Source organism: Pantoea sp. AS-PWVM4 (genome assembly GCF_000468095.1).
Taxonomy (GTDB): domain Bacteria; phylum Pseudomonadota; class Gammaproteobacteria; order Enterobacterales; family Enterobacteriaceae; genus Pantoea; species Pantoea phytobeneficialis.
Map to the genome: position 1 here is coordinate 1 of NZ_ASZC01000028.1, position 48,709 is coordinate 48,709.

Annotated in this window: 48 protein-coding genes and 1 pseudogene; 28 read left to right on the forward strand and 21 right to left on the reverse strand. The window is 49.1% G+C overall.

Features of this window, described 5'->3' with window-relative positions; genetic code table 11:
• The first annotated feature begins 805 nt into the window (after nt 1–805).
• The 5 genes from L579_RS21285 to L579_RS21305 all read left to right on the forward strand — a co-directional run bounded on the left by L579_RS21285 (nt 806) and on the right by L579_RS21305 (nt 6,575).
• On the forward strand, nt 806–1,321 hold the full coding sequence (locus L579_RS21285) for an RNA polymerase sigma factor (RefSeq protein ID WP_021186213.1): 516 nt from the start codon (nt 806–808) through the stop codon (nt 1,319–1,321).
• Nucleotides 1,311–2,300 carry a FecR family protein gene (locus tag L579_RS21290; protein ID WP_021186214.1) on the forward strand — a complete coding sequence of 330 codons (990 nt, stop codon included), beginning with the start codon at nt 1,311–1,313 and terminating at the stop codon, nt 2,298–2,300. Before L579_RS21285 ends, L579_RS21290 begins: the two co-directional genes overlap by 11 nt.
• A 160-nt stretch (nt 2,301–2,460) precedes the next feature.
• On the forward strand, nt 2,461–4,887 hold the full coding sequence (locus tag L579_RS21295) for a TonB-dependent siderophore receptor (protein WP_021186215.1): 2,427 nt from the start codon (nt 2,461–2,463) through the stop codon (nt 4,885–4,887).
• Between the two features lie 5 nt (nt 4,888–4,892).
• Nucleotides 4,893–6,125, forward strand: coding sequence for an MFS transporter (locus tag L579_RS21300; protein ID WP_036627861.1), 1,233 nt, complete (start codon nt 4,893–4,895; stop codon nt 6,123–6,125).
• A 3-nt stretch (nt 6,126–6,128) separates the two neighbouring features.
• The gene (locus L579_RS21305) at nt 6,129–6,575 is read left to right on the forward strand and encodes a hypothetical protein (protein WP_021186217.1); all 447 of its coding nucleotides are present in this window, start codon (nt 6,129–6,131) and stop codon (nt 6,573–6,575) included.
• A 160-nt stretch (nt 6,576–6,735) separates the two neighbouring features.
• On the opposite strand, the gene L579_RS21310 is transcribed toward L579_RS21305, so the two are convergent.
• The gene (locus tag L579_RS21310; RefSeq protein WP_021186218.1) at nt 6,736–7,626 is read right to left on the reverse strand and encodes a LysR family transcriptional regulator; all 891 of its coding nucleotides are present in this window, start codon (nt 7,624–7,626) and stop codon (nt 6,736–6,738) included.
• 127 nt (nt 7,627–7,753) lie between these two features.
• Here L579_RS21310 and L579_RS21315 point away from each other — a divergent pair, with 127 nt between their 5' ends.
• Entirely contained in the window at nt 7,754–8,506 is a 753-nt protein-coding gene (locus L579_RS21315; RefSeq protein ID WP_021186219.1) for an SDR family NAD(P)-dependent oxidoreductase, read from the forward strand.
• Nucleotides 8,507–8,534: 28 nt separating this feature from the next.
• Nucleotides 8,535–8,999 (forward strand): NUDIX hydrolase, encoded by a 465-nt coding sequence (locus tag L579_RS21320; RefSeq protein WP_021186220.1) that lies wholly within the window; start codon nt 8,535–8,537, stop codon nt 8,997–8,999.
• Nucleotides 9,000–9,002: 3 nt separating this feature from the next.
• Here L579_RS21320 and L579_RS21325 read toward each other — a convergent pair whose 3' ends face one another.
• Nucleotides 9,003–9,485 (reverse strand): glutathione peroxidase, encoded by a 483-nt coding sequence (locus tag L579_RS21325; RefSeq protein ID WP_021186221.1) that lies wholly within the window; start codon nt 9,483–9,485, stop codon nt 9,003–9,005.
• A gap of 321 nt (nt 9,486–9,806) precedes the next feature.
• Between L579_RS21325 and L579_RS21330 the strand changes: the two genes are divergently transcribed.
• The 4 genes from L579_RS21330 (at nt 9,807) to L579_RS21340 (ending at nt 12,664) form a co-directional block, all read left to right on the forward strand.
• The gene (locus L579_RS21330) at nt 9,807–10,244 is read left to right on the forward strand and encodes a VOC family protein (RefSeq protein WP_036627925.1); all 438 of its coding nucleotides are present in this window, start codon (nt 9,807–9,809) and stop codon (nt 10,242–10,244) included.
• A 725-nt stretch (nt 10,245–10,969) separates the two neighbouring features.
• Nucleotides 10,970–11,548 (forward strand): LOG family protein, encoded by a 579-nt coding sequence (locus L579_RS21335; RefSeq protein WP_036627863.1) that lies wholly within the window; start codon nt 10,970–10,972, stop codon nt 11,546–11,548.
• Nucleotides 11,445–11,729 carry an NUDIX domain-containing protein gene (locus L579_RS23640; RefSeq protein ID WP_161628648.1) on the forward strand — a complete coding sequence of 95 codons (285 nt, stop codon included), beginning with the start codon at nt 11,445–11,447 and terminating at the stop codon, nt 11,727–11,729. The genes L579_RS21335 and L579_RS23640 overlap by 104 nt, the downstream gene beginning before the upstream one ends.
• A 56-nt stretch (nt 11,730–11,785) precedes the next feature.
• Nucleotides 11,786–12,664 carry an AEC family transporter gene (locus L579_RS21340; RefSeq protein WP_021186223.1) on the forward strand — a complete coding sequence of 293 codons (879 nt, stop codon included), beginning with the start codon at nt 11,786–11,788 and terminating at the stop codon, nt 12,662–12,664.
• 86 nt (nt 12,665–12,750) lie between these two features.
• On the opposite strand, the pseudogene L579_RS23465 reads toward L579_RS21340, so the two are convergent.
• Nucleotides 12,751–13,179: pseudogene (locus L579_RS23465) on the reverse strand (SDR family oxidoreductase); the annotation flags it as partial.
• A gap of 84 nt (nt 13,180–13,263) precedes the next feature.
• Between L579_RS23465 and L579_RS21345 the strand changes: the two are divergent.
• Nucleotides 13,264–13,725 carry a helix-turn-helix domain-containing protein gene (locus L579_RS21345; protein WP_036627866.1) on the forward strand — a complete coding sequence of 154 codons (462 nt, stop codon included), beginning with the start codon at nt 13,264–13,266 and terminating at the stop codon, nt 13,723–13,725.
• Complete coding sequence (locus L579_RS21350) at nt 13,725–14,300, forward strand: PIN domain-containing protein (protein ID WP_036627870.1); 576 nt, start codon at nt 13,725–13,727, stop codon at nt 14,298–14,300. The genes L579_RS21345 and L579_RS21350 overlap by 1 nt, the downstream gene beginning before the upstream one ends.
• An 86-nt stretch (nt 14,301–14,386) precedes the next feature.
• Here L579_RS21350 and L579_RS21355 read toward each other — a convergent pair whose 3' ends face one another.
• Entirely contained in the window at nt 14,387–15,286 is a 900-nt protein-coding gene (locus L579_RS21355) for a DapH/DapD/GlmU-related protein (RefSeq protein WP_021186225.1), read from the reverse strand.
• Nucleotides 15,287–15,367: 81 nt separating this feature from the next.
• Nucleotides 15,368–16,936, reverse strand: a complete 1,569-nt coding sequence (rtcR, locus tag L579_RS21360) for an RNA repair transcriptional activator RtcR (RefSeq protein ID WP_021186226.1) — start codon at nt 16,934–16,936, stop codon at nt 15,368–15,370.
• Nucleotides 16,937–17,122: 186 nt separating this feature from the next.
• Here rtcR and L579_RS21365 point away from each other — a divergent pair, with 186 nt between their 5' ends.
• From L579_RS21365 to L579_RS21375, 3 genes are read left to right on the forward strand one after another with little or no spacing between them, the layout of a single operon-like run.
• The gene (locus tag L579_RS21365) at nt 17,123–18,346 is read left to right on the forward strand and encodes an RtcB family protein (RefSeq protein WP_021186227.1); all 1,224 of its coding nucleotides are present in this window, start codon (nt 17,123–17,125) and stop codon (nt 18,344–18,346) included.
• Nucleotides 18,347–18,357: 11 nt separating this feature from the next.
• Nucleotides 18,358–19,164 carry a nucleotidyltransferase domain-containing protein gene (locus L579_RS21370; RefSeq protein WP_021186228.1) on the forward strand — a complete coding sequence of 269 codons (807 nt, stop codon included), beginning with the start codon at nt 18,358–18,360 and terminating at the stop codon, nt 19,162–19,164.
• Complete coding sequence (locus L579_RS21375; RefSeq protein ID WP_021186229.1) at nt 19,161–20,741, forward strand: hypothetical protein; 1,581 nt, start codon at nt 19,161–19,163, stop codon at nt 20,739–20,741. The genes L579_RS21370 and L579_RS21375 overlap by 4 nt, the downstream gene beginning before the upstream one ends.
• Nucleotides 20,742–20,744: 3 nt before the next feature.
• On the opposite strand, the gene L579_RS24240 is transcribed toward L579_RS21375, so the two are convergent.
• The 5 genes from L579_RS24240 to L579_RS21400 all read right to left on the reverse strand — a co-directional run bounded on the left by L579_RS24240 (nt 20,745) and on the right by L579_RS21400 (nt 29,380).
• Entirely contained in the window at nt 20,745–20,951 is a 207-nt protein-coding gene (locus L579_RS24240) for a hypothetical protein (RefSeq protein WP_021186230.1), read from the reverse strand.
• A gap of 392 nt (nt 20,952–21,343) precedes the next feature.
• Nucleotides 21,344–21,670 carry an AVAST type 1 anti-phage system protein Avs1c gene (gene avs1c, locus L579_RS21385; RefSeq protein WP_152521919.1) on the reverse strand — a complete coding sequence of 109 codons (327 nt, stop codon included), beginning with the start codon at nt 21,668–21,670 and terminating at the stop codon, nt 21,344–21,346.
• Entirely contained in the window at nt 21,630–27,422 is a 5,793-nt protein-coding gene (avs1b, locus tag L579_RS21390) for an AVAST type 1 anti-phage system protease Avs1b (RefSeq protein WP_021186232.1), read from the reverse strand. The genes avs1c and avs1b overlap by 41 nt, the downstream gene beginning before the upstream one ends.
• Nucleotides 27,407–28,576, reverse strand: coding sequence for an AVAST type 1 anti-phage system MBL fold metallo-hydrolase Avs1a (avs1a, locus tag L579_RS21395; RefSeq protein ID WP_021186233.1), 1,170 nt, complete (start codon nt 28,574–28,576; stop codon nt 27,407–27,409). Before avs1a ends, avs1b begins: the two co-directional genes overlap by 16 nt.
• A gap of 102 nt (nt 28,577–28,678) precedes the next feature.
• Entirely contained in the window at nt 28,679–29,380 is a 702-nt protein-coding gene (locus tag L579_RS21400) for an NADPH-dependent F420 reductase (RefSeq protein WP_021186234.1), read from the reverse strand.
• 142 nt (nt 29,381–29,522) lie between these two features.
• On the opposite strand from L579_RS21400, the gene L579_RS21405 reads away from it, so the two are divergent.
• The 4 genes from L579_RS21405 (at nt 29,523) to L579_RS21420 (ending at nt 31,989) form a co-directional block, all read left to right on the forward strand.
• Complete coding sequence (locus L579_RS21405) at nt 29,523–30,203, forward strand: O-methyltransferase (protein WP_021186235.1); 681 nt, start codon at nt 29,523–29,525, stop codon at nt 30,201–30,203.
• A gap of 104 nt (nt 30,204–30,307) precedes the next feature.
• Nucleotides 30,308–30,730 carry an Rrf2 family transcriptional regulator gene (locus L579_RS21410; protein WP_021186236.1) on the forward strand — a complete coding sequence of 141 codons (423 nt, stop codon included), beginning with the start codon at nt 30,308–30,310 and terminating at the stop codon, nt 30,728–30,730.
• Nucleotides 30,731–30,876: 146 nt separating this feature from the next.
• The gene (locus L579_RS21415; RefSeq protein ID WP_021186237.1) at nt 30,877–31,266 is read left to right on the forward strand and encodes a hypothetical protein; all 390 of its coding nucleotides are present in this window, start codon (nt 30,877–30,879) and stop codon (nt 31,264–31,266) included.
• 312 nt (nt 31,267–31,578) lie between these two features.
• Nucleotides 31,579–31,989 (forward strand): ester cyclase, encoded by a 411-nt coding sequence (locus L579_RS21420; RefSeq protein ID WP_021186238.1) that lies wholly within the window; start codon nt 31,579–31,581, stop codon nt 31,987–31,989.
• On the opposite strand, the gene L579_RS21425 is transcribed toward L579_RS21420, so the two are convergent.
• From L579_RS21425 to L579_RS21435, 3 genes are read right to left on the reverse strand one after another with little or no spacing between them, the layout of a single operon-like run.
• On the reverse strand, nt 31,986–32,402 hold the full coding sequence (locus tag L579_RS21425; protein WP_036627887.1) for a MarR family winged helix-turn-helix transcriptional regulator: 417 nt from the start codon (nt 32,400–32,402) through the stop codon (nt 31,986–31,988). The genes L579_RS21420 and L579_RS21425 overlap by 4 nt on opposite strands.
• A 47-nt stretch (nt 32,403–32,449) precedes the next feature.
• On the reverse strand, nt 32,450–33,307 hold the full coding sequence (locus L579_RS21430) for an alpha/beta fold hydrolase (protein ID WP_021186240.1): 858 nt from the start codon (nt 33,305–33,307) through the stop codon (nt 32,450–32,452).
• A gap of 37 nt (nt 33,308–33,344) precedes the next feature.
• The gene (locus tag L579_RS21435) at nt 33,345–34,325 is read right to left on the reverse strand and encodes an MBL fold metallo-hydrolase (RefSeq protein ID WP_036627889.1); all 981 of its coding nucleotides are present in this window, start codon (nt 34,323–34,325) and stop codon (nt 33,345–33,347) included.
• Between the two features lie 196 nt (nt 34,326–34,521).
• On the opposite strand from L579_RS21435, the gene L579_RS21440 reads away from it, so the two are divergent.
• The gene (locus L579_RS21440) at nt 34,522–35,394 is read left to right on the forward strand and encodes a LysR family transcriptional regulator (protein WP_021186243.1); all 873 of its coding nucleotides are present in this window, start codon (nt 34,522–34,524) and stop codon (nt 35,392–35,394) included.
• A 41-nt stretch (nt 35,395–35,435) separates the two neighbouring features.
• Here L579_RS21440 and L579_RS23470 read toward each other — a convergent pair whose 3' ends face one another.
• From L579_RS23470 to L579_RS21450, 3 genes are all read right to left on the reverse strand, one after another.
• Complete coding sequence (locus L579_RS23470; RefSeq protein WP_071783611.1) at nt 35,436–35,768, reverse strand: hypothetical protein; 333 nt, start codon at nt 35,766–35,768, stop codon at nt 35,436–35,438.
• Nucleotides 35,769–35,893: 125 nt separating this feature from the next.
• On the reverse strand, nt 35,894–36,382 hold the full coding sequence (locus L579_RS21445; RefSeq protein WP_036627892.1) for a hypothetical protein: 489 nt from the start codon (nt 36,380–36,382) through the stop codon (nt 35,894–35,896).
• 176 nt (nt 36,383–36,558) lie between these two features.
• Nucleotides 36,559–37,062: a DUF2569 family protein gene (locus L579_RS21450; RefSeq protein ID WP_036627896.1), complete on the reverse strand. Its 504-nt coding sequence runs from the start codon at nt 37,060–37,062 to the stop codon at nt 36,559–36,561.
• A gap of 746 nt (nt 37,063–37,808) precedes the next feature.
• On the opposite strand from L579_RS21450, the gene L579_RS24245 reads away from it, so the two are divergent.
• On the forward strand, nt 37,809–38,423 hold the full coding sequence (locus L579_RS24245) for a hypothetical protein (protein ID WP_235056633.1): 615 nt from the start codon (nt 37,809–37,811) through the stop codon (nt 38,421–38,423).
• A gap of 212 nt (nt 38,424–38,635) precedes the next feature.
• On the opposite strand, the gene L579_RS21460 is transcribed toward L579_RS24245, so the two are convergent.
• On the reverse strand, nt 38,636–39,247 hold the full coding sequence (locus L579_RS21460) for a hypothetical protein (RefSeq protein WP_036627899.1): 612 nt from the start codon (nt 39,245–39,247) through the stop codon (nt 38,636–38,638).
• 31 nt (nt 39,248–39,278) lie between these two features.
• Complete coding sequence (locus L579_RS21465; protein ID WP_036627901.1) at nt 39,279–39,974, reverse strand: helix-turn-helix transcriptional regulator; 696 nt, start codon at nt 39,972–39,974, stop codon at nt 39,279–39,281.
• A 90-nt stretch (nt 39,975–40,064) separates the two neighbouring features.
• On the opposite strand from L579_RS21465, the gene L579_RS21470 reads away from it, so the two are divergent.
• Nucleotides 40,065–40,463 carry a VOC family protein gene (locus tag L579_RS21470; protein ID WP_021186245.1) on the forward strand — a complete coding sequence of 133 codons (399 nt, stop codon included), beginning with the start codon at nt 40,065–40,067 and terminating at the stop codon, nt 40,461–40,463.
• A gap of 66 nt (nt 40,464–40,529) precedes the next feature.
• Here L579_RS21470 and L579_RS21475 read toward each other — a convergent pair whose 3' ends face one another.
• The 3 genes from L579_RS21475 to L579_RS21485 all read right to left on the reverse strand — a co-directional run bounded on the left by L579_RS21475 (nt 40,530) and on the right by L579_RS21485 (nt 42,526).
• Complete coding sequence (locus tag L579_RS21475; protein ID WP_036627902.1) at nt 40,530–40,997, reverse strand: GNAT family N-acetyltransferase; 468 nt, start codon at nt 40,995–40,997, stop codon at nt 40,530–40,532.
• 151 nt (nt 40,998–41,148) lie between these two features.
• Nucleotides 41,149–41,496, reverse strand: coding sequence for an HNH nuclease YajD (yajD, locus tag L579_RS21480; protein WP_036627905.1), 348 nt, complete (start codon nt 41,494–41,496; stop codon nt 41,149–41,151).
• A 490-nt stretch (nt 41,497–41,986) separates the two neighbouring features.
• Nucleotides 41,987–42,526 (reverse strand): GNAT family N-acetyltransferase, encoded by a 540-nt coding sequence (locus L579_RS21485; protein WP_036627908.1) that lies wholly within the window; start codon nt 42,524–42,526, stop codon nt 41,987–41,989.
• A 295-nt stretch (nt 42,527–42,821) separates the two neighbouring features.
• Here L579_RS21485 and L579_RS21490 point away from each other — a divergent pair, with 295 nt between their 5' ends.
• From L579_RS21490 to L579_RS21510, 5 genes are all read left to right on the forward strand, one after another.
• A complete protein-coding gene (locus L579_RS21490) occupies nt 42,822–44,858 on the forward strand; it encodes a beta-galactosidase (protein WP_021186246.1) in 2,037 nt (678 codons plus the stop codon).
• Nucleotides 44,858–46,279, forward strand: a complete 1,422-nt coding sequence (locus L579_RS21495) for an MFS transporter (RefSeq protein WP_021186247.1) — start codon at nt 44,858–44,860, stop codon at nt 46,277–46,279. Before L579_RS21490 ends, L579_RS21495 begins: the two co-directional genes overlap by 1 nt.
• 84 nt (nt 46,280–46,363) lie before the next feature.
• Nucleotides 46,364–47,245, forward strand: a complete 882-nt coding sequence (araC, locus tag L579_RS21500) for an arabinose operon transcriptional regulator AraC (protein WP_021186248.1) — start codon at nt 46,364–46,366, stop codon at nt 47,243–47,245.
• A 396-nt stretch (nt 47,246–47,641) separates the two neighbouring features.
• A complete protein-coding gene (gene parA, locus L579_RS21505; protein WP_021186249.1) occupies nt 47,642–48,262 on the forward strand; it encodes a ParA family partition ATPase in 621 nt (206 codons plus the stop codon).
• A gap of 104 nt (nt 48,263–48,366) precedes the next feature.
• Complete coding sequence (locus L579_RS21510) at nt 48,367–48,600, forward strand: plasmid partition protein ParG (protein ID WP_021186250.1); 234 nt, start codon at nt 48,367–48,369, stop codon at nt 48,598–48,600.
• Nucleotides 48,601–48,709 lie beyond the last annotated feature (109 nt).

The window sequence follows — 48,709 nt, forward strand, 5'->3', positions numbered from 1 at the left end:
GATTTCATGGTCATTTCCTCAGAAGTTTGTTTAATCGGTGAGGCGTTGTGCCTCGATGTGAGAGAGAATAGACCTGTCGGCGGGTGAGGAAAAGCTGAGGGATTTGCTGAAAGAATTCAAAAAAATTGAATGAATGTTAGGCTACCTTATTTCCCGGTCAGCAGATAACTAACCGGGCGGTGATCGAGGTAAATTCTTTAAACGGCCGGATTAAGATTTCAGTTGTTCAACAGGGAGCGATACGCTGTCTGCCATCAATGTTTTGACGTATCTCCTTGCTTGTTAACATTATCTCCCGCGAACTCAGTCTGAACGATCTTGCAAAGCGGTCGATATTGCAGATCAGACGACCTCTTTTTCTTTAACGTTTTGCCTTTCTTTCCTGTAGGCCAGTAGATAAATAAATCAGCAATCAACTCAAGTAAGTCTCTCATACTTTCCTCACTTATCTTTCTTCCAGAACGTCCCCACAATTTAATCCGTTATTGCGTTCTTCTGCCAGCTTCAAATGATGCGAGCTCCGAAGAACATCGGTTTTCCTCACCACGAGATCGGAGGACGGCGATGTGTGAAGAATAAAAAATTAATTAAACTCGGAATGGTTTCATTTATTTAAACACCCCTGAATTCCTGTTGTTATTCCTGTGAAAATACCCGCCACAACGCGGTTACCGCCCCCTGAACCACGGACTGGAATTATCCTCAAACCTAAGTAATAATCCCTGCCCAGCTAACTGGTCGCTAAGGCTAAACACACAATTTCATTGTGTAATCAGGTAATTTTCTACTCCCGGGACTCAATTGAATGGCAGACAAAAGCAAGGAGCTTGCTGCGCTGTACCTTATTGAACACAAACGGATGGAACGTCAGATTCGTCGTCGTGTTGGGTGCGGCAATACGGCCATGGATTTGGTGCAGGATATCTTCCTGCGCCTGTGGGAAAAAGCCGAATGGTGGAAAGGCGATTCCGCTGCCTATCTGAGTCGCTGTGCTCGTAATGCTGCTATCGACCACCTGCGTACCGAGAAAACGAAAGAGAGTTACCTCCAGAACGCAGCAACCGAGCAGGATGAGGAACAATCCGCATCGCCGCATGAGATCGTCGCCGCACAGGAAAATATCCGCCACCTTGATAAGATATTGGCGTCGTTACCGCAAAAAACGCGGCATATTTTCCTACTTAACCGGGTTCACGGACGCAGCTTCTCAGAGATCGCTGCGGTGATGGGCATAAGCTCCCGCGCAGTGGCGAAACATATGGCCCGCGCGGTGGCCGCTTGTGAAGATCAATCGGTTAGTGGAGTGAAAGATGCCGAATAACCCTGCCCCACAGCATGCCGATATTCGGGCAGAAGCGCGTCGCTGGTTCCTGGTGATGCAAGATAACCCCTCACGTTTCCAGCGAGCAGCCTGTGAAAAATGGAGGCGCAGCCACCCTGCACACGAAGAGGCCTGGAACGCCATTGAGTCAGTGTGGCAGGACACCGCTGCACCAGGCATGCAACTTGCGGAACAAGAGGCTGACGTCCTGGCGGGATATCTGGCGGCGATGGACCACAATCGTGACCGACAACAGCGCAGACGTCGCTTCGCGTCGGCTGGCGCAGTTTGCATACTGCTGCTGATGGTGGCAGGCGTATGGCTACAGAACCCCTCGTGGATTGAGAATCTTTCTGCCGATCATGTTTCAGTGCGGGGAGAACGCAGCAGCGTGCTTCTGGCCGATGGTTCAAAAGTATTACTGGATGCTGACAGCGCGATCAGCGTGGCTATGTCAGCAGAAACACGCCGCGTTCACTTGCTACGCGGTGGTGCCTATTTTGATGTTACCCCGTCAAAGACCCCGTTTATTGTAGAGACATCAGCGGGGAATGTTCGCGTGTTAGGCACGCAATTCGACGTGCGACTACAACAGGATAATGCCGTGGTCACGCTGGCTCGTGGTAGCGTCGCGGTACGCAGCAACGAACAATCAACCCCCACGATTATTAAACCCGGACAACAGGTTACCTTCAGTCGCAACGGTGTGGATGTGCCTGCTCAAACCAATATTGCCGATGCCATGGCATGGCACAGTGGCCGCTATATTTTCTATCGTGCCCGTTTGGCTGACGTAGTGAGTGAGATTGAACGCTATCGTCATGGGCGAGTGATCATTCCCTCTGCTGAGCTGGCCGAGGAGCGCGTCACCGGGAGCTTTTCTCTGACTGATACCGATAAAGCGCTGGACTCACTTCAGGCCAGTGTTGGCTTCAGCATGCGTAAGGTGTCTGAATATCTCGTGATAATCTCGAAATAAATATCATTAATTAACAACATGTTATGAATTTTTTCCTAAAAAAATTCATCTTCAGGTTCAGTGGTACGCATTCTCGTTCGTGATACCAGAGATAGTGAAAATGATAATTAATATTGTTTTCGTTTACCTCGGGGTGTCAGTACAGAGAAAAAGGCGTGTCATGAACAATAAAAAACTCCCTTCCGCAGGCTACGCGTTAGCATCCGCATTGCTGTTATCTGCGGGAGGAACGACGACTGTTGCAGCAGCAGTCCAGCAACCACAAACACAGCAATACAGCTTCAATCTCCCGGCTAAACCGGTTACCCAGTCGGTTAATGAAATTGGCCGCATCGCAGGCCTTTCCGTGGCATTCCGCGAAGACCAGGCGATTGAGATCACCGGCCAGCCAGTACGGGGCAAAATGACCGTGGATCAGGCGCTGAGCACCCTTCTGAGTGGTGCGGGCCTGGGATACCGCTTCAGTAACCACAACACCGTTCAAATTTATGTTCTGCCAAAGGACACCACCAGCGACAGCACCATCGTGGTAGAAGCGACTGATGATGGCACGCTCGGTCCGGTGCACGGTTATGTCGCCAGTAACAGCATCGCCGCCACAAAATCCAACACACCGTTGATGAAAACCCCGCAGTCGATCAGTGTGATCACCCATCAGCAGGCGGAAGCCCAGGGGGCGCAAAGCCTGAGTCAGGCACTGCGTTATTCGGCAGGGGTCGCGGCGGAAGTCAGGGGATCAGCATCACGCTACGATATCCCCTACATCCGAGGCTTTGGCTCACCGACCGACAGTAACCAGTATCTGGATGGCTTGCGATTACTGCGCGGTGGTGGCTATGCCATCCCGCAAATTGAAACCTATGGCATTGAGCGCATTGAATTTCTCAAGGGCCCCTCTTCCACACTCTACGGTGGCGTTAACCCCGGCGGATTAATCAACGCGGTTTCCAAAGCGCCATCCAGTCGATCTCAAAATTCGGTGGAGATGCTCTACGGAAGCCACCAACATATGCAACTGGGCGTGGATTCAACCGGGCCGCTGACCGACGATAATACCCTTCTCTACCGCGTTGTAGCGCTGGGTAAGAAATCAAATACACAAGTCGTTAATACCAAAGAAGAACGCTTATACGTTGCCCCATCGCTGACCTGGATCCCGGATGTGGATACTTCTTTTACGCTGAACATGAGTTATCAGCGTGATCCTGAAGGCGGGTACTACGGGATTTTACCGACGGTGGGTAGCCTGTGGTCGAGTCCGGCGGGACAGATTCCGCGTAACTTTAATGACGGCGATCCTGATTTCGATGAATTCAGCCGAACGCAGACGGCCGTGGGCTATCAGTTCGAACACCGCTTCAACGATACCTGGACCTTACGCCATAAGATTCGCTACCTCGATCTGACCACTGTCACCAAAAGTCTGGGGACATCCTCTCTTGCGGCGGATGGCCATACGATTTCCCGCTACGCACTTGCGACCGATGAAACATTGCGTGGTGTGGCATCTGATCTGCAACTCCAGGCAGAATTTGATACCGGGCGTCTTTCCCATACCGCGGTTGCCGGCTTCGACTATCAGGAATCCTCCTGGACGCAGATCCGCGATTATGGTTCAGCTCCGTCAATTGATTATTTGAACCCGGTTTACGGTGTTGCAAGCAACCTGACGCTGTCGCGGATTACCAATCAGAAACAGAACATCACTCAGTCAGGACTCTATTTGCAGGATCAGATTGATATTGATAACTGGACCCTGGTGACCGGTGGACGCTACGACTACGCCCGTACCCGAACAAATAACTATCTGGCCAGTTCACGCAGTGTTCAGGATGATGACGCTTTCAGCGGCAAAGTCGGCGTCATTTATAATTTTGATAACGGCATCGCGCCCTACGTCAGCTACTCGACATCCTTTTTGCCCGTCACTGGCAGTGACAGCAACGGAACCGCGTTCAAACCAACCACTGCACAGCAACGTGAGGTGGGTTTGAAGTACAAACCCACCTATTTTGATGCGTTATTTACCCTTGCCTGGTTCGACATCACGCAGAAGGATGTGGTGACCTACGCCAACGCCTACACCTCCTATCAGACTGGCGAACAACGCTCCCGCGGCCTTGAATTTGAAAGCAAAATGGCGGTAACAGATAACCTCAATGTCACCGGTGCTTTCACCTATACCCACGCTAAAGTGGAAAAAGGCCTCGGAGCCGATGTAGGGGATCGCCCGATCGGTATCCCGGATTATTCGGCGTCATTATGGGCTGACTATACCTTCCGTCATGGCCTGCTGAAAGGCGTGACCATTGGCAGTGGCGGCCGTTATGTAGGTAAAACGGTAGGCGGCTACTCTCCGAATGTCTACACAGCTAACGCCAGACGACTGGATGTACCCGGCTACACCCTGTTTGATGCCGCCCTCAGCTATGACTTTGGCCTGCGATCCCCGATGCTGGCTGGATTGAGCACCCGTCTCAGCGTCAATAATGTCTTTGATAAACAGTATGTCACCTGCCTTGCCAACAACTTCTGTAATTACGGCAACGAGCGGGTGGTCAATCTGTCTGTGAACTATCGCTGGTGACATGGATGAACGTAATTATGCAGCCAGGAGATGCAGGATCATCTGACGACAGCGGACAACTCGCGGTGCTGTTAGCTATCGGTGCACTCTACATCGGTTTCGGCATGACGGTTGGGCTAATCCAGGGCGGGTTACCCACTATGATGCGCGCTCAGGGAATGAGTCTTGGGGCGGTAGGTTGGCTGTACGCTCTCTACCTGCCACTCGGTGTGGCGTTCCTGTGGTCACCGGTGATTGACCGCTGGCATCCACCCTTTTTGGCATCAGAGCTGGCATGGATTGTACCCATGCAGTTGATCTCGGCATTGATTGTGGCAGCGGCTGCTTTTATGGCAGACGCGGCACTGAGCACAATGTTTCTGTTGGGTTTATTGCTCGCGTTCGCTATGGCGACGATGGATATCGCCCTTGACGCGCTGGCGGTCGAACGTATCAGTGCTGCCTGGCGATCGCGGGCCGCCGCCTGCAAACTGGGCGCACTCTCCATCGGCGCGATGATTGGTGGAGGGGCTATTGTCGCGTTATTCCATCACCTTGGCTGGACCATTCTCTTTTTATGTTATGCCGCCGGTTTGCTCCTGCTGATGATCCCCATGCTGTTTTTGAGCAAGGCGCAAGCATTTCACGGAGTGAATCGCACCCGATCAAACCACCGCGCGAGTTTACAAAATCTGTTGCGCAATCACCGGCAGCGCAGGCGGCTGATTTTGTTGACGCTGACCTGCTGTGTGATTTTCCCGCTTGCGGCGCTCAACCGACTGATGTTGATCGATCTTAAAGTACCGATGGAATTAATCGGAGGCATAGTCGGCACACTTGGGCCGGTAAGCATGCTCATTACCGCATGGATATCGGCCCCTCTGATGCGCCACTGCGGATTACCGCGAACGATTAGGGGGTTCACCGGCCTGGGGATACTGGCTCTGGCTGCCATGACATTGGGCTACACCCTGGTTAAACCCTGGCTGGCTATTTCTGGCTCTGTGGCGATCGGCGCTGCGGTGAGCGGGATTTTCGTTGCTCTGAGTGCCAGCATCCTCGGCTGGTCACGCGGTGAACAACCGGCAACAGACTATGCCACTTTTTATGGCGTTGGCCGTTTCGCCAGCACGCTGGCTACCGTTGCCGTCTCACAAATGGTCGCGGTGATTAACTGGCCGCTGTTTTATGGTTGCGGAGCACTGGCGCTGCTGTTGGTCGTTGGCTCGCTGCGTACCTCTCTGGAAGAAAAGGATTGAATTATGAACCCAAAAAACGCTTACCACGGTGCACCACCGGACGATGAGATCTTTGATATTAGTGAGTGGCCGATCGTCTTCATTCGTTTCCCACAACTCGATATGCCGGACAGAACCAATCGCCTGCTTAATGGACTGAGCGGTTTACTTGCTCAGCAGCAACGCCTGGTTTTTGTCTGGATCCCTGCGTTGCATGGCCATGAAAGGGAGCCTCATGAGGACGAGAAACAGTCTTCCCGGTGGATGAAACAATATAAAAATGAGATAGCTAACTACTGTGCGGGCTACATTTACCTGACTGATAATCCAGCCGTTCGCGCCAGCCTGAGCGAAATGTTTCCCAAGTTAAGGAAAATGATGCCTTTCCCGAAAACACTCGCCGACGACCGTGCAGACGCCATTGCAAAAGCACATGAGTACCTGGCCTTGCCACCGGGTAATACCTTGTAATTCTTTCGCCGCAGATTCGCTCTGTGGCGAAAGGCATTAAAAGCACGATTTTGTGCAGGCACGTTAAATCACGTCGCTACGGAGATCGCAAAATGAGTTTTTGAGTAAATGAGTTTATGAGTTAGACCAGCGCGAGTGCTGCATCCGCTGGTCGTCATGGTTATATCCTGCTCCAGGTTTGGGTATGGCGCCGCTCGCCAAGCTCACTCCCGGTTTCAATCAGCCTGCGGGCATTCGGTGATAGCTGTCCACTTCGCCAGAGATAATGAATTTCGGTATAACCTACCTCACCGAGCGAATGGCTGCGTACATGCTGATGTCCTGGCAAGGTTTGTAATACGGAACGCAACACCCAGGCCGCCCCCATCCCTGCTGTCACGCAAGCCAGCATCGTATGGTATGACTCAATTTCCGTCACCGGCAGATGGCTGATGCGCGCTTCTGCCAGCCATCGATCCATGCGGAAGCGAAACGAGCAATCATGGCGAAATCCATAGAGTTCGGCACACTGGAGATCCGATGGCTTTCTGACCGCAGGATGATTGAGTTCCGTGATCAGCAACATTTCGTCGACAAAGGCCAGTCGGCTTTCAAGGGCCTTTGACTGTACCGGGCCATCAGTCAGGGCAATGTCGAGTGTTCCATCTGCCACATGTTGCACCAAAACCTCCGAGGCTTCGTGCCGGATATCGAGGCCAATACCGCTGTATCGTTTACGGAAGGTGCCAATCAATGCCGGCATAAAATCGACCAGAACCACATCCAGCGCGCCAATCACCAGTTTTCCTCCCAGATCCTCTTCTCGCATCAACAGACGGGTGCTGTCGGTGAGGTCCAGAATACGTTGCGCGTGGTCCAGCAGTAGCCGCCCGTTCTGCGAGAGGGACATCCCCTGGCGGTCGCGCAGAAAGAGTTCGCAGCCTAAATCCTGTTCAAGCTGCTGGATGCGTACCGTGATGCCTGAAGGAACGCGGTTTAACACCCGAGCCGCGCCTGAGATCGATCCGGTCTGCGCTACCGCACAGAAGGCCCTGAGTTGAGAAAGGTGCATTCGGCATTCTCATTTAATGAATGATGGGTTCTATTAATTTCATTTTTCAGAATGCTGGTCAAATCCTATATTGCTTCACAGATAACCATTATCCCGGCGGATGAAACCCGGAAAACAGGAGAAAATTATGGATTTAGGCCTGAAGAATGCCAGAGTCATGCTAAGTGGTGGCACACGCGGTATTGGTCGAGCCATTGCCGAAGCATTTTTGTCAGAAGGGGCAAGCGTCGCTTTCTGTGCGAGAAAGAGCGAAGAAATTGACGCGGCTCAGGCCGCAATGGGCAACCGGGCATTCGGTTATAAAGTTGACGTGACAGAATCAGATCAGGTACGCGCCTGGGCTGAGGATGCTGCCGAAAAAATGGGTGGTATCGACATCGTCATTCCCAACGTCAGCGCACTGGCCGGGGGTTCCGACCCGGAAACATGGCGTCTGGCTTTCGAGACCGACCTGCTCGGTTCTGTGAGCATGGTAAACGCTGCGTTGCCCTGGCTCCGCCAGTCACAATCAGGTTCAGTGGTTCTTATTTCAAGCGTATCAGGCCGAGAAGTGGATATGTTTGCCGAGCCTTATGGGGTGTTAAAGAGCGCGTTGATTCATTATGGTAAAACCCTGTCGGCAAAACTGGCACCCGAGAAAATTCGCGTAAATACTGTGTCTCCTGGCAACGTTTACTTCGTAGATGGGGTTTGGGGGAAAATCGAGCGCGAAACGCCCGATCTCTTTGCCGAATGTCTGGCAATGAACCCAATGGGACGAATGGCTCGTCCGGATGAAGTGGCTAAAGCCGTGCTTTTTCTTGCCAGCTCCGCTGCCAGCTTCACGACGGGCACCAACCTCACTGTCGACGGTGGACTGACAAAAGGTGTTCAATTCTGAGTAATTTACCGCATTAAAGGGAGGCTTTGTGCGCACTCGTCCATCATCCCGGTTGATCGTTCGCTCTCCGGCAAATCAGGTTCTGCTGTTTAAATTTTGCCATAAAGATGACGCGTTAAATGGCAAGACATACTGGGCAACACCGGGCGGCGGGCTGGAGCCGAATGAATCCTTTGAGCAGGCCGCCTTACGCGAATTGCTGGAGGAAACCGGGTTGCAAAGACATTCAGTTGGCATGTCGGTCGCATCCCGAACCTTCACCATGATGCTGCCAAATGGGGAAACCGTTTATGCTGACGAACGTTTCTTTATCATTCACGCGGATAAAACAGATATCGATTGCTCAAGGTGGAGTAAGAACGAAAAGGAAGTCATGCGGGATCACCACTGGTGGACGCTAGAAGAACTCAGACATACCAACGAAACGATCTTCCCACATGATTTGATCATCGACATACTTGCAGACAACCAGGACAAGCTCCGTTCCGTTTAGTCCTCAGCTTTCAAGTGCAGTAAGGATTGAGGCTTCCATTTTCTCCGGCGTGGTGAACGGTGCAAAACGCTTAAGTGGTTTACCGTCACGTCCAATCAGGAACTTAGTGAAGTTCCATTTGATCCGGCCACCCAGCACGCCGGGTAATTCATTCTTCAGATAACGAAACACCGGGTGCGCTGCGGTTCCGTTGACCTCAACTTTCGCGAACATCGGGAAGTTCACACCGTAGTTAATGTGGCATGTCTGCGCGATTTCCTCGGCGCCGCCAGGTTCCTGTTTACCGAACTGGTTGCAGGGGAAACCAAGCACCACGAAACCCCGGACGGCGTATTTCTTGTAGAGCGCTTCAAGGCCGCCGTATTGTGGCGTGAATCCACAATGGCTGGCGGTGTTAACGACCAGAACCACCTGACCAGCGTAGTCGGCCATAGAGATAAGCTGCCCGGAAAGACTGGTGGCAGTAAGTTGATAAAAGGTAGTCATCTCGTAATCCTCAAAGCATAACCCGTTCGGCCACGTAGCGCGTTGTTGCCGGGGCACAGGTCATGGGTCGTGGAGAAGCATGCCTGTTACTGATTGCGTGGCAGGTCTGGAATCTTGTGCAAAGATATCTTTGCAAAGTCGAACCAAAAGAACAACTAACAGGCGGCCCATCAGAGGGCTGTCATGAGCGAAAAGCGCACATTCGCAATTTATCGATACAAGATGCAGGCTTGTAAAACGGTTGCGCATTTATCGTGTAGAAATAAAGCAGGCTTTTTATATAGTTGGATGATGAACTTTGAAAACTCAGCAGGTAATCGCATGATATTAAGTGTTAATCACGTTGGTTTTTCAGTTAAAAACATTGAAGACTCATTATTATTCTGGACTCAGATTCTTGGAGGTAAATTATTACGCGAAGGAAAAATGTCTGGACCTATAATCGATGAGGTAACAGGTGCAAGGGGAGCTGATGTACGAATGGCTATGCTTGAACTGGCTGATATTCAAATTGAATTACTACAATACAATAACATTGAGCAGCCAGAAGCACCTTCAGCACCCTATATCCCAGGCTACGCTCACCTTGCTTTTATAGTTGAGGATCTTGATACGCTCTTAGGCAAAGTATCGGACTACGGCTGGAAGACGCCCGGTAAACCTCAGACAGTGTTGTCAGGACCCATGCAGGGAACCCGAGTAATATATTTACAAAGCCCTGATGGTCAGACGCTTGAATTGATGGAACGCAGTCAATGAGGCCCACATATTATGACCTGTTATTCTCTAATTAAAACAGTGATGTCTGCAAAGTCCGCTCCTGGCACAGAGAAGACCTAATTGAGGAGAATCTCTGTTATCGAGCAGCCAGCATCTCATTTACCAAAGATGAGCCTTCAGCAGTGGGATTAAGTTCTGCGATACTTGCAGAAGCCGACGTGGATCCAGAATACAAAATGTGGCGCCAGAGTGTTTTAATTTTTTATACGGATCTGTTTATAAGTGGATAAATAATGAGCAGTGGTACCGATAGCAATCCACAAAACAGATATACAAAAATAAAAAAAATCCAGCTGGGGCCATTTACAGTGAAGAAATAACTCCACGTTTCTTTTTTCATTATCATTAGCCCCAGTTTATTTGTGACAAATAAAGAATATGGGTACGTTACTGCACTTATTGATAAATAGATAGCAACATACGGAATATAGGGTATGTATGCAGGGAAAATCAATCCATCATGTAGGTCTTTCAGAATACTGTAAACAAAATAGCCAAAACCAATCAAACCCCAAAAGCAGTGTCTAAAATAATATTTACCGGTCATTTTATGTGGTTATTTTATGATATTTCGAGAAATTTTATTTGAAATAGATAATAATGGCAAGAACGTGTTCATCCACTTTCCCCGAGGTAACATGTTAAGATGGGTCTCGCTTGTTCTCCCCATCACGGGGATTTTTCCATTTGTTTGAGGAGAAAATATGCACACTGTAGGCATATTCTGTGGCTCTTCTGAAGGCTGTACACCCGCTTACATGGAGGCTGCTCGTCATGTTGGTAGGTGGTTAGCTGAACAGAGTATAAATATCGTTTATGGGGGCGGACGTGTTGGTTTAATGGGTGCCGTAGCCGACTCAGCTCTCGCATATGGTGGTCATGTAACGGGTGTTATTCCAAAGTCCCTGCTGGAACGTGAAATTGCCCACACCGGGTTGTCTGAGCTACAGGTGGTGGATAACATGCATCAGAGAAAATCTGTGATGGCAGAATTATCATCCTGTTTTATCGCCTTACCGGGTGGCGCAGGAACTGCTGAGGAGATATTTGAACAGTGGACCTGGGCACAATTAGGCATACATGATAAACCCTGCGCGTTTCTGAACGTTAATCACTTTTACAACCCGCTTAAAGTGATGGTAAATCAGATGGTGAGTGAAGGTTTTATGAAACAGAATTATGCCGATATGCTTCTGTTTTCTGAAAATTTGCACGACATTATCGAGTATTTCAAAACCTATACGCCACCTGCTTCAAAGTGGACAACCCGGAGAGAAAATTGAGCCAGGAGAAGACGCTCATTCAGCATTGATTCGGCAATTCAGGGAAGAGCTTAATCTTGAACTATCGCAAGAGGAGCTTACCCCACCTGGTGAATTCACAGATGCACCGCTAACGTTAAACAAAAATGTCCCACACGTATGGCCATCAACACCCCAGGCAATCTGTTGCAGGGTTTGTTGAGAATCGGACAAGGTCGCGGGCTGTTGAGTTTTGTGAACACACGGTAAGGAAACGCTGTGACGATATTTGTACCGCTGATTTATCTTTTTGCCGGCTGGCTGGTCGGTAAAACAGCCTGGGATTTAAAAGCAGCTGCCTCATGGGTATTAACCCGCGTAGCTATTCCGGTTGTCATCATCTTCAATATATCCACGCGTTTTGGCAGTATGAGTACGATAATCATCGCGACAGCCATCAGCATGCTGATTATGCTGATGGCTTCCCGATATTTCTTTCGCGATCCCATTAAAAGCCTGTGCTTCAGTTACCTGAATATCGGATGGCTGGGATTACCTGTGGCGACGGCCCTCTTTGGCGATCAAGCCGCAACCATTGTTATCGCCGCCTATGTCGGCAGCTCAATCGTAGGCAATTCCGTCGGGGCTGGTATGCTCTCCGGCCACCATTTCAGACTGTTGAAATTAGTTCAGACTCCGCCTGTGCTGGCACTGATTGTCGGGGCCGCGCTCATTCCGTTCAGTCAGCAGATAACGCTGTGGTTTAACGATCTTTATGAAGTCGCAAAATTTCTGATGAGCTTTCTTGGTATGGCGGTGCTTGGCGTTTGGCTGTCAAAAACTGAGCTGACGCTTAAGGATCTCCGGCATGAAGTTCGCCCATATCTGATTAAATCAGCAGCGATGTTGATGATGATTTCGCTGATGATAGGGCTTGCCAGAATTGTCGATTTCAGACTGATAACGGAAAATACGCCAACACTTTATCTCTTTTGTCTTCTGCCTCCGGCAGCAAATATCATCGTTCTTGAAACGCATTATCTGGGGACAGGTCGTTCGGCCCGGATTATTACCTGTGGAACCTGCATCAGTATTCTTGCGATGAGCCTCTTTGCAGCAGCTATCACGATCGGCAAAACGATGGGCATCGTTTTCTGACGTTGTCAGCACTTAACAAACCGAGAATTATGGCCCCCGGTGCTAATGCACCGGCTATACAGCAAACTCTGCACTGTTCATCATCTTCCGTGTCTGCCTGTTCTCAGAAGTCTCAATAAAGCACCTTCATAAACCGACGAGGAAGACGTGACCAGAACAGAAGCTCCGGGATTAAGGGCGTCAGAGAGTGCCGCAAGTTGTAGCATCGGCCCCCGGACGTTAACATTCATCATGTGATTAAATGATTCAGCGGTAACCGATTCCGGGGAACCTACTTCGGCGAATCCTGCGTTAAGCCACAGCCCATCAAGAGTACCCCAGTGGTTAATCGCCACCTGGAATTCACTGATATCTGATTCGCTGGCAGCATCACTTTTGAGGATGAGCGATGTTTCAGGCAGCAGATCACGAGCGCGTTGCAGTCGTTCTTCATTTAACCCCGTAATAGCGACCTGACCACCTTCATATAGGTAAACATCTATTTTTCGTCTGTTTCGTCTGTTTCGTCTGTTGATATTTTCGTTTATTTCGAATAAACTGCCATTGAAGACTGTTATAAAGCTAACGCATAAAACTGAACCTAAACCCTGGATACTCAAATGACGAACTCAATTCTGGATAGCCTGAGCCTTCCGGCTCAAGGGGAGATTGAGGCAGCTGTACGTGGACAAAGGGAGCTTGCTGCCTGGCTCTCCACGAAAATGGAAACGCAAAAAATTACGATTCAGGACGCAGATAACAACACTCACCAGATCGAAATACCAACGTCTGCATTGACGTTGCTTATGTCAATTTTAGGAGAGTTGGCCGCCGGTAACGCGGTTCAGGTCGTTCCTGTTCATGCTGAATTAACAACTCAGGAAGCTGCCAACATTCTGAATGTTTCCCGCCCGCATATGGTGAAACTACTGGAAGACGGGAAGCTACCTTTTCATAAAACAGGCCGCCACCGCCGAGTGCTTTTCGCCGATCTAATGCGTTACAGGGACCAACGTGATAGCGAAAGCCATAAAGCGATGCAGTTATTAGCAGATCACAGTCAGGAACTTGGATTTTACTGATGAGCCACTCACCTTATCCCGTAGTATTAGATGCATGCGTCCTTTATCCATCCTTACTACGGGATTTATTGATGCACCTGGGGTTGAGCGGACTCTATCAGCCGAAATGGTCGGCCATTATAGAAGAAGAATGGCAGCGTAATTTGATTAAGGACAGACCAGACTTAACTTCTGAACAAATCAAACACACTGGTGAGCTTATGAACCGGGCATTACCTGATGCTATGGTTACAGGTTTCGAGCCTCTCGTTGCCAGTATTGATCTTCCCGATACGGATGACAGGCATGTTGTTGCTGCCGCCATTTGCAGCCATTCTGAAATTGTCGTTACGTTTAATTTGAAAGATTTCCCACAACAACATCTGGGCAACTTCGGTATCGAAGCATTACATCCAGATGATTTTATTACTGATTTATTTGACTTGAATCAGGCGCTTGTCCTGGCGGCCGTAAATAAACAGCGTTGCAATATGAGAAAGCCACCTAAATCGGTTGACGAGTACCTTGATGCGCTACTCCGCCAAGGGTTACCACAAACAGTAAAAGAATTAAGTAAATACCACGTTCTTATTTAGTCAGACTGGTAATAGGCAGCTATAAGGTGTTAATAGACATTACGCCAAATGTAAGAGTGTCTGGTATTCAAGAAGTCTTTTCCTCATCAATTGTTTTTATGAAGTATGGCATTAACTCCACCCCAGACCGTGCTATCCGTTGATAGTACTTCTACGGTGCCAGTGAGACTGTTCCGTCGGAATAACAAATTGTTTTTTCCTGATAAGTCTCGTGCATAGCTTACCGTTCCGTCAGGTAGCGTTACTTTTGTACCGGAGGTAACGTACAGTCCAGCCTCTACAATACAGGAATCACCAAGAGAAATACCGATTCCCGCATTCGCCCCGAGCAACGAGCCTTTACCGATCTGGTTTGTCTGTTTACCGCCGCCGGACAGCGTACCCATAATTGACGCCCCCGCTCCAACATCACTACCATCTTCTACCGTGACTCCGGGTGTTATGCGACCTTCGACCATACATTGCCCTAACGTGCCTGCATTGAAATTAATAAACCCTTCATGCATCACTGTAGTTCCTGGGGATATGAAAGCTCCGAGCCTGACCCTGTCGGCATCTGCAATACGAATTCCGGAAGGAATGACGTAGTCAACCATACGAGGGAATTTATCAACACTGAAAACCGTGAGTTGATGGTAGTCATCGGCAACAAGGTGTCTCAGATATGGCACAGATTCCGGGAATACCGGCCCCGCAGACGTCCAGGCAATGTTAGGAAGATGCTGAAATAGCCCTTCCAGATTTATCTCATTTGGTTTGTATTCTCGTAAAGATAATAAGTGTAGACGGAGGTAAGCATCTTCCGTAGAAGTAATGCCATTTGAAATATCACTCTCGATTTCAAACCACTCACATCGTATGATTTTATGTTTCACAGCAAGACATGAGCGATTGTGAAATTCCCCCGAGGGATAGTAGGAGTCAATCGTTTTATTAGTCTGTATATCAACGTATCGATTACCACCGCGTTTAATTCTATGATCCATATCCACGCTCAGGTCGGATTATCGTCCCTTTCTTGTATATCAAAACCTTTTTGTTTACCAGCTTATGGTGTGACAAATTCCCTAATGCACATCCTCCCACTTCAGATCGAAGCGCAGCAGATATTTACGCAAACGATCCGCATCGTTGGGTTGTTTTTTTTGTTGTCGTGATACGGCAAACAGCCTGCGTCCGGCATCCGACAACGATGCCGAAGTGCGACAAACATCAATCACCGCCTCAAGCTGCTTTTGGTCGAAAATATCGATTTCCTGATTGAGCGGAAACTCCGTGGTTCCGCCCTGCTCTGTCTGCCATGCCCCCAGCAGCCGGGTAATCTCTTCATCCACCAGCGCAAGATTAATGCGCCCGTTCTCAGCCAGCGTCGCCATGCGCGCAACACTGGCTCCCAGCTCACGAAAATTCCCTCTCCAGCTGGCCTTGGCGGAATAAGCGAAATGCAGATAGCGTTCACGCGCTTCCTTATCAAAGCGCACCTGTTGTTGATGCTGACGCCCGTAACGGTGCAGTTCATATTCAACGTTAGGTTCAATATCTTCGCGCCGTTCTGCCAGTCCGGGTAAGCGGAACGTCCACATGTTGATACGTGCGTATAAGTCCTCCCTGAAACGTCCCTCACTCACCCAGCGCGGCATATCCCTGTGCGTACCCGCAATGAGCTGAAAATCACTGCTGACTTCACGATCGGCACCGAAAGGAAAGAAACTTTTCTCTTCGATGGCACGCAGCAGCATGGCCTGCTCATCCAGTCCCAGTTCAGCTATCTCATCCAGAAAAAGAATGCCGCCATCTGCTTCGCGGAGTAACCCACTGCGGGCAGTCAGCGCACCGGTAAAGGCCCCTTTGACATGGCCAAACAACGTCGACATGGCATTATCACCACGGAGTGTGGCGCAGTTAACCGCCACAAACTTTCCTTTTATCTGATGGCGTGACTGGCGCAGTTGATAAATTCGCTCGGCAAGAAACGACTTCCCGGCACCGGTGGGGCCAGTCAGCAGCATGGGGGCATCCGAACGCTGCGCAACACGTTCAATTTGCTCAATCAATGCGTTAAAGGTGGGGTTGCGTGTTTCAATGCCAGATTTCAGGAAAGATACCGAATTTGCCTGCTCGCGCTGGAAACGGCTGGTTAAGGTAGCGTAGCGGCTGAGATCCAGATCGATAATCGAATAGATCCCCTTTGGTGTGGTTTCATCCTGCGGCCCCGGCCCGGTCTGAAGAAGAGTGGCGGGCAGATAACGGGCTTCTGTCAGCAAAAACCAGCAGATCTGCGCGACGTGCGTCCCTGTAGTGATGTGCACCAGATACTCTTCATTTTCTGTATCGAAAGGATAACGGCTGACGAAATCCAGAAATGCGCTGTAGACCTCTTCGAAGTCCCAGGGATCATTCAGACTGACGGCGTGAGGAACCACCTGCGTCTGGGGTGATATCTGCGCGATATCCTCCGCAAGCTGATCGGCCATGCCGCGATTACGCGGTTGATGAAGCAGCTCAAACCGATCAATCGGCAAATCTTCATGCTGGCACAGCGCAACGCTGGGACGCCATTTCGTCCAGCGATTCTGACGCTTACCCCGTCTGTCCAGCTGAGTCCCCAAAACACCAATCACCACCCTGCGCTTCATTTCTTATCCTGTAAGATAAATTCTATTTTTAAATATAAATAATTACTGACCTGCTGACTATCCCTCGTGTCGAGGGTTTACTTTTTAATGTTATTTATCATATGGTTATTAATTTTTTATCGATATGCTTTGTTTTGGCACGCCGTTCGCAATTACAAAACGACGCAAACAAAAAAGAGAACAAGCATGAAACCTCAATTTGACATTATTCACCCCGCCGCAGGCGTACCGATAAAAATGTGGACGCAGGGCGTACCTGTCGAGCCAGAAGCGAAAATGCAACTGCTGAAAACGGCCAGCATGCCATTTATTTTTAAACATATGGCGGTAATGCCCGATGTACATCTGGGTAAGGGTTCGACGATTGGTAGCGTCATTCCGACACGCGGCGCCATCATTCCGGCGGCAGTAGGCGTGGATATTGGCTGCGGCATGATCGCCGTACGCACTTCGCTGATGGCGGGCGATTTGCCGGATAACCTGCAAGGACTGCGCAATGCCATTGAACAGGCCGTGCCGCATGGTCGGGTCACCGGACGGGGTAAGCGTGATAAAGGTGCCTGGCAGGATACTCCCGATGACGTAAACGCCCATTGGGCGCAACTTGCACCGCGTTTCAGAAAGCTCACGGACAAGTATCCACAGCTCCTGAAAACCAATAACCACCAGCACCTGGGGACACTGGGGACGGGTAATCACTTCATCGAGATCTGTCTTGACCAGAGTGAACGCGTATGGGTGATGCTGCACAGTGGTTCGCGTGGCGTAGGGAACGCCATCGGCACGCTGTTTATCAAACTGGCTCAGCAAGATATGCAGCAGCATCTGGCTAATCTCCCGGACCGGGATCTCGCTTACTTCAGCGAAGGCAGCCAGCATTATGACGATTATCTTGCGGGGGTGAGCTGGGCGCAGGATTACGCGCATCACAACCGGGAAGTGATGATGAATCGCGTGTTAGCAGCCTTGGCGGCCTGTATTACCAAGCCATTTGCTACCCATCAGGAAGCCGTCAACTGCCACCACAACTACGTACAACAGGAGCAGCATTTTGGTGAGCAGATTCTGGTGACGCGTAAGGGGGCCGTATCGGCACAGAAGGGACAAATGGGCATCATCCCGGGTTCGATGGGTGCCAAAAGCTTTATCGTGCGCGGACTCGGCAATGAAGAAAGTTTCTGCTCGTGCAGCCACGGTGCGGGCCGCACCATGAGCCGTACCGCAGCCAAAAATCGTTTCACCATTGATGACCATATCCGTGCGACCGCCCATGTGGAATGTCGCAAGGACACTAACGTGATTGATGAAACACCGATGGCCTATAAAGACATAGATGCCGTGATGGCCGCGCAATCGTCGCTGGTGGAAATCGTGCACACGCTGCGCCAGGTCATCTGCGTTAAAGGATAAAGGAGAACACAATGGAGATAAAAACCGGACTGCATGGCGTTGATGAGGCCATGCGTGAACGCGTCCGTGGCGTGCTGAAGGAAATCGAGGCGGAACACGACGTACGCGTGCTGTTTGCCTGCGAGTCTGGCAGTCGGGGCTGGGGATTTGCCTCGCCAGACAGCGATTATGACGTGCGTTTTCTCTATGTACACAAGCCTGAGTGGTATTTGCGGGTGGAAGCCTCGCGTGATGTCATCGAAAAACCCATCGATGACGAGCTGGATGTCTGCGGCTGGGAGTGGCGCAAAGCACTGGGGCTGCTGAAACGGGCTAACCCGACACTGATCGACTGGCTGGACTCACCCGTCGTTTATCGGCAGGAAAGCAACGTCATGGCACGCCTTAACACCCTGAGTGGCCGTTTTTTTTCGGCGGATCGTGCCCGCTGGCACTACAAGGCGATGGCAGCCAAAAACTTCCGCCAGTATTTGCAGGAGGAAGAGGTGCGACTGAAGAAATATTTTTACGTGCTACGCCCGCTGCTGGCTGTGCGTTGGATAGAGGAAAGAAACGGTGCACCACCGATGCGTTTCGATCAACTGGTGCGTGGAACGGTATCCGACACCCGATTATTGCGCGACATCGAAGAACTGCTGACCATAAAACAGCGTTCAGGCGAGGCACAGTATGGTTCGCGCCGTGAAGTGCTACATGCGTTTATCGAAGCGGAGCTGACTCGCGACGAAATCCTCCTGCCCGCTGCACATGATAAGTCTGCTGATGCGCTGCTGGACCGGTTGTTGTTTGAAACCGTCATGAATGTGGAAAACGAATGATGAAAAGCTGGTTTGATCGTTTATTGGGTAAAAACACGGAAATGACCTTCCCTGTTGTTTGGGACGATCAGCAACCGTCGATCTACGCATGTCTTGCTGAAAGCTATGCGCAGGCCGAACCGGTGCCTGCTGACGCCGGGGTGCTTGCCAACCAGCCGATGAGTGATTCCGATGAGATTTGCTGGGCACCAGGTGCGCTGGAAGGCACCATGATTTATCACTTTGGCGTGGGTAATGACGGCCCGGATGCCTCGGAGATTCTGTCTGCCCTGCATCAGGTGCAGAAAAAGCCTGACACGAAGGCCATACAGGCGCTCTATCAACTGATTAATCAGGGCTCGCCCGTGCACTACATTGACGAGCTGCTGAGCGCGATTCCGCAGTCTCAAAACCTGCGGGCAGAAGCGCTCTGTAAGCTGGTGGTCTGGCTCGCCACCGCCAGTCCGGATCGTAACGTGGTGAAGTTTGCTATGGCACTGATGGCGTACTTCCCACAGCAACGCACCGTGGAGATTCTTCAGGTACTGGCTCGTCATGATGAATTCACGCTTTACGCGGTGGTCGCGTTGCGAGCGATGCTGGAACCGGAAGAATATGCACCTGTGTGGTATGGCATGGCGCTGCGCGTCAATGGCTGGGGGCGTATCCATTTGATGGAGCGCATGCCGGAACAGATGGATGATGAACTTCGTCGCTGGTTACTGCGCGAGGGGTTCTCCAACTCCGTGATGAATGAATACACCGCCGTTAACTGCGCAGTACGCGGTGGGTTGCTGGCTGCACTCGAAACAGAACATGACGACGCGTTGCTGATGGGTGCCGCTGAGATGCTTTATGCCATGCTCATAGAAGGTCCGGTTCCGGGCATCTCGGTTTACGATGATGCGCCCCTGAGCTGTCAGCGCTATCTGGAGAAGGTGTTGGCTTGTAAGCCCTCTCACCCACTGCATTTTTTAACTGCCCGGCATATTGGGACATGGGTAGAGAGTGAAACATCGCTCTCCCCTGCCACTGCACAACACCTGGCTGAAAAGAGTAAGCAGGTCCAGGCGATGTCGCTGTGGGACGACCTTATCCCTCAGATCCTCGCCAGCGGTGAAGGTTATGTCTATTACCTGGCGATTCAGGTCAGCCGGGAGCGCAAACAGGATCCGTGGCCTTCCCTCTTTGAACGCCAGTGTAAGGATTCCGCAGAAGATAACTGGTATCAACTGATGCAGACCGAGGATGCTGCTCAGGCACAGCAGGTGTGTACCCTGGCACAGGCTCAGTTTGACCTGCCAGCGATCGCCTCGGGTCCTGCTCTACGCAGCGGTGTGGGTCCAAACTGGAAGATGCATTCTAAACTTGACGCTGTCGTCCAGGAGTTGAAGCGCTTCCCGTCAATGGGGTGGCCTTTACTGGAGGCCGCACTACAAAGCCCGGTGATCAGAAACCGTCAGATGGCGCTTAATGCTCTGGAAGCATGGCCAGCGCCAGTACTGTCGGAGCATCGTGATTACCTGACGGAATGCGCAGAACGGGAACCGCATGAAGAGGTACAAGCTCGGCTGTTGACTCTTTCCGCGGTAGATTAAGGCTCAGAACTCGCTCAGATCGTAACCAGACACCGTGGCGCAATGTTCAAAAGTCGTAAACCACTCCTCCAGCGATGCGCCTGCTTCACACAGCATACCGGCAAAATCTGCTGGAGGAATCAGCCAGATTCCGGTGCTGCCGATGTGCAGAAAGCGATCGAATGACTGATCATCAGAAACATAGCCAGCCCGAATAACGTTGGCACCCATGTGATCACGCCCAATGCAAAGCGCACTGATAAGCGCAAATTGATCCTCAAGCGGCCACAAGCTCAGAAATGCCTGTGCGTCATGGATGCGTCTGAAAGGGATCAGGGGCCTGGCAGCAAGTATCAGCTGCTGAATATCTGTCATACATAAACCTCAGTGACGTCAAGGCCCTGGGGGGACCACTGACTCGGCGGGGGCGGATTATGCCGTAGAAGCACCAAGAGTGGAAACACAAATCGTGAGGTTTGACTCACTGTCTTCATTTTAGCTCATCCTCTCTGTCAAAAAGATGAACATTTCATTGAGTGTCAGCAAGCATTTGATCAACGATTCAGAATTATGCGCGGTATGCCCATACACCTTAGCTGTGCTCAACGGACATACCGGGAATCTCATCGTTGGTCAGAGTCTGGCTGAATATCGCCGTCCTCATCACCCCAAAGTAACTCGTCTTTGTGGGTATGAAAGTGGAATGTGGTGTTAATGGATAAACGGGTCAGTTGATCAATATTCGCCAGGTCGATGCGACCGTTAGGCAGAAATGGAATCTCCTCGCGAGCACCCTCACCCACCCTTCTTTTACTTTTCCCAGTGCTTCTCTGATGCAAAAAATAAAAACACCGCTTCTCATACTCGGCACGAGTTTGAGGAGTCTCCATTGCACTAAATATCATCGTTTTATCCTCTCCGCGCTTGGAAGAAAAGGCAAATCGTTCCATCAATTTTGACCTGCCATGCCAATCCTAAGCCAGCAGGGAATTTCAACCTTTTATTCATCGTCAACATGCTCCCTCTGGTCAGCGGTTGCCCCCATCTGTTTTTATGCATCGATCTGCCACTACGCCACTGCCGACGCGTAAAATCAGACGGGTTCGCACCGACTCGTTCCATGAACGCCGGCGAAACCAATGCCGGTGTGCAGCCACCAAGGAGCACGTCTTCAGACAAAACACGTTGGCATATAAGAGGGTAATTGAGGGAAAGGTTGTTATCTGGTTCTCTGGTGGCGCTAAAGCAGCCTTCCTTCTCTGGAAAATTAGCCTTATGGTTGTCATCTTCGGATGTCATCACTGCAATTATCTCAAGCATGACCGTTTTGCCTTCATGTGGCATTTCAAACTCATCAATATAACTGACAATGTACTCCCCATCCGTTTCGGCTGCTGCCTGATATTTCTGGTCATTAATCAGATCGATGATGTTCAATGCGCGCTCACAAACGCTGCTATGTTCAACAGCTTCTTCTGACGCAACATTCCAGGTCCGCAGGCGTGGCTCCCATTCCTGGTATCTCAGCTCACAGGCATTTTCATGTAATAACCTGTTTAACTCAAAGCACAACATGCCGCTCCAGCGATCGCTTTTCATCACTTTATTGACAGAAAATCCGCGTACCAACAGAAGCTCCAACTCATACGCCGTCATTATGTCATCAAGTTCATACCGCTCAGGCAATCGTTGTGCCAGAGCCGACAAAAGTGTTGAGATATCTAATCCCTGGGATTGCAGACTTAATAACAGGGGCCGGACTGGCTGCGCCCATAAGGGTAAAGGGGATGAATCAGGAGCGAGCTCGCCAGATTGTATATTTAAAGATAACGTCGTCCTGCTGCCGGTGAATGCAGTAATTTCTGCCGCACATGAAGCGCCAGCCCTTTCCGCAAGACGCTTTAACAACAGAACCTGGCTGAGTACCTTGGTTTCCTGGAGAAGATCCGCAATATCCCCTCTTCCGCCTATACTGCCCCAGATACGCTGGGGGTTTTGCCGGGACATCCAGTCTGTTAATGCCATCAACGCTTCGGCCTGAAGAGCCTCATTGGACGTCAGAGCATTTTCTACACACTGTTTCATGATGCTGTCGTCTTTCAATGCCAGCCATTTCACGGCATCCAATGCGCGATCTCTCCGAATATTCAACGGATGTTCAAGCTGCCAAAATAGAAAACGAAGGGTTTCTTCGGTGGCGTCAGACTCAGCAGGACCATCAAGATGACCAAAATGAACATTATCCACATCGACATTCCCCAGCAGAATACGGTTATGCTCCAAAACAATCTGGGTAATGGCATGCATTTCCTCTGGGGTAAAAAAGGGAGCCGCGGTATCAATCAAATAAGACGCCATCTTCCATGCCGCAGTATGACGTTCATTGAGTATCAGGGGTTGATAGCGACGGAAGATCTCCCCCGCGCCCTTAGCATCTTTGAGAATATATTGACGCGTCGCAAAAGGATGCAAAGAAGCATTCCCCCAGACTGACCATTCCCCATCCTGCAATATCTGCAGACTTTCAATCGCAATGTCACTCGCACGCTTGTCGTTCCTGCGTGCCAGCGCTTTCTCTGCCTTTTCGATATGTTGCTGTGCTTCCTGAACCGCAGAGAGTTTCCCTATGGTTCCTGGCTGGATGGCAACATTGTTAATCTCAGACTGTGATCTTTCTGGAGTGTTTTCCGGTAAAGACTGCTGCTCTTCCTGAAATGCGCTGAACATATCCAGGAAATATTCACTGTGCTGATCTTCGATTCGACTACAGAAATTCTGAACAAATTTAGTTTGCGTTTCGGCAGGAACATCACCGTGGACAATTCTATATATCCGTTCAGCTGCTTCAGCGACATCAGCAGCATCCTGGGGCATTTCATTCACCAGATCGGCAAATGATGAGGCAAGTTTTGCTGGATCATCAAAACAGACTATCTCAAGCATCGCCCAGCGAAGTCGCCACTCCACCGCATCGGCGAGTGTTGCAACGATACGGACAACGGCATGAACTTCATCTAACGCACCTCCCGGAAATCGCATTCCTTTTAAAGGTAATGGGCTATCTGCATACGGCCGACTGAGTTGCTCCAGCATTTCTCTGGGGCTGGCCGAAACCTGCCAGCGATAATACGCAAATGCCTGTTCATACTTTCCTTGTCTGATGAGTTCCCCTGCAAGCTGCGACTTTTCATAAAGGATATACTGGCCGAAAGTTAATTCTCCCGATGCATGCTCCAGATATTTCGCGACTTGCTGAATTGCTTGATCACTGTAATCTGCAACGGGGAAAGCACCCAGCATATCAAGCATTAGCGAGAATTGATCTTCTTTATACCAGGTTGGTCCCATCGATATACTTAACAGTTCCTCATAGGTTTTTTCTGCCAGTTGTCTGGCGTCTAACCGCACATATTCTGGAATAATCCTCAACAATGCAGGCACTAACTCCTGACGATTTTCTACATAAGCGGAGACAAATTTGTGCAATATCTCCAGAAAGGCGAATGCCATGTCTGAGTACAAGGGAGAAGCATGAATCACCGATAACCCTCTGACCTGCCCCTCAAGAACGCGCCGGTAGCCTTCAGAATAAAGCCCGCACTGCTCTTCTGTGCGCGACATGACAAAATCAGTGAGAATATTGACCTCTTCAGGCCAACAAACAACAAAGGTCGCGAGTAGTTCATCGTAAAACAGCGGGACTACTTGTTCTGGTATTGCCCAGGCCCTGCTCCAGTCGATTCTCTCGAGCAGGGTGAACGACAAGGCGGGTAAAATTTGCTCTCGTACAATCCTGATAACTTCTGCACTTGTCTTGCTGTCATTTTCTGCCTTTGCCCTGCGAGCCCGACCACCACACCAGAACACGGCGGCCGCGATACTTTTAAGACATTTTTCCCAGCCATTTTCAGCGCTAAAAACCTCAGGGGAAGGCAAATCTTTATCCAGATATGCGGCTATTCGCCATTGCTGCCCCTGGCTGATAAGGTATGTCGCGTCTGAAAAAACCTCATCTTGTTCTGTCAGTTCGATGTCAGCGGGAGCAACAACCTGGAAAATATCGGCTATACGATCAACCAGGTTGCAGGGGGCATTGAAGAAAATCAGGTTATTAATGGCATTAAATCGGGTAGTTTCAGAACAAGAGGAATTCTCGTTAAGAAGCACGTCTAAATCGACAAAAGCCTGTTTTAAGGCATTCAGGGGGAGGGGTAACCTGAATTGCTCAATATTATCCTGGACGCATAACAGGGTTCTCAGGACTAACTCCAGCATATTATCAGGAAGGCCATTATTCGCCTTCTCGATCGCTTTTAATGTTGTAACTTTATCATTAAAAACAATATTAACGCCTTCTAGCTCAGAATAAAGCGGGAATAAGTACCGGGCAAGATCTTCATTGCTCACCACCGCTTCATCAATACTTGCCCGAACCTCCCTGGCAGTATGAAAAATATAGTTTACAACGCTTTTAACCCGTCCGGTTTTATCAATGATTCCTGCCAATGACTCAGCCCGAATCCAGGCAGTAGCAATCACAATGAATTCCCTGAGATCCATATCACGGCGTTCGAATTCCTCATCAACGATTTCCTTTAATCGCTCAAGCAGAGCCAATCCCTGCTCCGGGAATCCTGCACATTCAAAGTTGATTGCACTCAATGTCGTATCAATTGAGTCAACAACCAAATGACGGGAAGGCATAAGTTGCTCAAGGGCTTCATCTGCGCGTCCTAACGCTATTAATGCAGCACCCGACAAATAAGCAGACTGTAGGAAAAGAAAGTTATGACGGAACGAAATGCGCTGATATAGCAGCAGCAGGCGAATCGTATCGACAGCCAGGCCTGATGAGAGAGAACAGGCTAGCGTCTGGCGAATGTCATAAATGAGCATTTCCGGTTTGGCACTCAGCCGCACACAATCGTCGGCCCATAATTGCTGGCAAAGCGCAGCAGCCTGGTGGTGGCGTTCAGAACCAGCGAGAAGCAGATGGTGTATGCGGTTGATGACGCAGTAAGCACTTTCTCCCTGTAGACAAAAGTCGGCCAGGCGCCCATGAATTTTCGTATCCAGTAGCGTTGTTTTGTTTTTCAAAAATTCGCCAAAAGAAAGATGGCATAGCTCAGTAAATCCCTCTTCCATCAGCAAATGACGAATGCGTGCCAGCGTTTTGACAAGCGCCGCCTGTTCCTGACTGTTCAGTAAAGGCACCAGCGCTTTGACGTCAATTTTCCAGCGCAGCCGGGACAGAATGCCGAGCAGATTTACAGTATGTTCATCATCCACCAGCCCAAGCCAGAGCTTTTCGTAATAGGTTTCAATACTGCCGCTGAAGACAGGAAATGCTTCCAGATCATTGTCTTCCGGAAATGCCTTAAGGTATTCAAGAATGTAGCGAAGATACAACGGGTGACCTTTCGCTTTGACACATATCTTCCGTAATGTCGCCAGCGTGGGGGACTGGCTGGCAAGTGCTCTGGAAGAGATTTCCAAAACATCGCTGTCATCCAGTAGTGCCAGTGTCATTGCCTGGTTGGGAGAAATCCATGAGCTCAGGATCCCCCCAACAACAGGGAAAGATGGCGCAGTGAAAACTAAAATAAGATTTTCTGGTATACGAGCGGGCAAAAGTGCAATGAACTTCGAAACGACTTCAGATCCCAGTACCAAGGCCTCATTGATTGCATCAATGAACAATACGCCCTTTTTGCCGTTTTGTTTCCAGTACTCAGAGTATTGGTCAAGCAAAGAAGCTACTTTCCGGGTGAGATCGGTGCTCCCATTTTCTCCCCGGCGTGACGACTGACCGGATATCTGCATTGAAACAACATTTGCCAGCCAATCGACAAAGATCTCTGGCTGGATCTTGAATGCAGGACCGGCTCCATCTTTTGCAGTAAATTCATACAGGCCCGCAACGGCGAGAGTATTGCTGACAGGAGCATAACGCCGACAGAATGTCGTCTTTCCCGTACCCGGACTTCCTTGAAGAAGCACCGCACCACCGCAATGCTTGAGTAGGAACGTCTCGAATACGTGATGAAATCCGCCACGCTCAGCGTGCATATCCTCTGTCAAATGAGGAGCCTCTGGTTTACTATCAGAAAGAATGCCATTACGAATCAGCAACCCAGCGACTTTGTCCATACTGACTGCGCCCAGCGTGCCATCCAGGCTGATGCGAGCCAGAGCAATGCACTGGTTTTCTACAACAACAGCCGAACCCGAAACACCCGAATATTCATCGAGTACGCAGGCGGCATCAACTGACAGATCCATGTCGATACCTAGCTTCAGACCAGGTAAATTTTGTGCGATTGTTCCATGCAGATAATGGCGAATACCTCCTCGGGAAGCCGGATAACCATAAGCAATCCAGTGAGTCCCTTCTCGCTGCGTTTCCAGGTTCAGTGCAATGGGAGCAATATTTACTGGCTCATTGAGTCTCAACAGGCATGAATCAGAAGCGACATCGATATCCACAATTGTCGCGGCTAAACTGATTGCATTCTTCGTGTGATTGAAAGTCACAGTGATGTCTGTAGCTGAAGCATCATTCCCGACGCAGTGCGCCGCTGTGATAACATGATTTTCGGTGACCAGAAACCCTGAACCTTCATCTTCCGTGCAGCTAACAATAACGCAGGCATCTCTTATATCACTTTCTGTCAGAGCATAAGTCTTCACAGCGATATCCATTCATTTGCTCCTTCAACGACACTAAACTGAGCCCCACTCTTTGATTTATATTGCTTAAGTAGAGTTGATGCTTCAGTTGCGTAATTAAAATAAAGTGTTCTTTCATAAGATGCCGGTCTGTCCACAATGGCCTGCAAAACAGCAATATCAGGATGCTTCTGATGCTTTTGTCCATCGGTTGAGATCATATAAATGGGCGCATCAATCATCCCAAGTAGCTTTGGGCTGGTATTTCGAATACTTCCATGATGAGAAATCTTTATGGCATCGAAGTGTTCCGGCAGGTCCTGAGTTATCTCTTCCAGAGTCGTTACCACTTCCTCTGCCCACGCATCGCCCAACATCATGATTCGCTTTCCATCAAGTTCGAGTACAAAAGCAAGAGAACTTCCATTGGTTGGCGAATTATCGCGGGTGTAGTCCTGCTCCAGTGAAGGCATTTTTTGACTGATGAGCTGTGGCGTCTTGGGTTGTAAGGATTCGTATGCGCAAAGAAACTCAAAAGCATCGTCAAAAGCGGCTCCGGCAGCCCCCTGCGAGTCAAAACCCAGTGATGCCAACTGCTTGCGCCACCACTTACAAATCGCACTGATTCGATCCGGATGAGGGCTAAGCAACTGCGCGCGAATACCTTCCGCAGTGAGTGGGGGTTGATGAGCGGTACTTATACATTGATAGCCATGACCTTCGTTCCAGTGATAGCCCCCGGCAAGCAATTGAGCGGCCAATGAACTCCCCTGCTTCGCACTAATTTCAGTTGGTCCCTTACCTTTCCGCGACCTGGATGAATTAATACGTTTTATAGCCTGAGTCAATGAAGCGATATCAATGTCGGATCCAGCGTCAGGGGGGGCAGTCATCGCGCGAAGACTATTGTGCCAAACGGAACCAACAGGGATGACGGAAGGTGAAGAAGAATGGCCATTTTCTTCGAAAAATGATATCAGCCCACCGATATGGTCAGCATCAATATGGGTGACAACAACCAGTTCAAGGCGGTAACCCTCTTCATGCAATAACAGTAAAGCAGGGGCGATATGATGTCGGTAAGTGTCGTCATGGCCCCCATCAATAAGTACAGCGTTCTTTGTCTTTTCGTTAATTACCAGGAACGCATCGCCATCCTGAGCCGGAAACATTTTAATTGCTGCCAAAGTGAGATATTCCTGATTGACGTTTCAGAAAGAGTGTCAGGATAACGTAAACGGGCGGGTATGTTCACCCGTTTCATAAGCAAGCTTTTACTTGAAATCATGTTATTGGCTCATCGTCTGTTTTAGTTTTTCCACCGTCATCGTTTGCAAAAACAAGACTCCCCCAGGCTCAAACAGCGAGGCTTTGCTCAAATCGCCCACCACTACAGGGGCAAAACCAGCAGCTTTGGTTAATTGTATCACGGTATCCAGTGCCTTCCTGTCATCCCCTGCCAGAGGCACGGCCAGAGCGTCGCCTGTACGATGTGCATTGGATGAGAGACTGGATGCGGCGATTGAATTAAATCCGCGGACAACGCGTGCCTGCGGAAACAGACGGGCACTGTAGACACCACTCCCAACCTGTAATGCCTGGGTGGCAACATCACCGTCTCTTTGCGGATAGGGGTTGGCAACGTCCAGCACCACTTTGTCCTTCAGCGCTTCCTTCAGGGTTTTTCCCAGAGCGGGCAGCGCACCGTAAGGGACTGCCATCACAACCACCTCTCCGAATTCAGCGGCCTGCTGGGGTGTACCCCCCTTTGCCAGCGGCCCGAGAGAGGCGATTAAAGGCTGCAATTCCTGCGGGTGCCGGGAAGAAAAAAAGACCGGGTAGCCCGCCTTAACCCACAACCGCCCAAGCGTCCCACCCATCGATCCGGCACCGATAATGCCGATACGTGGCAGAGTTTCTGCCATCACGCTGGCGCTGGCACATAAAATAAAACAGCAAGACAGGCAAAATGCTTTCGCGATGTTCAACATGGTTTTTCTCCTGTTACCCAATGCATTTTTGTGACTCAAGTCACAAAGAGTAGCTGAGAAAGACAGGATTGGTGTGGATGAGCAACCTCCCAACGGCGACTACACTTCTGATAAAAAACCCTTCAAGGAGATAAGACCGACTATGCGAACCCCTGATTATCCTTCCAGCGACGCCGCAAAATGGTCACAAGTCGATACCTGGTTGGCTGAAAAGCTTGTTTCTGAGCAACCAGACCTGAAACATACCCTCACGAATAACGCAAATCATGGCTTACCCGCTATCGATGTATCCGCCTTGCAGGGCAAGATGCTGGCGCTTCTGGTCAAAATGACTCGTGCTGTTCGCGTTCTTGAAATTGGTACACTTGGCGGCTACAGCACGATTTGGATGGCGAAAGCGTTACCGCATAACGGGATCGTGACGACCATAGAATTTAATCCGCATCATGCCGACGTTGCGCGCCAAAACATCGCTAATGCCGGGTTGACAGCACGCGTCGAGCTTCTTACCGGAGCGGCCCTTGATGTATTACCTGGGCTTAGCCCGCCCTTTGACCTTATTTTTATCGATGCGGATAAAGTGAATAACCCTCGTTATCTCGCATGGGCAATAAAATTGTCGCGGCAAGGAACGGTTATTGTCGGGGATAATGTGGTGCGTGGCGGAGGGGTCATTGATCCCGAGAATCATGACCCGAACGTGCAAGGATTGAGAGACTTTATACAGATGATCGCAGAAGACGACCGACTGGAAGCAACGGCAATTCAGACTGTCGGTGAGAAAGGATGGGATGGCTTTGTCATGGCGCTGGTTAATACTTAATAACGTTTCATCTCAGTAGCATCCCGCTTCCTGGAGTTCAGTATCATGATGTATTACGTTATGATCCAACACGATACTGAATATCCTGGTAGGCGGGAGGGCACTTGAGAAGCGACACACGATTATCGCGAGTTTTACACGTACTGGTTCATCTGGCCTGTGATTCAGGAATCTACACCTCCCAACAACTGGCTGAGATGCTGGACACCAATGCCGCGCTGGTACGCAGAACGATGGCAGGTTTACGAGAAGCCGGTTATGTCCGCTCCGAAAAAGGACACAATGGTGGCTGGTCATTAAGTTGCGACCCTACCCAGGTGACTTTGCGGGATATCTACAAAGCGGTGGGAATAACCCATCTCTACAACCTTGGCATCAACAGGGATAATCCTCACTGCCTGATAGAAAATACCGTTAATGATGAATTAGATGTTGCGTTAAAACAGGCTGAGTCATTGTTAATGGAACGTTTAAGCGAAATCACCCTCAGTCATTTGTGTAATAAGTTCAAAGAAAACAATACCTAACCCATTTAACTGTTCACAGATCCTGTCACAGCCATTTAGCCATAAATGCTTTAATTTTTATGACCACAGAATCGTCGTGTTGATCTTGCACAAAAGTGATCGTATCTTTTGTTGTTACATGAGTTAGACAAATCACAGGAGCCTCTGTGCAACAGGTTATTGTATTACCCGCGATCCAGTCATTGTGGACATGTATCGTCCTCAGCTTCGCTGCCGCCAGCATCTCTTTTACCATCACCCAGACAGAACTCTTTGTGCCGGTGCGAAACCTGGCCAATAAAATTGGTCATATGACCGGCTATTTGTTTCATTGTTTTTATTGTATGAGCCACTGGGTCGTACTGGCTGGCGTGATCATTTATCGTCCGGTCATTATCCGTAGCGGTAATATTTTTATCGATCTGGTTATTAGTACTTTTTTCACCATCACACTGACAACTTTTACTAATGGACTGATGTTTCGCAGCTTTATTAATGCAATGGCAAAGAAGATGAAGGAAAAAGAACTTAAGGAAACAATGAGCAACAACAAATAGAAAACCCTGGTGGGTTATGTTCATCCAGTGTGAATCTAACCCACCTGTAATTAACCTTCCCTGCCATCGCCTCTCATCATTTTTTCTAATCGCGGATGAAACATTTTAATAATGGTCGAGAGAGTCATTTGAAGCCTGCAAAACGGCTCCTTCGTGGGCCTTGTTCGAGTGAGTACATATCCACTGTTGTGAGTGTGCCCTCATGGGACCCTTCTGACTTTCCGGGCTGCTCACCGCACAACTTACCTATCCCAATCCCACAATATCCCCTTAAATATATACAGTCTAACTGTATATATTTAAGGGGCACCGATGTCAGAACAGAACAAAATCGTCGTACAACGCTTCAATCAACAGGTGATTGTCGAAGGAAATCGCCAGAGTTTTGACGAGTTGGTGGCTGAGAATTTCATTAACCGTTCTGCTCCCTCTGGCGCAGCTAATGATCGCGAAAGCCTTTGGCGCACCTTTGAGTTGATACTTCGGCCAGCGCTGGCTGACTTGCAGGTCAACATTGAAGATCAAATTGCGGAACGTGACTGGGTCACGACACGGAAAACCCTGACGGGCGTGCACCAGGGGGAGCTATTGGGTGTTCCGGCTACAGGCCAAAACGTGACTATCACCGTGATTGATATGGTGCGTATTGAAGAGGACAAATACGTTGAGCATTGGGGATTGAATACATTAATACAGGTAGTGAGCCAACTCAGGCAGATTTAAAGCAACTTATGCAGAGCAGCCAGCCCTTTTTGCAGGTCGGCACGCCCGGCCTCATCGAGCTTGTTGGCGATCTGTGCAGCTATCCACTCGGTACGTTGCCTGCGGGCAGATGCCAGCAACAGGCATGCACTTTCACTCAAGACAATCAGCTGCGCACGCGCATCCTGCGGGCTTCTTTGCCGCTCGATCAAACCTTGCTGTTCCAGTTCATTGATCACCAACCGCATGCTTTGATGTTTTACGCCACGCAGACGCGCAAGGTCTGCAATGGAAAGTTCCTTATGCGTATTGAGCAACTCCAGCGTTTCATGCTGCGAAGTGCGTACAGTAGCCGTTGCCACGCGTACATGGCGCACGAAAGCGCTGACAACGTGGCGTAATTCATCAGCCAGCATTTGAGTTTCGTTTGACAAAGTGACGGTTCCTGCAACATGAAAGCACCACAGTATACAAGATACCGTCAGACGGAGCGCCAGCTGCTTAAGAAATTCATCAGCAGTTGATTTACTTTTTCAGGCTGCTCCTCCTGGGGCAAATGCCCACACTGTTCAATGGCGATGGCCTGCACGTCATCGGCCATTTCAGACCAGACACTTGCCATGTCAAACAGTTTTCCGACCGCATGAAAATCCGCTCCCCACAATGACATCACCGGGCAGGCAATTTTGATCTCTGCGTCTTCGAGGTCTTGCGCAATATCCTGTGCGTTGGCCCGATAATCCGCCATAGCTCCACGGACAGCACCAGGCGCCTGATAAGACTTCACATAGGTATCAAACGCTTCTCCACTGATGGTAGAAGGATCATAAGTCCAGTCGGAGAAGAAGTGACGCAACCAGATGTGTTCACGACCGGCGATAAGCGCCTCCGGGAGATCAGGAACCAGGTGGAACAGGAAGAACCAGTACGCTTTGGCAATCGAAGCATTCAGATCACGCGCAACAATGCGAGTTGGAACGTTATCCATCACTACCAGGCGATCAACAAGCTCCGGGTAATCCTTGGCAAAGCGGGTCGCCACGCGCGCACCACGGTCATGACCAACCAGGGCAACTTTATGGATGTCGAGTTCTCGCATCAACTCGCGAATATCAAGCGCCATGTTGCGCTTATCGTAGCCAGATGCTGGTTTATCCGTCTCACCGTAACCGCGAAGATCAGGTGCAATCACGCGAAATTGTTTAGATAAGACCGGAATTTGATGCCGCCACGCATAGTTTGTTTCCGGGAATCCATGCAGCAGAATAACAGGTGCTCCCTCCCCTTCCTCAACAACAAATTGCCGAATACCATTGGCCTGAACTGTATAGCTTTTCATAACTCACCCTTTTGGTTGAACACATTGATATTTAACTTCACTTCAGCAAAGGAACGTCATCCGCGCGTTTATAGGGGCCATACAGAGCGGGTGCCCAATTGAATTTCTTACCTTCCTGCGTGACATGACCGATACCAGGGAATGGTAAGTGAGCGGCAGCCAACCATTCGCCATCTGATGCCAACTTTGAGAATTCCTTTTCGCGTGACTCTGTCGCCTTTTCAGGATCGACATCAAAACGAATGGCAACATCGGGATGATCAAACTGCACTGCGGCGTTATGGATTAAGTCGCCGATAAATGTGATTGCGGCACCCCTGGACGTAAATCGATAAACAGCACTTCCAGGCGTATGACCAACAGCGTAAGAGGCCTTGACTTCCGGGATTGGCGATGCCGGCGGAACAAAGGTCTTCAGGTGCCCACTGGCTTTGTAAGGAGCAAGAGAATGTTGAGCAATATCGAAATATTCTCTGGCACGCTCTGGCGCAGAGGCTTTCTTCTGCGGGTCCAGCCAGTAATTGGCTTCCGCCTGGGACACGTAAACCGTCGCATTGGGGAACAGCGCTTTTCCGGATGCATCAACCAGACCACAAACATGATCCAAATGCAGGTGAGTCAGGAAGATAGTGTCGACCTGCGCTGGCTGGTAGCCAGAGGCCTGAATGTTAGGCACCAACTGCCCGGCCGTCTGCGGCACACACTGCCCGGCGCCACTATCAACCATCACCAGGTGCTTCCCGGTGTTAATCAGGAATGCATTAAATGTCGTTGGCATCCTGTCCGGACCAATTGCCTGGCGTGCAAGAAGCGCACGAACCTTTTCCGCAGACAGCCCTTGCAACAAGCCTGGGGACAGGTCATTGTAGCCGTCAAACAAAGCAGTGACCTCGTAATCCCCCACCGCCAGACGGTAGTACCCAGGAACCTGTTGGCGGATCTGGTCAGGCGCATTGGCCACGGCATGAGCAACAAAAGCCATGCCTGCAATACCCAGAACCTTTGCAAAACCTTTCATGAGAACCTCCATTCTATAAATTTCAGCATCAGTGCGCTGATCGACTGCGTTACGCAGCGAACAATCAGACGACACGGGACAGGATGGCCATCTCCCTCCAGGAGAGGTGGGCATGAATTGAGGTAAACTATGGCGCTATCACGAAAAATAGTGTAGAGGTGGAATCTGTTACGGCAATATAACGGAAAACGAGATAATGAAGCTTGAGGACATTGAGGTCTTTGTCGAAGCCGTGCAAATTGGCAGCCTCGCAGGCGCTGCCCGACGGCTCTCACTGAGTTCAATGGGGGCGTCCAGAAGCCTGAACAACCTCGAAACGGAGCTCAATGTAAGGCTGGTGCACCGCACCACGCGGGCACTCTCACTCACCAGCGACGGCGAGACATTTTACCCCCACGCACTGTCTTTACTGGAGGGAAGAGCCAACGCGTTGGCCGATCTTCGACCGGCAGGGAGTGCCCTTACGGGACATCTACGGATAACGGCATCGGCAGCATTTGGCAGAAAGGTTGTAGCACCGATGCTTCCCACATTTATGCTTCAACATCCCTCATTACGTGTCGATTTAGTTACCACTGATGAACAGGTGGATATTGTTGGCAAAGGGATTGATGTTGCGATACGCATCGCTCCACTGCGCGATAATCGATTGGTCGCGCGACGACTGGCTGATAACCCGCGCGTGCTTTGCGCGTCAGCGGCTTACCTGAGCGCATATGGTTCACCAAGGTCAGTCACTGATCTGATTGCTCATCATTGCCTGCCCACTATCGGCACATCGCATTGGGCCTTCCTGGGTGGTGAGAAGAATTTCAGGCAGAAGGTGTCTGGGCGCTTTTCAGCTAACTCGGTTGAAGCCATATACGAAGCCTGTGCGGGCGGCCTTGGCATCGCCAACCTCTCCCAATGGTACGTCGAACCCTTTATTGAGGCAGGCGTGATCCAGGAAGTAGTACTTGAAGATGCCAGGCCGGAACCGTTAGGTATCTGGGCCGTTTATCCAACTTCCCGGCTTGTTCCCTTAAAGGTGAGAATGTTTGTCGAAGCGCTGGAACAGCACCTCACATAACTGTTCGGACATGAAGTCACATGTAATTTGGGATCCCCCACTTACATTTCCCAATGATCATCTACCCATGAAGCAGGGCAATCATCAATTTGTACTTCCCAAACTGCCGTTGGTAATGCAGATGTTAAATGAGTAAGAGCTTTCAGCCAGTAAATAACCGACTCAACTATTATCGTTTCATCACAATAAGGAAGTTTGGTTGCCCCCTCAAGTATGTATTCTTCTGATGGCTTCCGGTAAAATGATAGCGTTTCACCTTCATTTTTATAAGGAAACCCTTGGTTAAACATGTCTGTAATGGCCAAGAGACTGACATTTTCAGCCGTTGTAATGGGTGAATTTCTTTTAGCTGAATAATAAATAGATACGCTCATGCTCTCCCCACAGAAATTCATATACTTGAATAAAAAACACAACCGCGATTTAAACCGACATCATCAGCGGGAAATTTTCCCATTTTAAATTTCATCAGCAAATCTAAGAATTTCATAATTACCATTCACTGACAATATTTTTCGTTCATCTCATTAAATGACCTAATCTGCAAGCGATACTCATCAACCAGGAACCTATCATCAATTGTGTATGCAATGGGGCGACGTGAGTATTTAACGTTCAATATCAGGTGGTAGGGCTCTGAAGAGATAAACCTGACACCTATTTTTCGGTTGATTTTTGTTCGGCCAGAAATGATTCCGCACACATAATCCGCACCCTCAAAGCGATGAGTGCTTATCTGAGAGAATGATATTGGCTTAGAGAAATCAATATCACTATCGCAAAACCCTAACATCATTTTCTTATTTCGTTCATTTGAAATGTCTTTTGCAACAAGATCTTTGAATAAAGAGCAACTTTCCGAGGAGCTTGCTACCTTTTCAAGAAAGCCAATCACATATGGCTTAATGTTTTCATACTGGAGATTCTCCTGGCCATACGATAATGGAACGATAGCGAATAGAATCAATGCTGTTAGAAAATTTCTCATGGGCTTTCTTCCGTGAACAGATATCCATGTTACATCGGCAAAAAATCATCTAACTTTAACCACCCGTGAGCACCAGTCACTTCAGGCACCTGAATTGCATTGTGCCGCTCCGTTTTGATTATTGAGGGGCACTGTATGTTTACTAATCAGCAACAGGAAACCGTCAATGTGGCTTCCTAACGGGTAAAAGTTCTTTTTACACGAACTGATGTGATGAAGTATGGAATCCAGATAAGAGCCGTTATCACATTTCTAAAAACAGGAACGAGCTCATTATATCCAATTTTAGCGCCGGGAATTAACCGGTAAAGCATATAGACATTCAGTGACATCGTCGCCACGACTGATATCAAAAAGAAAATGAAAAGCTTTGGCAACAGCTTTTTCTTCTTTAAAAAAAACGAAAGAACGGTGACTGAGAACAAGAACTCCCCGATATAAATAGCAATGGAGAGTATGAAGAATATTTTTGCATTTGCATTCAATTGCGCATAATTTTCTGTCAAAAATTTAAACGCATCTGTCATTACAAACAGATAAGAAGCAGCAGTAACGATCAATCCTATGAGGGGTAAAAACAGAAATCCGCCAATTTTCCTGAAATGCTTTTCTTCACATTCATCGCAAAACTCTCTGTCCTGAGGTATTTCCACCCCACACTTTGTGCATCCCCATTCCATATATGGACCTTAGAAATATTTATATCGTTATTATTATATTATGCGATCAGTGTCGTGGGCGCAACCGCATCGAAAGTAATGCATGCAACAATGATAATATCAGAATAAATTTGAGTTAAGGTGAATATTCACAGTGTCGGTAATCATCTTGCCGAAGGCGCTCAGATACTCGTCACCTTCTGGCAGCGCATTGTGCTAAATTTTTCGCTCCTCTTGCCGATTATGTTCCAGTACCCTGGGTGAAGCTCGTATGTTGGCAAATAGCATGTGGATTAATGAAATTCATCCTTGTGTTAACACAACATTATTGATAAATAAAAGCTATCATAAATTTTTATAGAGGGAGTTATGTCATGACACTTGAGGACAGTCTTCAACAGGAAGTTATTTCTTCTATAAAAAAATCATTAAGTTTTAATAGCTTTTATCAGAGAATCAGACCCGACATCACCGTATTTATTGCCGCAACGTCGAAACTTCCGCTAAAATAATTAGATGAGTGGGAGCGTCTTATCCGCTGGACAATTTACGCATCGGCACAGGCATCTGCAAAGCAAAATGGCGATGAAAAAAACCAGCAATTTGGTTCTCTTTCCTGGCTGGATGTATGCAATGCTGATGGTTTCAAACGGGAGAGAGCATTACGGACATTAACAGGCGGCGCACCAAACAGTTTCGTGTTCGCGTTGGCAATACGACGGCTAAATGACTGGGTTCCTCAGGTAAGGGCTGCGGCATGTGACAGGTTGCTGTTAATCGCTGAGTTAACAGATCCGGAAATCATCATAGATGTCTTATTCATTACATTTCCCTATTGGGATTCATGGGGAAGAACGGGGAGTACAGAAAAAGATATTCTGATGAAAATGGTGACATTGGAGAAAATAGCCGAAGAACTGAAAAAACGGCTGATAACATCCCCTTCAGGACCTGTTGCTACCATATTCTCTCAGGCAGGACGTAGCGAAGCGTTAGACTCTTTTCTGGGCGAAATTGCTGAGTTATCAGTTCAACCCTCCCTGCGAGCAAAAGCATATCGTTGCCAGTTTGAAGGGAAGATTGTTTGGGTTGAAGGCATGGCATGGCAGTGGATAGACAAAGTATATGGAATACAACGCCTCACTCCGGTTTTGAATGAACGCAAGATTTCCCCAACCAGGCCTTTTCTTGAAAACTTAAAAATGGCAGCAGCTGATCGCTCTCCAATGGTTCGACGCATCGCCGGTGAAATGCTAATCAGGGAGTCAAAAAATCTTGGCGAGGAGGCATGCAAATTGGCAAAGATATTGGCATCCGACAGATCGCCCTCCGTCGCCGAGCGAGGTAAGTATGCATTAGCCGATTTAGAAAAGCAGGGATAATACTCTGTCTCGCTCCATGCCAGGCGCGTTCATGCGTTGTGCCAGACCATTTCATTCTGCCGTCCGGCAAGCGCCGTGTTGAAAAAGTTATGTGGTTCGGTAACCAAGATATTCAGTAAACTGTTTCACCGCCCGAGAGATTGTGTTTCTGTTTCTGAAAGCCAGCCCGATACGGCGGTAAGGTGCTATGTCTATCTCCCGGGTAATAGCCTTTACTTATTAACGCCTGGAGTAGTCTCAGAATTTTCGACCTTTGCTTTTACGGCCATTAATGTCCTCTTGCGGATCCAACCACTTCCTGCACGGATTGCCAGCCAGTAAGCAGCCATTCTGCACTGCGTGGCCAGGTCCGGACAGTAGATGAACGTTTCTGTACAAAGCTCATGCTGGCCTGCCATAAGCTGCCTTACCCGATAACGCAGCAGCAGCTTTGCGCTACCCGGTTCGACTGCCTGCTGATAAGCACTGGCATCCGGCACCGGTTCCAGGCCGAAATCTGCCCGCCAAAATTGCCCCCTTAAGCCAAAGCACAGCTCAGATGCGGAGCTGACTAAAGGGGTAAAACTGTGCAGCCCAAAGCTGTTAAAGGCTTCATCAGGCGGATGAGATCGGAGCTTTTGCGGAAACTGTCGTACCGACATTAATGCCCGAATCACTCTATCCTGCCGAATATCAAATTCTGCCACTGCCGACAGGATTTTTTCCGGGACGGGAGTATGAATGACAGCCAGATGTTTTTCATGAAACTGGAATTCAGGCAGGTAAAAAGGAACATCTCGCCATTCAGCCAGCGCTTTACGTGTAACAAATCCCGTCTTTAACATGCTGAAATCCCTTTATTCCGCAATATCGGTACTACTTGAATCGTAATAACTCTGCTTCACGCCATTGTTCCCATCGAGCCCTGAGAACCGTTCTATCCATGCCTGTGTATTCATCCAGCCTAACCACACTGATTAATCGGTCGGTACGAAAATGTCGAAAATCCTTTTTATTTTCACACCAGGCAATCAGAAGGCAATGAGTAAGATCATATCCAAGCACAACCGGCCAGACGACCCTTTTAGAGACCTTTCCTTCAGCCGAGCGGTACTCAAGCAGCAGTTTTTTACTGTCGCGAATGGCGGCCCGGATTTGGCGCGTGTCGGTTTTATTCGCGCCAGTTTCCTCCGGTTTAACCGCCACCGCAGAATGATGTAAAAACTGCATCATCTTTCCGGGGATTACTGATGCTATCTTCGACAAAACATCGTTTGCATTGTTGGCAAGGGTGGCATCTGGCAATCGTTGCACCAGCTGAACGCCAAGACAAACTGCTTCAAGTTCCTCTGCGGTGAACATTAACGGGGGGAGATCGTAATATTCACTGAGCCTGTATCCCGTGCCAGCCTCTCCTTCGACCGGTACACGTTGACCTGCCAAATCCGCCATATCCCGATAAATGGTGCGTTTAGAAACCTCAAGTTCCTCTGCAAGCCTGGCGGCGGTTACCGGAAGTTTTGTCCGTCGAAGCATCTGGATGATCTGAAAAAGCCGATCTGCACGCCGCATTTTTTTGTCCCTGTTGCCACCACGTTGTCAGCAGACCTGAACGATGATGCTCCCGGAGGCTGTACTTCTTGCAGCCAGGAGGAATCAACCGTGAAATTAGTATCAATACGTCTTATCGTACAAGACATCAAAGAAGTTGTTAATTTCTATGAAGTAGTTACGGGTTATCAGGCTGAATGGCATGCCCCGGTGTTCGCTGAAATCATCACTCCGGTGGCCGTTATCGCGATAGGGAGCGTGGAAACGGTCGCGTTGTTCAAAGAAGATTGCGCCCGGCCAGCCTGCAACCAATCCGCCATTATTGAATTTATGGTCAGGGATATTGATAAGGAGTTTATGAGATTGAAGGAATATGGTCTGGAGTTTGTCCATCCACCTAAAAATATGCCTTGGGGGAACAGAACCCTGCAAATTCGCGATCCTGAAGGAACGCTGGTATCACTTTTTACCCCGATGACACCAGCTGCCATCAATCGCTTTCAACGATGACGACATGCCCGTTTCTATTCAGGGCTACGCGGCCCTGAATGCTGGCCGCTTCATTTCACTCGGTCGTCAGCGGCTATTTTTGCCACGAAGGTAAATATCAGGTCGGGTAATGGTCCACGCATAGTTTTCTTTATTGACGGGTTCATAGCCAAACTTTTCATAGAGCCAAGGCGCGGTTGTTGTGAACAACATGATCCGGCGAAGTTTTTCAAAAACCGGGTGGCGATGAATACACTCCATAAGCCATCTTCCAAGCCCATCTCCCTGATATTCCTCTAATACGTACACATCGCAGAGGTAAGCGAAGGTCGCATAGTCCGTTATCAGACGAGCAAAGCCTATTTGGGCTTCATTGTGATAAATACCAAAGTTCAGGCTGTTCTTTGTTGAAGCAGTAACGGTTTCAACATCGATTCCTTTAGCCCATGTGGATCTCGTCAGGTAATTGTGTACAGCCGGTATGTCTAGCTTTTCGCTGTCTGTACTTACCAGATAATTCTTTTCTCGCCATTCATAAATCGCTGAAATGCTCATTTTTATACCTGTCCAATGGTCAGGGAGAATTTTTTCTTTTGATTCAAGCAATGCAACCAGGCAGGGATCGATACTCTGGCCCGCTTTTGCGCACAGTTGCCCGGAGGTGTTGTCACAGGCAGCATCATGACAGAAGCGGACGTGGCGGGTTCTATTTCTTCTTGTTAAGCATCGACTTTAAATCGGCAAAGGGATTATAGGTTGCAGCGCCAACATCCTTTTGGGCATCCTCCCCCGCCACAACGCTTGTGCCGTAAAGGTCAGCTTCGGTGTACTTTGAGTGTTCGTGGTCATGACAATACAGACACAACAACTCCCAGTTGCTACCATCCTCTGGGTTATTGGTGTGGTCGTGATCGATATGGTGAACCGTTAATTCGCGTAAGTTTGAATAAACAAACTCTCGTGAACATCGTCCACACACCCAAGGATAGATTTTTAATGCTTTCTCACGGTAACCGCTTTCGAGCCGCGCGTAGTTCTTCGGGATCAGGGCCATTGCTAATGCCTCCGGCTGTAAAGATAAAATTTTATAAATTCTATCATGGAACAGAGGGCGGCAGGTTGCTGTAGTACGCTTCACACCCTGAGACACGCAACGCGTGTTTTATTGCTTTGGCTTTTCGCGTGTCAGTCGTCGAATCATAAAAACAGCAGCTGCAAAGACCGATCAAATGACTGGCGCGAATCACGGTAGTTTAAATCCCAGAGATTTATGATGATTATCTCTTTTGGTGGCGACGCATAGTGAAGGCACAACACCGAAGCAGTCTGTTCGTTGCACTTCTCTCACCACCAAGTTATCCACAATCAAAGTGCATATCCCGCTCAATAGCCTGTGTATAAAAGCGTGCTTGCCAGATGGGCAGCCTCGTGAGCAAATGGGGGTTAATTATTAATCAGCAGACAGGGAAGTATCACCCTTAGTACAGAGCCATGACAGGAGTCAGCGCTGCATCGTGATATTTTTTACATTGTCGGTCGCCCGGTTATTCAATTTTACTCATTTGCCATGCTTGATGGCTTAGAGCAAACAGGAGACTCGGTGGCGCATTTTCAACATCATAAATGTCCCTGACAAACTTGAGACCTGATTTTTTGAGTACATTTTGAGATACAACATGGTGGGGCCTGACAATAGCGGCTATTTCAGCCAGGTTAAGCTCAGTAAAACCATGTTTTAGGGTAAAGCGCGCAAACTCCGTCGCATAACCTTTACCCCACGCGGCGGTTTCGAAGCGATAACCCAGATTGTTGACAGAAATATCAGCATATCTCCGAATACTCAGGCCACCAAACCCTATGATTCTTTGAGGATATTGCTTCTCGGTTATCGCCCACATCCCAAATCCATAGTCTGTCCAATGCGTTAACCATCGAGCCAGAACAGATTCCGCATATTCCCTGTCAGGATAAGGGCCTGCTGGATTGAAGGTGTTAGTCGCCGGGTCTCCGTAAATGCGAAAGAGATCCTCAACATCCCTTTGCCCTATTGGCCGCAGAGACAAACGGTCAGTTTCTGATGACATAAAATACTCCTTTTTATTTTTGTCATTCTATCGATGAGTAATGACTATCAGATTAAAACCTTACAGCAAGGATTTATCATACTGTTTCTTGGCCTATTACATCATCACATCAGACTGTTGATCACTCCCGGATAAAACCTGAGCTTTTTTTGTTTCAGATTCAGTGTTATGTGATGTCAATCATAAGACTGACGCGGAAGCGAGTTTCTCTATGTTGGCAGCGACATACTTTATCTTTCACCGGATTCCTTCAGATAACGTACCGCCCTATCGGTACTGAGATGAGGGAAGTGCAATGGATAAGCTGTTATACGGTGTCGCTTATTACCGTGAATATATGCCGGTAGAAAGACTGGATGAAGACATCCGTCTGATGAAAGCGGCGGGGATCAACGTAGTACGCATTGCTGAAAGCACCTGGAGCAGTTATGAGCGCCGGGATGGGGAGTTCGATTTCTCCGCTGTACTGACCGTGCTGGAACGCATGCACGCAAACCAGATTGCCGTCATTATCGGCACCCCCACTTACGCCATTCCTGCCTGGCTTGCTAAAAAGCACCCTTCCGTAATGGCGACGACACCGCAGGGTGTGAATAAATACGGTCATCGCCAGAAAATGGACATCACCAGCCCAATCTACCTGCGCTACGCCGAACGCATCATTCGCGCATTGCTCGCCGCAACAGCGCACCATCCTGCGGTGATCGGATATCAGATAGACAACGAAACCAAGTACTACGACACCTGCGGTGCACATGTGCAGCGTGATTTTGTCGAGCATCTGAAGCAACGTTTCGGCGGTGATCTGGAAAAACTCAATGCGGAGTATGGCCTGAATTACTGGAGCAACCGTATCGATGCCTGGGAGGATTTCCCGCCGCTGGAAAGCACCATCAATGCCAGTCTGGGTGCTGCCTTTCAACAATATCAGCGCAGTCTGGTCACCGACTTTCTCGCCTGGCAGGCAAGGTTGGTCAGTGAATATCGACTGGCAGACCAGTTCATTACGCACAACTTTGATTTCGAATGGCGGACCTGGTCCTTTGGTGTGCGGGGCGAGGTCGATCACTTTTCCGCATCATCAGCTCTCGATATCACCGGTGTGGATATTTATCACCCCAGCCAGCATCAGCTTACCGGAGCAGAAATTGCTTTCTGCGGGGATATTGCGCGCACCACCAAGGACAAAAACTATCTGGTGCTCGAGACTCAGGCTCAGGCATTCAAAAACTGGACACCTTATCCTGGGCAATTGCGACAACAGGCTTTCAGCCACATCGCCTCGGGTGCAGCCATGGTCGGATACTGGCACTGGCATTCGTTGCACAACGCTTGTGAGACCTACTGGAAAGGATTGCTCAGTCATGACCTGGAACCTAATCCCGTGTATGACGAGGCCAGAGAAGTTGGACTGGCACTGGCACGTCTGTCTCCGCAGCTTGCCGGGCTGAAAAAGCAAAACCGGGTAGCATTGCTGGTAAGTAATGACTCACTTACCGCCGTGGACTGGCATCCATGGCAGGGGCATCAGTTCGGACGTCATAAAGAGCATCAATATAACGACCTGATTCGCAGCTACTATGACACCCTCTATCGACAAAATATTGAAGTCGATATTCTGACCGTCGATGACCCACGCCTGTCCCGATATGAGCTGCTGATCGCTCCCCTGCTCTATGCCGTTGCTGATGACTCACTGCATCGGTTAAATCAATTCGTCGCTGACGGTGGCCATATTCTCTATTCGTTCAAATCCGGCTTTGCCAATGAACATCTCAAGGTACGGCATCAGCGCCAGCCATCAATCATTCGTGAAACATTGGGGGCCAGCTACCAGCTGTTTGTCGAACCACACGATGTCACCCTGCATTCAGACATTCTGGATATCCCGCCTGCATCCGCTGCGGTCAGTCACTGGATGGAGTTACTGGAAGTCGAGAGTGCGGATACCGAAATCTGGGCACGCTATCAACACCCCTACTGGAACAAATACGCCGCCATTGTGCATAAGCGCCACGGTTCAGGTACGGCAACCTATATTGGCTGCGATACCAGCGAGGCTGTGCTGGAAAGCGTACTGACCCACTTACAGCACAGGATCGAACTGCGCACCGGAGCTGACCCGTTGCGTTTTCCGCTGATTGTAAAACGCACCATCAACCGCGCTGGCAATACGATGCTGTTTTATTTCAACTATTCCAGTGAGCCACAGGACATTACTTTAACCTTCAGCAGAGGTCGGGAGTTGCTGAGTGACAGACGCTATCAGCAGGGCAATACGTTGACCCTGGCTGACTGGGATGTGGCAATTATTGAACTGGAGAACCTGTGATGGCACAACCTACTGCTCATGAAGATTTGCAGCGTATTGGCATTCGCGAACGGTTGGCTTTCGGTGTCGGCGACTATGGCACAAACCTGACTTACACGCTGATGGTCACTTTCCTGGCGTTTTTCTACACCGACGTAGTGGGTATGCCTGCCCTGCTGATTGGTTCGTTGATGTTCTTTGCTCGCGTACTGGATGGCATCATCTGTATTTTTGTTGGTATCCGGATTGATAAAACGCGTTCGAAGATGGGAAAAGCTCGTCCGTGGGTGCTCTGGACCGCCATCCCCTTTGGCCTGTCAGCATTTTTAATGGCAACGGTCCCGGACGTTAGCTATGGCCTGAAAGTCACCTGGGTTTGTATAACCTACCTGATGGCCAATATTTTCTTCACGGCAAACAACATCGCTTACGGGTCACTGCTGGCGTTAATCACGCGCGACAACTATCAGCGCGGCATTCTCAGTGTGTTCCGTAAGGGGCTTTCGACCTGTGGTTCTCTGACGGTGGGCGTTTTCACCCTGCCACTGGTTGCGTTCTTCGGTAATGGAAAAACGTCCTGGATAATCGTGTTCGCTATTCTGGGTTTTTTCACGGCGTTTTTCCTGCTGTTGACGGCACTGGGTACGCGTGAGCGCGTGGAGCCTGTAAGTCGGGATAACAGTAAGCGGATCAACGCGCGGCAGGTCATGCATTCAATGATGGCGAATCGCTACTGGATAATTATTTTCTTCTATCTGCTGATTACCTTCACCAGCCTGACGGCGCTCTCCGCCGTGGGAGTGTATTACTCGAAGTATATTTTGTCCGACGTCTCACTGATTGCTTATATCAGCATGGCGCAGTACATACCGGGTCTGCTCACCCTGATGATTATTCCGGTTCTGCTAAAAAAACTGGGCAAGCGACGTCTGGCCGTTCTTGGATTGCTGATCTGTTGCGTGGCCTACCTGATTCCGTTATTCAACAAACAGGACGCGCTTTTTGTCATCATATCCACGGCCATTCGTAGCATTGGCTTCTGTGGCATTGGCGCTACCATGTTTGCGTTATTGGCCGATACCATCGATTACGGAGAATGGCGCACCGGCTTACGTATAGAAGGAATCCTGTTTAGCGCGGGTACACTGGGGCAGACGCTGGGGATGGGGCTTGGTACTGCCAGCGTAGGATGGATATTGGGTGCCGCTGGTTTTGTCAGTGGCGGTACAACTGCTCAGTCGGCAACTGTCATCCAGACTATCGAGTTTTTGTTCATCTTCTTTCCCCTGTTGCTGGCTGCCATCAATCTTGTCCTGCTGTGGTTTTATAAGCTGGATGATTTTTACGAAACGGTTGCTCATGACTTATCTGCTGGTCGTTACCAACAGGTTGATGGACCGGCGGTTTCACCAGCAAGGGATAGATTACAAAGTCAGGAGTGAGCTTCACCGCAAATCTGGCAGGCAGCGCCAGTCTGCGGCAGGCGTTGCCGTTATACTTCCCGCAATTTAATGATCGGACGGGTGATGATGGCTGAGCTGAGCGATACAGAAATGGTGAACTTCTCTCCCCTGATGAAGCGTTTCACCTTTAACGCATTTATGGTGTCTGGGTTTACACCGATAAGTCCCGGCAGCCGGCTCGACTTTTTCATTCACCGTCCCGAAGGCATGAAAGGATACATGCTCAACCTGACACTTAAAGGTGCAGGTGTTATTCGCCATGCCGAGGGTGAGTTTCATTGCGTTGCCGATGAGATGTTGTTATTCCCGCCGGGCGTTCTTCACCATTATGGTCGGGCTAAGGAAAGCCCTGCCTGGGATCATTTATGGATTTATTTCATCCCACGCCCTTACTGGATTGACTGGCTGCACTGGGATCGTACGGAAGGGAATATTGGCCGTATGCAACTCACCCGTTCGGCTGACAGCCAGCAGGTAGCGAACCAGTTCAAGGACGTGATTCGCTGGAATGCTGCATCAGAACCTCTTTCTGAAGCAATGGCAATGAACACACTGGAACGCATTATCCTGGAGTTATTCCAGCGTCAGCCTGCCAGTAACCACCATAATCGTGATCCCCGCATTCAGACGGTATGCCATTACCTGAATGAGCATCTGGCGGAAGATGTTCGAATCGAAGATTTGGCTCGGATGACGTTCCTCTCCTCTTCCCGACTGACTCATATCTTCCGAAAGGAAATGGGGAATACTATCTTTGGCTGGCGTGAAAATCAGCGCATCTCTCGTGCCTGTGATTTGTTGCAACAGACGCAGCTTTCGATCACACAGATTGCCCGCGCGGTCGGTTATGAAGATCCACTCTATTTTTCTCGTATCTTCAGCCAGCATCGGCACCTCAGTCCGCGCGAGTATCGTAAGAAATTTGAGCGCATACCACTCTTCTAGTCCTGGCGAATCGCGCGCCATCCCGCTTCTTGCGTGTCACTTTCCGGGGGCGATTTCTTGATTCAATGACATGTACTCATTTATTGGAGCCTCTGAGTTTTGGTTAAGTCCCCTCCCCTCTCTTCTTTTGAAAGTACAGGTTGAGACACACATCATACGCGCTGTTGTATGAGCCATTGACGTATCCGTCATAAACCGCTCCATTATAAATAACATAAATTCAATAAGTTAATCTCACTCCGCTTCCGAATAACGTTGTCAACTTTACCAATGGCACGGACCCAAAACACACAAATACTCATTTACTCATATGTTACTAAACGTATTTACACATTAACTCATATGTGTTTTACTTCATAAGAGTCATTACTCATATGAAACTTTGAGGATTTGCGCATGAAGATTATTTCTTTCCTGAACCCAAAAGGTGGCTCTGGAAAAACCACTGTTACCATTAACGTCAGCAGTTGCCTTGCAGCCAGTGGTAAAAGAGTTGCGGTAGTCGATACTGACCCACAGATGAGTCTGACTAACTGGAACAGGAATGAAAAAGCCCGGTTTGATGTCTACACCGCCTCTTCCGAAAAAGATGTCTACCAGGTACGTAAAGAACTAAGTGAGTATGACTACGTCATTATTGATGGTGCGGGTTCTCTTTCTGTCATTACTTCTGCGGCAGTGATGGTCAGTGACCTGATAATTATTCCTGTGACGCCAAGCCCACTGGATTTTTCCGCGTCAGGTTCAGTTGTCACTGTACTTGAAGCGCAGGCTTATAACCGCCCGGTTGAAGCTCGTTTCCTGATTACGCGTAAGATTGAGCAAGCGAAAATGCTCAGCGTCCTTAAAGACAGCATTGCCCAAACCGGCATTAAGGCCCTCAAGACAGCGATCAACCAACGACAGAGTTACGTCAAATCTGTGCTTGATGGGGATAGTGTGTTTGAGACATCTGATGGCGCAGCAAAAGGCGAAATCCAAATCCTGACCAGAGAGATAGAAGCATTTTTCGAGTAATCACTAAATGAGTTAATACTCATACACACTTATACTCATATGGGTATATACTCATTTAAGTAAAATGACTTTTACACAAATACTCATTCAGAAGGATGACGATTATGGCACTACAAAAGAAGCATTCATCATCAACGATGACCTTTGGTGAACACCGTGACCTGAGTAAGATTGTCTCTGCGCCAGCACAACCAGGCTCAGATAAACAAAAGCGGGTAAACGTAAACTTCGACGAAGCCAAGCATGCTCGCTTCAAAGCGGCTTGTGCAAAGCGCGGCACGAACATTACTGTTGTTATTAATGATTTGGTAGATCAATGGCTTAGTGACAATGAGTAAATGAGCTTTTGAGCTTTTGAGCTTTTGAGCTTTTGAGCTTTTGAGCTTTTGAGCTTTTGAGCTTTTGAGCTTTTGAGCTTTTGAGCTTTTGAGCTTTTGAGCTTTTGAG

Bases quoted from the DNA above. Each gene is read 5' to 3' on its own strand.
- L579_RS21285 (WP_021186213.1), top strand. From the start codon at position 806: ATGGCAGACAAAAGCAAGGAGCTTGCTGCGCTGTACCTTATTGAACAC.
- L579_RS21290 (WP_021186214.1), top strand. From the start codon at position 1,311: ATGCCGAATAACCCTGCCCCACAGCATGCCGATATTCGGGCAGAAGCG.
- L579_RS21295 (WP_021186215.1), top strand. From the start codon at position 2,461: ATGAACAATAAAAAACTCCCTTCCGCAGGCTACGCGTTAGCATCCGCA.
- L579_RS21300 (WP_036627861.1), top strand. From the start codon at position 4,893: ATGAACGTAATTATGCAGCCAGGAGATGCAGGATCATCTGACGACAGC.
- L579_RS21305 (WP_021186217.1), top strand. From the start codon at position 6,129: ATGAACCCAAAAAACGCTTACCACGGTGCACCACCGGACGATGAGATC.
- L579_RS21310 (WP_021186218.1), bottom strand. From the start codon at position 7,626: ATGCACCTTTCTCAACTCAGGGCCTTCTGTGCGGTAGCGCAGACCGGA.
- L579_RS21315 (WP_021186219.1), top strand. From the start codon at position 7,754: ATGGATTTAGGCCTGAAGAATGCCAGAGTCATGCTAAGTGGTGGCACA.
- L579_RS21325 (WP_021186221.1), bottom strand. From the start codon at position 9,485: ATGACTACCTTTTATCAACTTACTGCCACCAGTCTTTCCGGGCAGCTT.
- L579_RS21330 (WP_036627925.1), top strand. From the start codon at position 9,807: ATGATATTAAGTGTTAATCACGTTGGTTTTTCAGTTAAAAACATTGAA.
- L579_RS21335 (WP_036627863.1), top strand. From the start codon at position 10,970: ATGCACACTGTAGGCATATTCTGTGGCTCTTCTGAAGGCTGTACACCC.
- L579_RS23640 (WP_161628648.1), top strand. From the start codon at position 11,445: ATGCCGATATGCTTCTGTTTTCTGAAAATTTGCACGACATTATCGAGT.
- L579_RS21345 (WP_036627866.1), top strand. From the start codon at position 13,264: ATGACGAACTCAATTCTGGATAGCCTGAGCCTTCCGGCTCAAGGGGAG.
- L579_RS21350 (WP_036627870.1), top strand. From the start codon at position 13,725: ATGAGCCACTCACCTTATCCCGTAGTATTAGATGCATGCGTCCTTTAT.
- L579_RS21355 (WP_021186225.1), bottom strand. From the start codon at position 15,286: ATGGATCATAGAATTAAACGCGGTGGTAATCGATACGTTGATATACAG.
- rtcR (WP_021186226.1), bottom strand. From the start codon at position 16,936: ATGAAGCGCAGGGTGGTGATTGGTGTTTTGGGGACTCAGCTGGACAGA.
- L579_RS21365 (WP_021186227.1), top strand. From the start codon at position 17,123: ATGAAACCTCAATTTGACATTATTCACCCCGCCGCAGGCGTACCGATA.
- L579_RS21370 (WP_021186228.1), top strand. From the start codon at position 18,358: ATGGAGATAAAAACCGGACTGCATGGCGTTGATGAGGCCATGCGTGAA.
- L579_RS21375 (WP_021186229.1), top strand. From the start codon at position 19,161: ATGATGAAAAGCTGGTTTGATCGTTTATTGGGTAAAAACACGGAAATG.
- L579_RS24240 (WP_021186230.1), bottom strand. From the start codon at position 20,951: ATGGGTGCCAACGTTATTCGGGCTGGCTATGTTTCTGATGATCAGTCA.
- avs1c (WP_152521919.1), bottom strand. From the start codon at position 21,670: ATGGAACGATTTGCCTTTTCTTCCAAGCGCGGAGAGGATAAAACGATG.
- avs1b (WP_021186232.1), bottom strand. From the start codon at position 27,422: ATGGATATCGCTGTGAAGACTTATGCTCTGACAGAAAGTGATATAAGA.
- L579_RS21400 (WP_021186234.1), bottom strand. From the start codon at position 29,380: ATGTTGAACATCGCGAAAGCATTTTGCCTGTCTTGCTGTTTTATTTTA.
- L579_RS21405 (WP_021186235.1), top strand. From the start codon at position 29,523: ATGCGAACCCCTGATTATCCTTCCAGCGACGCCGCAAAATGGTCACAA.
- L579_RS21420 (WP_021186238.1), top strand. From the start codon at position 31,579: ATGTCAGAACAGAACAAAATCGTCGTACAACGCTTCAATCAACAGGTG.
- L579_RS21430 (WP_021186240.1), bottom strand. From the start codon at position 33,307: ATGAAAAGCTATACAGTTCAGGCCAATGGTATTCGGCAATTTGTTGTT.
- L579_RS21435 (WP_036627889.1), bottom strand. From the start codon at position 34,325: ATGAAAGGTTTTGCAAAGGTTCTGGGTATTGCAGGCATGGCTTTTGTT.
- L579_RS21440 (WP_021186243.1), top strand. From the start codon at position 34,522: ATGAAGCTTGAGGACATTGAGGTCTTTGTCGAAGCCGTGCAAATTGGC.
- L579_RS23470 (WP_071783611.1), bottom strand. From the start codon at position 35,768: ATGAGCGTATCTATTTATTATTCAGCTAAAAGAAATTCACCCATTACA.
- L579_RS21445 (WP_036627892.1), bottom strand. From the start codon at position 36,382: ATGAGAAATTTTCTAACAGCATTGATTCTATTCGCTATCGTTCCATTA.
- L579_RS21450 (WP_036627896.1), bottom strand. From the start codon at position 37,062: ATGGAATGGGGATGCACAAAGTGTGGGGTGGAAATACCTCAGGACAGA.
- L579_RS21460 (WP_036627899.1), bottom strand. From the start codon at position 39,247: ATGTTAAAGACGGGATTTGTTACACGTAAAGCGCTGGCTGAATGGCGA.
- L579_RS21465 (WP_036627901.1), bottom strand. From the start codon at position 39,974: ATGCGGCGTGCAGATCGGCTTTTTCAGATCATCCAGATGCTTCGACGG.
- L579_RS21475 (WP_036627902.1), bottom strand. From the start codon at position 40,997: ATGAGCATTTCAGCGATTTATGAATGGCGAGAAAAGAATTATCTGGTA.
- yajD (WP_036627905.1), bottom strand. From the start codon at position 41,496: ATGGCCCTGATCCCGAAGAACTACGCGCGGCTCGAAAGCGGTTACCGT.
- L579_RS21485 (WP_036627908.1), bottom strand. From the start codon at position 42,526: ATGTCATCAGAAACTGACCGTTTGTCTCTGCGGCCAATAGGGCAAAGG.
- L579_RS21490 (WP_021186246.1), top strand. From the start codon at position 42,822: ATGGATAAGCTGTTATACGGTGTCGCTTATTACCGTGAATATATGCCG.
- L579_RS21495 (WP_021186247.1), top strand. From the start codon at position 44,858: ATGGCACAACCTACTGCTCATGAAGATTTGCAGCGTATTGGCATTCGC.
- araC (WP_021186248.1), top strand. From the start codon at position 46,364: ATGATGGCTGAGCTGAGCGATACAGAAATGGTGAACTTCTCTCCCCTG.
- parA (WP_021186249.1), top strand. From the start codon at position 47,642: ATGAAGATTATTTCTTTCCTGAACCCAAAAGGTGGCTCTGGAAAAACC.
- L579_RS21510 (WP_021186250.1), top strand. From the start codon at position 48,367: ATGGCACTACAAAAGAAGCATTCATCATCAACGATGACCTTTGGTGAA.